Annotated in this window: 51 protein-coding genes and 2 tRNA genes (2 of these 53 only partly in view); 36 read left to right on the top strand and 17 right to left on the bottom strand. The window is 65.3% G+C overall.

Annotated features, from left to right (window positions below; all coding sequences use genetic code 11):
* Both HKW67_RS08025 and HKW67_RS08020 read left to right on the top strand, forming a co-directional pair.
* A protein-coding gene (locus HKW67_RS08025; protein ID WP_171224888.1) for a class I SAM-dependent methyltransferase crosses the window boundary here: on the top strand, positions 1 to 453 show its 3' portion. The gene continues 168 nt to the left of window position 1, outside the view; 453 of the gene's 621 nt are visible here — the last part of the coding sequence; its start codon lies off the left edge, out of view; it ends in the stop codon at positions 451 to 453.
* Positions 454 to 511: 58 nt separating this feature from the next.
* On the top strand, positions 512 to 1,525 hold the full coding sequence (locus HKW67_RS08020; protein WP_171224887.1) for an N-acetyltransferase DgcN family protein: 1,014 nt from the start codon (positions 512 to 514) through the stop codon (positions 1,523 to 1,525).
* A gap of 121 nt (positions 1,526 to 1,646) precedes the next feature.
* Here HKW67_RS08020 and HKW67_RS08015 read toward each other — a convergent pair whose 3' ends face one another.
* Together HKW67_RS08015 and HKW67_RS08010 are read right to left on the bottom strand one after the other, a co-directional pair.
* Complete coding sequence (locus HKW67_RS08015; RefSeq protein ID WP_171224886.1) at positions 1,647 to 2,912, bottom strand: amidohydrolase family protein; 1,266 nt, start codon at positions 2,910 to 2,912, stop codon at positions 1,647 to 1,649.
* 77 nt (positions 2,913 to 2,989) lie between these two features.
* A complete protein-coding gene (locus HKW67_RS08010) occupies positions 2,990 to 5,335 on the bottom strand; it encodes a glycosyltransferase family 117 protein (RefSeq protein WP_171224885.1) in 2,346 nt (781 codons plus the stop codon).
* 131 nt (positions 5,336 to 5,466) lie between these two features.
* Between HKW67_RS08010 and HKW67_RS08005 the strand changes: the two genes are divergently transcribed.
* Together HKW67_RS08005 and HKW67_RS08000 are read left to right on the top strand one after the other, a co-directional pair.
* Positions 5,467 to 6,729: an aminotransferase class V-fold PLP-dependent enzyme gene (locus HKW67_RS08005; protein ID WP_171224884.1), complete on the top strand. Its 1,263-nt coding sequence runs from the start codon at positions 5,467 to 5,469 to the stop codon at positions 6,727 to 6,729.
* 9 nt (positions 6,730 to 6,738) lie between these two features.
* Complete coding sequence (locus tag HKW67_RS08000) at positions 6,739 to 7,284, top strand: paraquat-inducible protein A (protein WP_171224883.1); 546 nt, start codon at positions 6,739 to 6,741, stop codon at positions 7,282 to 7,284.
* Here the strand turns inward: HKW67_RS08000 and HKW67_RS07995 are convergent.
* The 8 genes from HKW67_RS07995 to HKW67_RS07960 form a co-directional block, all read right to left on the bottom strand.
* Positions 7,238 to 7,696: a hypothetical protein gene (locus HKW67_RS07995; protein WP_171224882.1), complete on the bottom strand. Its 459-nt coding sequence runs from the start codon at positions 7,694 to 7,696 to the stop codon at positions 7,238 to 7,240. The genes HKW67_RS08000 and HKW67_RS07995 overlap by 47 nt on opposite strands.
* A gap of 32 nt (positions 7,697 to 7,728) precedes the next feature.
* Positions 7,729 to 9,258, bottom strand: a complete 1,530-nt coding sequence (gene purH, locus HKW67_RS07990; RefSeq protein WP_171224881.1) for a bifunctional phosphoribosylaminoimidazolecarboxamide formyltransferase/IMP cyclohydrolase — start codon at positions 9,256 to 9,258, stop codon at positions 7,729 to 7,731.
* Between the two features lie 41 nt (positions 9,259 to 9,299).
* Positions 9,300 to 10,025, bottom strand: coding sequence for a phosphoribosylglycinamide formyltransferase (gene purN, locus HKW67_RS07985; protein ID WP_171224880.1), 726 nt, complete (start codon positions 10,023 to 10,025; stop codon positions 9,300 to 9,302).
* Between the two features lie 10 nt (positions 10,026 to 10,035).
* A complete protein-coding gene (locus HKW67_RS07980) occupies positions 10,036 to 10,656 on the bottom strand; it encodes an HAD-IIIA family hydrolase (RefSeq protein ID WP_171224879.1) in 621 nt (206 codons plus the stop codon).
* The gene (locus HKW67_RS07975; RefSeq protein ID WP_171224878.1) at positions 10,653 to 11,978 is read right to left on the bottom strand and encodes an Ig-like domain-containing protein; all 1,326 of its coding nucleotides are present in this window, start codon (positions 11,976 to 11,978) and stop codon (positions 10,653 to 10,655) included. The genes HKW67_RS07980 and HKW67_RS07975 overlap by 4 nt, the downstream gene beginning before the upstream one ends.
* On the bottom strand, positions 11,975 to 14,737 hold the full coding sequence (locus tag HKW67_RS07970; protein WP_171224877.1) for a valine--tRNA ligase: 2,763 nt from the start codon (positions 14,735 to 14,737) through the stop codon (positions 11,975 to 11,977). Before HKW67_RS07970 ends, HKW67_RS07975 begins: the two co-directional genes overlap by 4 nt.
* A gap of 45 nt (positions 14,738 to 14,782) precedes the next feature.
* Positions 14,783 to 15,154, bottom strand: coding sequence for a BON domain-containing protein (locus HKW67_RS07965; protein WP_206044646.1), 372 nt, complete (start codon positions 15,152 to 15,154; stop codon positions 14,783 to 14,785).
* Positions 15,155 to 15,290: 136 nt separating this feature from the next.
* Positions 15,291 to 15,506, bottom strand: a complete 216-nt coding sequence (locus HKW67_RS07960) for a hypothetical protein (protein ID WP_171224875.1) — start codon at positions 15,504 to 15,506, stop codon at positions 15,291 to 15,293.
* A gap of 137 nt (positions 15,507 to 15,643) precedes the next feature.
* On the opposite strand from HKW67_RS07960, the gene thrS reads away from it, so the two are divergent.
* Both thrS and HKW67_RS07950 read left to right on the top strand, forming a co-directional pair.
* A complete protein-coding gene (gene thrS / locus HKW67_RS07955) occupies positions 15,644 to 17,677 on the top strand; it encodes a threonine--tRNA ligase (RefSeq protein ID WP_171224874.1) in 2,034 nt (677 codons plus the stop codon).
* A complete protein-coding gene (locus tag HKW67_RS07950; protein WP_171224873.1) occupies positions 17,674 to 18,921 on the top strand; it encodes a sensor domain-containing diguanylate cyclase in 1,248 nt (415 codons plus the stop codon). Before thrS ends, HKW67_RS07950 begins: the two co-directional genes overlap by 4 nt.
* Before the next feature lie 396 nt (positions 18,922 to 19,317).
* Here the strand turns inward: HKW67_RS07950 and HKW67_RS07945 are convergent, their stop codons facing one another.
* Positions 19,318 to 19,812: a PH domain-containing protein gene (locus tag HKW67_RS07945; RefSeq protein WP_171224872.1), complete on the bottom strand. Its 495-nt coding sequence runs from the start codon at positions 19,810 to 19,812 to the stop codon at positions 19,318 to 19,320.
* A 201-nt stretch (positions 19,813 to 20,013) separates the two neighbouring features.
* On the opposite strand from HKW67_RS07945, the gene HKW67_RS07940 reads away from it, so the two are divergent.
* The 22 genes from HKW67_RS07940 (at position 20,014) to HKW67_RS07835 (ending at position 40,952) form a co-directional block, all read left to right on the top strand.
* On the top strand, positions 20,014 to 20,859 hold the full coding sequence (locus HKW67_RS07940; RefSeq protein WP_171224871.1) for a creatininase family protein: 846 nt from the start codon (positions 20,014 to 20,016) through the stop codon (positions 20,857 to 20,859).
* A 123-nt stretch (positions 20,860 to 20,982) separates the two neighbouring features.
* Positions 20,983 to 22,191, top strand: a complete 1,209-nt coding sequence (locus HKW67_RS07935) for an acetyl-CoA C-acetyltransferase (RefSeq protein ID WP_171224870.1) — start codon at positions 20,983 to 20,985, stop codon at positions 22,189 to 22,191.
* A 10-nt stretch (positions 22,192 to 22,201) separates the two neighbouring features.
* Positions 22,202 to 23,068 carry a CPBP family intramembrane glutamic endopeptidase gene (locus tag HKW67_RS07930; RefSeq protein WP_171224869.1) on the top strand — a complete coding sequence of 289 codons (867 nt, stop codon included), beginning with the start codon at positions 22,202 to 22,204 and terminating at the stop codon, positions 23,066 to 23,068.
* A 20-nt stretch (positions 23,069 to 23,088) separates the two neighbouring features.
* The gene (locus tag HKW67_RS07925; RefSeq protein WP_171224868.1) at positions 23,089 to 23,967 is read left to right on the top strand and encodes a 3-hydroxybutyryl-CoA dehydrogenase; all 879 of its coding nucleotides are present in this window, start codon (positions 23,089 to 23,091) and stop codon (positions 23,965 to 23,967) included.
* Positions 23,968 to 23,973: 6 nt separating this feature from the next.
* Complete coding sequence (locus HKW67_RS07920; protein WP_171224867.1) at positions 23,974 to 25,158, top strand: acyl-CoA dehydrogenase family protein; 1,185 nt, start codon at positions 23,974 to 23,976, stop codon at positions 25,156 to 25,158.
* A 17-nt stretch (positions 25,159 to 25,175) separates the two neighbouring features.
* Complete coding sequence (locus tag HKW67_RS07915) at positions 25,176 to 26,252, top strand: Glu/Leu/Phe/Val dehydrogenase (RefSeq protein WP_171224866.1); 1,077 nt, start codon at positions 25,176 to 25,178, stop codon at positions 26,250 to 26,252.
* A 22-nt stretch (positions 26,253 to 26,274) separates the two neighbouring features.
* Positions 26,275 to 26,763 carry a ribose 5-phosphate isomerase B gene (rpiB, locus tag HKW67_RS07910; protein WP_171224865.1) on the top strand — a complete coding sequence of 163 codons (489 nt, stop codon included), beginning with the start codon at positions 26,275 to 26,277 and terminating at the stop codon, positions 26,761 to 26,763.
* A complete protein-coding gene (locus HKW67_RS07905; RefSeq protein ID WP_171224864.1) occupies positions 26,760 to 28,058 on the top strand; it encodes a serine hydroxymethyltransferase in 1,299 nt (432 codons plus the stop codon). The genes rpiB and HKW67_RS07905 overlap by 4 nt, the downstream gene beginning before the upstream one ends.
* A gap of 174 nt (positions 28,059 to 28,232) precedes the next feature.
* Positions 28,233 to 28,616, top strand: a complete 384-nt coding sequence (locus tag HKW67_RS07900) for a Minf_1886 family protein (protein WP_171224863.1) — start codon at positions 28,233 to 28,235, stop codon at positions 28,614 to 28,616.
* Between the two features lie 24 nt (positions 28,617 to 28,640).
* A complete protein-coding gene (locus tag HKW67_RS07895; protein WP_171224862.1) occupies positions 28,641 to 30,254 on the top strand; it encodes an NAD(P)H-hydrate dehydratase in 1,614 nt (537 codons plus the stop codon).
* A 2-nt stretch (positions 30,255 to 30,256) separates the two neighbouring features.
* Positions 30,257 to 31,945 carry a ligand-binding sensor domain-containing protein gene (locus HKW67_RS07890; protein ID WP_171224861.1) on the top strand — a complete coding sequence of 563 codons (1,689 nt, stop codon included), beginning with the start codon at positions 30,257 to 30,259 and terminating at the stop codon, positions 31,943 to 31,945.
* Between the two features lie 19 nt (positions 31,946 to 31,964).
* A complete protein-coding gene (gene thiL, locus HKW67_RS07885; protein WP_171224860.1) occupies positions 31,965 to 32,930 on the top strand; it encodes a thiamine-phosphate kinase in 966 nt (321 codons plus the stop codon).
* A 28-nt stretch (positions 32,931 to 32,958) separates the two neighbouring features.
* Complete coding sequence (locus tag HKW67_RS07880; RefSeq protein ID WP_171224859.1) at positions 32,959 to 33,750, top strand: lysophospholipid acyltransferase family protein; 792 nt, start codon at positions 32,959 to 32,961, stop codon at positions 33,748 to 33,750.
* Between the two features lie 50 nt (positions 33,751 to 33,800).
* A complete protein-coding gene (gene eno / locus HKW67_RS07875; protein WP_171224858.1) occupies positions 33,801 to 35,081 on the top strand; it encodes a phosphopyruvate hydratase in 1,281 nt (426 codons plus the stop codon).
* 7 nt (positions 35,082 to 35,088) lie between these two features.
* A complete protein-coding gene (locus tag HKW67_RS07870; RefSeq protein ID WP_171224857.1) occupies positions 35,089 to 35,388 on the top strand; it encodes an FtsB family cell division protein in 300 nt (99 codons plus the stop codon).
* A 90-nt stretch (positions 35,389 to 35,478) separates the two neighbouring features.
* Positions 35,479 to 35,552, top strand: a tRNA-Met gene (locus HKW67_RS07865).
* Positions 35,553 to 35,652: 100 nt separating this feature from the next.
* A tRNA-Met gene (locus tag HKW67_RS07860) sits at positions 35,653 to 35,726 on the top strand.
* 392 nt (positions 35,727 to 36,118) lie between these two features.
* Positions 36,119 to 38,626, top strand: coding sequence for a response regulator (locus tag HKW67_RS07855; protein WP_171224856.1), 2,508 nt, complete (start codon positions 36,119 to 36,121; stop codon positions 38,624 to 38,626).
* A 1-nt stretch (position 38,627) separates the two neighbouring features.
* Complete coding sequence (locus tag HKW67_RS07850; protein ID WP_171224855.1) at positions 38,628 to 39,008, top strand: response regulator; 381 nt, start codon at positions 38,628 to 38,630, stop codon at positions 39,006 to 39,008.
* Positions 39,005 to 40,327, top strand: a complete 1,323-nt coding sequence (locus HKW67_RS07845) for an ATP-binding response regulator (protein WP_171224854.1) — start codon at positions 39,005 to 39,007, stop codon at positions 40,325 to 40,327. Before HKW67_RS07850 ends, HKW67_RS07845 begins: the two co-directional genes overlap by 4 nt.
* Positions 40,328 to 40,352: 25 nt before the next feature.
* Positions 40,353 to 40,751: a response regulator gene (locus tag HKW67_RS07840; RefSeq protein WP_171224853.1), complete on the top strand. Its 399-nt coding sequence runs from the start codon at positions 40,353 to 40,355 to the stop codon at positions 40,749 to 40,751.
* 33 nt (positions 40,752 to 40,784) lie between these two features.
* Positions 40,785 to 40,952, top strand: coding sequence for a hypothetical protein (locus HKW67_RS07835; protein WP_171224852.1), 168 nt, complete (start codon positions 40,785 to 40,787; stop codon positions 40,950 to 40,952).
* A 235-nt stretch (positions 40,953 to 41,187) separates the two neighbouring features.
* Here the strand turns inward: HKW67_RS07835 and HKW67_RS07830 are convergent, their stop codons facing one another.
* The gene (locus tag HKW67_RS07830; RefSeq protein WP_206044645.1) at positions 41,188 to 42,129 is read right to left on the bottom strand and encodes an alpha/beta fold hydrolase; all 942 of its coding nucleotides are present in this window, start codon (positions 42,127 to 42,129) and stop codon (positions 41,188 to 41,190) included.
* Positions 42,130 to 42,353: 224 nt separating this feature from the next.
* Here HKW67_RS07830 and HKW67_RS07825 point away from each other — a divergent pair, with 224 nt between their 5' ends.
* From HKW67_RS07825 to HKW67_RS07805, 5 genes are all read left to right on the top strand, one after another.
* A complete protein-coding gene (locus HKW67_RS07825) occupies positions 42,354 to 44,456 on the top strand; it encodes a heavy metal translocating P-type ATPase (RefSeq protein ID WP_206044644.1) in 2,103 nt (700 codons plus the stop codon).
* Positions 44,457 to 44,680: 224 nt separating this feature from the next.
* Positions 44,681 to 45,433, top strand: coding sequence for a DUF4331 family protein (locus tag HKW67_RS07820; RefSeq protein WP_171224850.1), 753 nt, complete (start codon positions 44,681 to 44,683; stop codon positions 45,431 to 45,433).
* A gap of 53 nt (positions 45,434 to 45,486) precedes the next feature.
* Entirely contained in the window at positions 45,487 to 46,143 is a 657-nt protein-coding gene (locus HKW67_RS07815) for a DUF4331 family protein (protein WP_171224849.1), read from the top strand.
* A 96-nt stretch (positions 46,144 to 46,239) separates the two neighbouring features.
* A complete protein-coding gene (locus HKW67_RS07810; RefSeq protein WP_171224848.1) occupies positions 46,240 to 47,496 on the top strand; it encodes a tetratricopeptide repeat protein in 1,257 nt (418 codons plus the stop codon).
* 210 nt (positions 47,497 to 47,706) lie between these two features.
* Positions 47,707 to 47,862 (top strand): hypothetical protein, encoded by a 156-nt coding sequence (locus HKW67_RS07805; RefSeq protein ID WP_171224847.1) that lies wholly within the window; start codon positions 47,707 to 47,709, stop codon positions 47,860 to 47,862.
* Here HKW67_RS07805 and HKW67_RS07800 read toward each other — a convergent pair.
* The 4 genes from HKW67_RS07800 to HKW67_RS07785 all read right to left on the bottom strand — a co-directional run bounded on the left by HKW67_RS07800 (position 47,852) and on the right by HKW67_RS07785 (position 51,813).
* A complete protein-coding gene (locus HKW67_RS07800; RefSeq protein ID WP_171224846.1) occupies positions 47,852 to 48,946 on the bottom strand; it encodes an NHL repeat-containing protein in 1,095 nt (364 codons plus the stop codon). The two genes, HKW67_RS07805 and HKW67_RS07800, sit on opposite strands and share 11 nt — an antisense overlap.
* 70 nt (positions 48,947 to 49,016) lie before the next feature.
* Positions 49,017 to 50,561, bottom strand: a complete 1,545-nt coding sequence (locus HKW67_RS07795; protein ID WP_171224845.1) for a mercuric reductase — start codon at positions 50,559 to 50,561, stop codon at positions 49,017 to 49,019.
* 1 nt (position 50,562) lies between these two features.
* Positions 50,563 to 50,961 carry a VOC family protein gene (locus HKW67_RS07790; RefSeq protein WP_171224844.1) on the bottom strand — a complete coding sequence of 133 codons (399 nt, stop codon included), beginning with the start codon at positions 50,959 to 50,961 and terminating at the stop codon, positions 50,563 to 50,565.
* Between the two features lie 63 nt (positions 50,962 to 51,024).
* Positions 51,025 to 51,813, bottom strand: coding sequence for a cupredoxin domain-containing protein (locus tag HKW67_RS07785; protein ID WP_171224843.1), 789 nt, complete (start codon positions 51,811 to 51,813; stop codon positions 51,025 to 51,027).
* 102 nt (positions 51,814 to 51,915) lie between these two features.
* Here HKW67_RS07785 and HKW67_RS07780 point away from each other — a divergent pair, with 102 nt between their 5' ends.
* Positions 51,916 to 53,352, top strand: a complete 1,437-nt coding sequence (locus tag HKW67_RS07780; RefSeq protein WP_171224842.1) for a M20/M25/M40 family metallo-hydrolase — start codon at positions 51,916 to 51,918, stop codon at positions 53,350 to 53,352.
* A 10-nt stretch (positions 53,353 to 53,362) separates the two neighbouring features.
* Here HKW67_RS07780 and HKW67_RS07775 read toward each other — a convergent pair whose 3' ends face one another.
* Positions 53,363 to 54,718, bottom strand: a complete 1,356-nt coding sequence (locus HKW67_RS07775; protein ID WP_171224841.1) for an APC family permease — start codon at positions 54,716 to 54,718, stop codon at positions 53,363 to 53,365.
* A gap of 210 nt (positions 54,719 to 54,928) precedes the next feature.
* Between HKW67_RS07775 and HKW67_RS07770 the strand changes: the two genes are divergently transcribed.
* Positions 54,929 to 57,505 (top strand): DUF1592 domain-containing protein, encoded by a 2,577-nt coding sequence (locus HKW67_RS07770; protein WP_230981151.1) that lies wholly within the window; start codon positions 54,929 to 54,931, stop codon positions 57,503 to 57,505.
* Between the two features lie 31 nt (positions 57,506 to 57,536).
* Positions 57,537 to 57,671, top strand: partial view of a DUF1552 domain-containing protein gene (locus HKW67_RS07765; RefSeq protein WP_171224840.1) — the 5' portion only. The gene runs 1,254 nt beyond the window's last position; the window shows 135 of its 1,389 coding nt (coding positions 1-135); the start codon lies at positions 57,537 to 57,539; its stop codon lies off the right edge, out of view.

Here is a 57,671-nt window from a genome sequence, read left to right as displayed (position 1 = left end):
CAGCTCCACCGCCGCGCGCCGTCAGCCCGGCTGATCGGGGTGGACGCTACGGTCGGCATGCTGCTCCGCGCCCGCGCCCGACTTGCTCCCGCGGTGCTGCTGGTTGAGAGCACGGGCGAAGCGCTGCCGCTGGCCGATGCGAGCGTACAGTCGGTCGTGAGCACCAGCGCCTTGCACTACATGGAGGACGCACCGCGCGCCCTGCGCGAAATGCATCGCGTACTCGCCCCCGGCGGCCGCCTGGTCATCGTCGATTGGTGCGCAGACTTTCTCACCATGCGCGCGCTCGACGTCGCCCTGCGCGTCTTCGACCGCGCCCATACGCAGACGTTCACTTCGGCCGCTGTGCAACGCCTTGTGGCTGGTGCCAACTTTGAGCGCATCAACGTCGCGCGCGAAAAGATCGACCGCTTCTGGGGACTTTTCGTGCTGATCGCGCGTGTTCCTTCGTAGCGTCGATCATGCGCACGCACGACTAGCGATTCCACTCCACCGCCCGCGAGTGCACGCCATGCCCGAACTCCGCAAACCGTACCTCCTGTACCTCGGCGACTCTACGCACCCCACCGACGCCAAGACCGCCTGCGGGCTGCGCGACTGGTGCCCCGATGACGTGATCGGCGAGTGGAGCCTGCCGCAGGCGACGGTCAGCGTGGGGCTCCCCAGATTGTCGCCCGCCGATGCCGCCGCGCGCGGCGCCGGCAGTCTGGTGATCGGCATCGCCTCGGTGGGCGGACGCGTGCCCGACAGTTGGCTCCCCGACTTGGACGCAGCGATCGCCAGCGGCCTCGACATCGTGAGCGGGATGCACACGCGACTGACGTCGTTTCCGAGTCTCCTTGCCGCCGCACAGCGGCACGGCGTGCGCCTCATGGATGTGCGCCATAGCGATGCCACCTTTCCCGCCGGCACGGGGAACAAGCGCACGGGTATGCGCGTGGCCACCGTGGGCACCGACTGCGCGCTGGGCAAGAAGTACACGGCGCTGTCGCTCACCAACGCGCTGCGCGCACGCGGGGCCAAGGCCACGTTCCGCGCCACCGGACAAACGGGCATCATGATCGCCGGACAAGGCATCGCGATCGACGCGGTGGTGGCCGACTTCATTGCCGGCGCGGCCGAGCTGTTGTCGCCCGACAACGCGCCCGATCACTGGGATGTGATCGAAGGGCAGGGTTCGTTGTTTCATCCGGCATACGCGGGCGTTACGCTGGGGCTGCTGCACGGTTCGCAGCCCGACTGCATCGTACTCTGCCACGACCCCTCGCGGCTCACCATCGAGTACCGCCCAAATCATCCCATCCCGCCGCTGGCCGACGCAGTGGCGCAGTATCTCACCGCCGCTCGTGTCACCAACCGCAACGTGCGACTGGCGGGGGTGAGCATAAATTCCTCGACGCTGTCTGATGAGGAGTGGCGTACGTACGCCGAGTGTGTCTCGACGGAGTTAGGCGTACCGGTGTGCGATCCGATGCGCGGCGGACTCGATGCGATCGCGGCGTCGGTGTTGGGGCAGGGTCATTGAACCGAAAACGCAGAGTCGCAGAGAGCGCAGAGGCGCAGAGAAGACAATTTTGTTCTCTGCGCCTCTGCGCTCTCTGCGACTCTGCGTGATCTTTTTCCGGAACTAGGCCGAAACACACCTCTTACTTCGGCCAGCCCGGAATCTGAATGGCCGGCATAATGCGCAGGGCGTTCTGGTAGTACACCTTCTTCAGTACGACGTCCGGCAAGTCGATGCCGTACAGCTTCCAGAAGGCGTGATAGTCGCGGTAGTAGTCGAAGTAGTCGTCACGCGTTTCGAACACGCGCCAGTAGTACGGATACTCTTCGGGCTGAAACGAGTCTTTGCCGAAGAGCAGGCGGTCCTGATACTTGATGAAGAAGTCATGCGCGCTACGCGGCTGACGGCCGATGTCGTACAACACCGCGCCCACTTCGGCGAGCACGTTCGGCATCTTGTCGAACATGCGTCCCAATCGACCGAGATCGTTGGCGTGCCAGCCCAGGTGCGCGGCCACGAACGTCGTCTTCGGGTGGCGCAGGAACAGACTGTCGCGCTCGGCCATGAGCTGGTTGAAGCTCGGATACTTGTCCTGCGGATACAGCCGCTCCGGGAAGAGCGTGAGCTCGAGCCACCGTTCGTTGGTGTTGTCGACCTCGCGGAAGAACTCCTGTGGGTCGGCGGTGTGAATGAACACCGGCAACTTGAGACGCGCGGCCGCTTCCCAGATCGGATCGAGATCGGGGTCGTTGAGCCGCAAGCGCGTGCCGTCGGCCTTCTTCGTGCTCAAGCCGAAGCCCTTGCCGATTTCGCCGATACCGACTGCGCCGCCTTTCACGTCGGCTTCGAGCTGCGCCACGGCCTTGGCCGCCCAGCCCGGGCCGACGCCGTTCAGGTTGACGCCGGTCAGCAACCGCACGCGGTCCTTCATGGTCGGCGACCCGTTCACCAGCTCCATCGTGCGCGTGAGCCGGTCACCGCTCACGTTGTCGGCGGCGATCATGAGCCGCACGTTCACCGAGTCCATGGAGGCCCCGAGACGTGCGATGCCGTCGGCGTTGCCGAGCAGTCCCGACGGATGGCCATGGAAATCGACGACCGGATACTTGGCCTTCCACTTCATGCCGGCCGCCGGCACGATCAACGTGGACTTGGGGCGATAGTCCACAATGGTCGGCGGCGGTGACGCCGGCGCGAGGCAGTTGTTCGGACGGATTTCCGTCATGCCGGCGGGGCAGTCTTCGCCGGGCTTGATCTGCGTGCCGCCGCGAAAGCCGGCGGGCGGACGCGGCGGCTGCGTGGCCGGCGGCTGCTGCGCGGCGACCCACGTGGGCATCGCGGACAACGCAGCGGCCGCTGCCATCGAGAGGCCCACGGACAAGCCAGACACAAAACGGGAGCGACGCACGGGCAGACTCCTGAGGTGGGAAACGAGACGGGGATCAACATGTCGTTGATCCCCGGCCTTCGACAGAGCAATGTGGCTTACTTGGAGTCGGGCTTGGTCTGCGGCACCAGCAACTGCTGCTGCGGACCCACGTCGGCGCCCGGCATCACCGGCAACGCCGGCTGACGATCGAAGCCGAACACCTGCGCGCGGCGCATGGCCGTCGCGATGCCCTTCGACTGCTGATACACCGAGTCGGAGCGGGCCACCTGACCGGTCTGCGCCAGCGCTTCGGCCAGCGTGACGCCGCTGATCACGTACAGATCCGGAATGCCGACCGACGCATCGTCTACCCAGCCCTTGCGGGCGGCCAGCGACTTCGTGGCCGTGAACACTTTCGTCCACAGGTCGTACGAGCGCTTCACGTCGACCATGCCTTCACCCTGAATGAGCACGGTGTCGCGCCCCGGAATGATCTGCTGGCTCACGAGCTTCTTGGCCATGCCCTGCGTGAGCACGTAGCGCTCGAGGCCCAGTTCGTACGGGTATCCGCCGGCGGTGCGGCTGAAGTAGATCGGCCGGTCGGGATACGTGTCGCGGATCATGAAATACACCAGCTGATCCGCGCGCATGAGCTGCGGCGAGCGCGGCGCGGCAATGATGTCGCCCTTCTGGAACGCGGCGTTCGGCGGCGTTTGAATGGCGAGCGGCAAGGCGTCGGCTTCGTCGAACGTCATCTTCACCGGCGGACCAACCGGCTTCTTCCACTGCTGGCTGCGGTAGATCTCGGGACCCTTGGCGGCGTCGTACTCGTACACCGGGCGACGGATCAGCTGACGCGTATACCAGTCGGTGTTGAGCAGCGACGTATTGGCCACGATGACATCCTTGCGGATGCCTTCGACTTCCTGCGCGTACCACAGCGGGAAGGTGTCGTTGTCGCCGACGGTGATCAGGATGCCGTACGGCTCGACCGAGTTGAGCAAGTCGCGCGCGAAATCAGTGGTATCGGTCTGGTTGTTCCGCGACGCCTGCTGCCAGTTACCGACCAGCGGGATGAACGCGACGGCCAGCAACGGTGACGCCAGCAGGAAGCTGCGGGTGCGCGGCTCCACGACCGTCTCGCGACCGAGCTTCACTTCATCGGCGCCAAAGAGGCTCGCGACCGTTTCCCACAGGTAGATGAGTCCCAGCGCGGCCCACACGCTGAGCGCCGAGAAACTCCACAGGTAGAAGTAGTCTCGATCGCGTACCTCACGTGGCACGGATTCGCCGAGCTCCAGTGCCTGACTGTGGCCGTACTTGAAATTCAGGTAGAAGATCAGTCCGAACGTCATCGTGCCGATGAGTGGACCGAAGAACCAGAAGCTGCGTCGATCCTTCTTGAAGTGCATCCAGCCACCGAGGATACACAAAATGAAATAGAACACCGCAAGGCCATTCTGCAGCCCCGGGTTCTCCTGATAGGCGTCGCGCAACCACTGCCACTTGAAGTACAGCCAGTACATGCCAATCTGCGCGGTCAACGGCGCCTGGCGCTCACCGAGCTCCGGCTTGCCGTACTGACCACGATTGAAGTTGTACATGAAGCGATCGTACGTGAGCGCCGAGAAGGTACAATCCATCTTGAGCTCAGTCACGCAGCCCGTCGGTTCGCCTTCGTTGATCGCGGGAAAGTGCGCGGCGCGAATCGGCTGCGTAGCGAACGGTGTCATGCCGAACACCAGCGCGGCGCCGCAGGCCACCAGCAACTTCCAGCGCAGAATCGACGACGGCCGACGGATCAGGACGGCGAGTCCGACGGCAGGCGCGGCCAGCATGCCTGCCATGTGGTTGGCGTAGCCGAGTCCGAGCAGGTAGGCGACGAGCACCAGGAGACGGTCGGCCACGGGGCCTTCCGGATCATCACACCAGCGCACGGTCAGCCAGCAGATGATCGCCAGGCCCACCAGCGAGACGGTATACACCTTTTCGTTGACGACCGACTGATTCCACACCGTGAACGCGGTGGCGCCGATGAGTGCGGCGAGCGCACCACCCGCGATGCGCTGCCAGCGCCGCGGCATCCACTGCACGAGCACGCGTTCGGTAATGAGGAACCACAGTCCGGCCGACACCGCACTCGAGAGCGCCGCCAGCACGTTGATGCGCATCGCGACGGTGGGCGCGATCGGCAGGATCGCGAACACACGCCCGATGAGGACGAAGAACGGATTGCCCGGCGGGTGCGGAATACCAAGGACGTACGCGGCCGCGATATACTCGCTGGTGTCCCACATGGACGTCGTCGGGGCCAGCGTGACGAGGTACAGGAGGAACACGACAAGGCCGGCAATTCCGGCGGCCAAGTACGACGGGCGGTAATCAAGCTCGGCCGCGCCGGCACTCATGGCGGCGGCTGGCCGGGAAGCGGCAGTCGCGGAAGCGGTGGCTGCGACGGTCATGGACTGGACGGAAGGTGAGGCGGCTCCGGACCGGGGGCGGCCGGAGCTGACACAATCAGGTAAGTTCGCAGGCAGCGACGGGGGGCACAACTGCTTCCCGCCGCGTCCGGGCCCCTCATCTCCCCCGACGCATGGACAAGCGCGAATTTCTCCGTACCGTGGGCGGCGCGCTGGGAGGCGCCTCTCTGGGCCTTCTGTTCAGTCCGGCCCAACTGAAAGCCTTTTCGCGCCTGCCAGTAGATGAGCTGGCTAGCCGAGCCGATTTCTGGGACGTGCTCCGCGCCAAGTATCTGGTCCCCGCCGACTACATCCACCTCGAGCACGGCTACTACTCCATGCAGTCGCAGCCGGTCCTGGAGCGGTTCATCGGCCATGTGCGGGCCGTGAACGCCCAGAGCTCGCGCTACATGCGCACGGTGCAGGGCACCAACAAGGCGCGTGTGCAGGCCCGCCTCGCGACATTGGCCGGATGTTCGCCCGAAGAGCTGATCATCACCCGTAACACGACCGAGTCCCTCGACACGGTGATCTCGGGTTTCGACTGGAAGGCCGGCGACGAAGCGGTGATGGCGGTGCACGATTACGGTGCCATGCTCGATCAGTTCGCGCTCATGGGCCGCCGATGGGGCATCGTGAATCGCAAGGTCACCGTTCCGCTCGACCCGCGTAGCGATGACGAGATCGTGCAGGTGTACGCCAACGCCATCACGCCCCGCACCCGTCTGCTGATGGTCTGTCACATGATCAATATCACGGGCCACGTGCTGCCGGTGAAGAAGATCTGCGACATGGCGCACGCGCGCGGCGTGCCCGTCATGGTGGACGGCGCCCATGCCTTCGCACAACTCGACTTCCGCATGCCCGACCTCGGCTGCGACTTCTACGGCGCCAGTCTGCACAAATGGCTTGGCACGCCGCTCGGGGCCGGCCTGCTGTATGTGCGTCGCGATGCCATCGAGAAGCTGTGGCCGATCTACGGTGACGAGGGACAGCCCACCAACAGCATCGCCAAGCTCAATCACACCGGCACGCATCCGGTGCACACCGATCTCGCCATCGAAGACGCGATCACCTTTCACGAGGAGATCGGCATTCAGCGCAAGGAAGCCCGCTTGCGCTGGCTGCAGCAGTACTGGACGACGAAGGTACGTGGTGTGCCGCGCGTGCGGCTGTTCACTCCGAGTGATCCGGCGCGCACGGGCGCCATTGCGAACGTAGGGATCGACGGCATGAAGCCGGGCGATCTCGCCACCGCGCTGATGGACCGCTTTAAGATCTTCACCGTGGCGATCGACACCGCCGGTGTGACCGGCGTGCGTGTCACGCCGCAGCTCTTCACGACGACCGCTGAACTGGATGCGTTCGTTCGTGCGATCACCCAGCTCGCCGCCTAGCACATTCTCATGACTCCACGAAACAAACTTGCGATCGCGCTGGCGCTCGTGTCGCTGGTGCTGCTGTGGCCGGGACTCGTGCAGCCGGTGCTCACCATTCGCGCCACCATGGAGCTGTTCGGCAACACGCGCGAACTGTCCAACGAGACGCGCAGTGTGATCAGCGCCATTCAGAGCCTGCACAACACCGGCAACAATTTCGTAGCCGGCCTGATCGTGCTCTTCAGCGTGCTGGTGCCGCTGATCAAGGCGGCGCTGTTGGTCCCGATCTTCGCGCTGCGCGGCAGCGCGACGTCGTATCGGCTGTACGGCGTGGTACAGGCGATGAGCAAGTGGTCGATGGCCGACGTGTTCGCCGTCGGCATGCTCATCGCGCTGCTGGTCGGGAAGGGCACCGCCAATCTCTCGGCGGTGGCCGGCACCGGCTTCTACTGCTTCGCCGCGTACTGCCTGCTGTCGAACGCGGCGTTCCAGGCGCTCAAGATTGAGCCACCCGTGCCGGTGGCCGCTACTTCTTCGGGGTCGACTTCGAGTCCTTTCTCGGCGAGATCTTGAACTTGGCGATGGGCTGCTTGTCCATGTTCACCATGCCCTCGATGCTGCCGTCAGCGCCGAACGTGCCGTCGTGTTCGAGCAGCTTTCCTTCGGGCGCCGTCACGCGAAAGCGCACCTGCTTGCCGGTCACGACGACGTTGGAGATCGGCCCCGTACCTTGACCGGGCACCATCGCCTGACCGGAGATCGTGGTGCCGCTCTGTGTAAAGGTGTAGAGCACCGGCACCACAATCACGCTGTCCGGCAGTGGAACCGTGGCCGTGCCGCTCCATCCACCAACCAGCACGGGGGATGGCGCGGCGATTGTCTTCGCCGACTTGCTCTGCGCCGCGAGTGGGGCCACGCCAACAGTTGCAGCTACGATCGCGCCGAAAGCGGCGGCACACAGCACGGTCACACGTCGAGACATCACGGACTCTCCGACCAAGGGGAAAAGCAGTTCGCCTAGTGGCGGAACAGGCGCTCGCCAGTGAACACCATCGCGATGCCATGCTCATCGGCGGCCGCGATGACTTCCGCGTCGCGCACGGATCCACCGGGCTGCACGATAGCCTTTACACCAGCCGCCGCCGCTTGATCGATCCCGTCGCGAAACGGGAAGAAGGCGTCGGAGCCCAGGGCCGCCCCCTCGGTGACATGGCCCACACTCGTCGCCTTGTGCACCGCAAGAAAGCTGGCGTCCACGCGCGACATCTGGCCGGCACCAATACCGATCGTGGCGCCGTCGTGCACGAGCACGATCGCATTCGACTTCACACTCGCCACCGACTTCCAGGCGAAGTGGAGGTCCACCATCTCGTCCGTGGTCGGCTGACGCTTGGTCACCACGTTCCACGTAGCCGGCGCCATCGGCGCCGGCGCGCGATCCTGCACCAACAGGCCGCCGCGCACGCGCTTGTAGTCCATGCCGCCCTTCGGCCAGTTCGCGCGGCCTTCGAGCACCCGCAGGTTCTTCTTGCGCCCGAGAATCTCGACGGCCGCATCGGAGAAGGACGGCGCCACGATACACTCGACGAACAAGCTGGAGATCGCTTCCGCCGCCGCCACATCGACCGGCACGGTGAACGCGATTACACTGCCGAAGGCCGACACGGGATCACACGCCAGCGCCTTCTTGTACGCCGAGAGGGCGTCGATGCCGGTTGCCACGCCACAGGGCGTGGTGTGCTTGATGATGGCGCATGCCGGCTGATCGGCGAACGGCTCGATGGCGAGCAGTGCACCTTCAAGGTCGAGCAGGTTGTTGAACGAGAGTTCCTTGCCGCCCTTCTGCACTAACGCACCGAGTCCGGCACCCGGCTTCTCCACGTAGAAGGCCGCGCGCTGCTGCGGGTTCTCGCCGTAGCGCAACGCCTGCTGTTTCTCGAAGGCGATGGGAAAGCGATCGGGGAACGGCTCGTTACGCTGCTGCGCGAACCACTGCGCGATCGCCGAATCGTAGCTGCTCGTGTGCGCATACACCTTCTCCGCCAACAGCGTGCGGAACGCGAGGTCGTCACCATCAGACTGCACGATCGCCAGCACATGCGCATAGTCGGTCGGGTCGACGATCACCCACACCGACGCGAAGTTCTTCGCGGCCGAGCGCAGCATCGACGGTCCACCGATGTCGATGTTCTCGATCACCTCTTCCGGGTGCACCTTCGGCTTGGCCGCCGTTTCGCGAAACGGATACAGGTTCACGACGACCAGGTCGATGGTGCCGATGTCGTGTGCCTTGATCGCCTCCATGTGCTCCGCCACGTCGCGTCGCGCCAGCAAACCGCCGTGAATCACCGGGTGCAGCGTCTTCACACGCCCGTCCAGCATTTCCGGAAAGCCCGTGATCTCGCTGACGTCCTTCACGGCGAGGCCGGCGTCGCGCAAAACCTTGGCCGTGCCGCCGGTGGAGACCAGTTCGTAGCCCTTCTGGGCGAGACCGGTGGCGAAGGGCACGAGACCAGACTTGTCGGAAACGGAAAGCAGCGCGCGCATGGAGACGGGATCAGAAGAGGGAGAAGAACAGCGGAAGCAATTCAGCGCGGAAAAAGTCGCGCCACATCAGACGCAAATGCCAGCGACGGACCGGCGGCGTCCTCGGCCAGCCCAAAACGCCATTCAGGGGCATGCACCGACACGGGGATGTCGAGATGTCCGTGCACGCGGCCGTCTTCACCGAGCACGATCGCACCCGATGCTACGGCCGCGACGCACAGGGGGAGCAGGCGATGCTCGGTGCGCAGCACACGCGCCGCCAACACCGTCGCGTCGTCGCCGGGAAGCACCGGCACCGGCCACTGCGCGATGATCGGTCCTCGATCGAAGTGCTCATCGACGAAGTGCACGGTGACACCGGTAAGCGTGGCACCGTGATCGAGCACGGCCTGGTGAATGCGCATCCCGTACATGCCGGGCCCGCCGAACGAGGGCAGGAGCGCCGGGTGCACGTTCAGGATGCGTCCGCGGAAGGCGCGCACGACTTCCGCGGGCACCAACTTCAGATAGCCCGCCAGCACGAGCACATCGGTCTTGGCGGCATCGAGCAGCGAGAGGATGGCATCGCTATCGTTCGGCTCGTCGACCACGCCCGTGGCAATCCTGGCGGAGCGGGCGCGATCAAGCGCACCCGCCGACTCGCGTTCAGAGGCCACGAAGGTGAGCACGCCCGCGTTGGCGGCGGGACCCGCAAAGTGGTCGATGAGCGCCTGCAGGTTGGATCCGCCGCCAGACGCGAGCACGGAGATACGCGCTTGTGATGTCATGGCGCCCAAACTACTGCGCGTCCGATGGTGACTGCAGGGGCGGCCGGGCGCCGATCATCGCCAACGCAATCGACACCGCCTCCAGAATGTTGTCCGCCATGAAGATGCGGGCGGAGAGGGCCGACCGCGCTTCTTCTACATCGGCCGAGGGCGTCTCGATGCCGGGTACCAGGATGCCGATGCCGCCGGTGGCCAGCGCCGGCTGTACGTCGCGCCACCGGTCGCCGATATACGCACTGTGCGCCAGGTCGAGCGCATAGGCTGCGGCCGCTTCGCGATACATGCCGAGGCCCGGCTTGCGGCACTCGCACGGCTCCTTGGGATGTCCCCAGTGCGGACAGTGGTAGGTGGCCAGTACCGCCGCGCCATCGGCGCTCAGCAAGGCATTCGTTCGATCACGGACCGCCTCATACTGAAACGTCGTGATCAGTCCGCGAGCGATGCCCGACTGATTCGTGACGACGACCACCGGTACCTGTGCCGCATTCGCTTTGGCGACGGCCGCCGCCGCGCCGGGAATCAGCTGCACGCGATTGGCATCGGCGAGGTAGTGCGCATCGGCGATCAGCGTCCCGTCGCGGTCGATGAACAGCGCGGGAACCGGTGCGTGCTCACTGGGCGACGCGGTCACCGTTTGACCGCTGTGGTGTCGCGTTTCGTGCTGTCGCGCTTCGCGGCGTCGCTCGTGCTGTCGGGCTTCGGGGCGCGCGGCGTGGTGAACGTGCGCGCCGGTGAGCGGACCGTGCCGGAGAGGCTGCGCAGGTTGCTCACGGTGAGCCGGAACTGCTTCTGCGGCTCGAGCACCGTGTCGAGCGTCACGTAAATCTCCTTGTACAGCAGCGGGCGACGAAGCTTCGGCGGCGGCGTCGTGTCGATCGGGGCACCGGGGCGGCCTCGGCGCGCCGCCGCTCGGGCCCGTGCCTCGCGCTCGGTGCGTGCCACGGCGGCCAGGCTATCGGCGCGCTTGACGCGTGCCAAGGAATCGGTACGGGCGCGCAACGCCGGCGTGGAATCGCGCAACGCCGCCACGCGCGCCACCGAGTCGGCGCGCACTTTCGCGCGCAGTGAGTCGGCCAGATTGCGCTCGGGAATCGTCTGCACGGCTTTCACGCGCACGATCGTTGAATCGTTGCGCCTGATCAGTACATCCTCGGGGCCGAACAGCCGCCCGGGTGCATACGGTTTGTCGAACACCACCTTCAGCACGGCACTGTCGAGCGGCGTCACTTCCGACACGCGCAAGCCGACGGTGTCGTGGGCGAAGCCATAGAACTCGATGTCGGCCGACTGCGTGAGCGTCACGCTCACCGAGTCCCACACTTCGATGGGATCGAGACTGCGATTGGTGTTCCGATCACCATACGCGCGCAACAGGTACGGGCCGGGTGGCAGATACTGCAGTACGTACCGGCCCGTGGAATCGGCGACTACCTGATACGTGGTGCTGTCGGGCGCGATGGCTTCGACCAACGCACCCGAGAGTCCGTTGCCGGCCGCCCAATCGAAGGCCACGCCGGTAATGCGCGTGGTCGGAATCGGTCCGCCGGTACTGAACACCAATCGAATGGTGCTGTCGATGCCGTTGCTGCGCAGGTCCTGCAGGCCGCGTTTGATCACCACCGAGTAGACGGTGTTCGGCTTCCAGCCGTTCGATGGGCGAATCTCGATCTTCGAACGTCCCCAGTCCACCTTGGGCACGCCGCTCTTGGGACTGATGAACACCAGATCGGCGATGTCCTTCGCGCCTTTGGGCGTTTCGCTGATCACTTCATCGAACTGCAGCACGACGGCCTTCGGTTTGGCGCCGACCGCGTTGTCCTGCGGCGTCACTTTCAGTACCAGTGGCGGCGCCAAATCAGGAGGGCCCCCCGGTGGCGCCGTCTGATTGGCGCAACCGGTGAGCAGCAGCAGGGCGGCCGCCCGCAGCGCAACGGCCTTCATCGCGGTCTTCACGCGCCGAAGGTACCGAGCTTGGTGCGCATCAGCTCACAGCGGGCCCGCCACTCCTCGGCTTTGGCACGTTCCGCCTCCACCAACGCCGGCGGCGCCTTGGCCACGAATTTCTCGTTGGCCAGACGACCGTCCAGCGCGTTCAACTGCGTTTCGAGTTGCGTGAGTTCTCCCTGCAAGCGCTGCTTCTCCTTCTCGAGATCCACCATGCCGGCCAACGGCACGACCAGTTCCACGCCGTCACGCAGCAACAGCTGCGCCGACGCGCCCCCGGGGTTCTCCGATGCCATCGCCACGCGCGCGCGCGCCAGCGAGCCAATCGTGTCGCGCTGCGCATCGAGCAGCTCCGCGATCCCTGCCGGAGCTACCAGCATCGCCTCCACCCACGCGCCCGGATTCACGTTGTACTCCGAACGCACGCTGCGGATCGCCTGCACCGCATCGCGGGTGTACTCGAACGCTTGAGCGCCGACCGAGGCCGCGCCATCGGCCCGACGCGAAACCGGCCACGCCGCCTGGGCGAGGAACGCACCTTCGGGCGTGTTCGGCAGCTGCTGCCACAGCGCTTCGGTAATGAACGGCACCACCGGCTGAAGCAGCCGCAGGGCGCCGTCGAAGGCATGCGCCAGCACGGTGCGCGCCACTTCGCGATCCTCACCCTCCGTGGCGTACAGGCGCGGCTTGAGCGCCTCGAGATACCAGTCGGCCAGCTCGTTCCACACGAATCGGCGCGCCGCCTCGGCGTACTCCGACAAGCGCAGACCGCGACCGCGCTCAGCCTCCGTCCAGGTGTGTCCGTTGGCCGGACGTGGCGGACCCAGGGCGGCGTCGCAGTCGAGAATGGCCTGATCGAGACGATCGAGGATCCACTGGTCGGCCGCAGTGAGTCGCTCGGGCGCGATCGACGACAGCGACTGCAGCGGCTCGGTGCCCACGCGTGAGAGCAGGAAGCGTCCGATGTTCCAGAGCTTCGTGCAGAAGTTGCGCCCTGGCGCGAACGACTTCTCGAGATCGTTCGGATCGAGCATGACGTCGACGCCGAGCCCGAGGCCGGCCGTCATCGTCCACCGCAACGCATCGGCGCCGTACAGCTTCACCACGTCGAGCGGATCGATGCCGTTGCCCAGCGACTTCGACATCTTCTTGTGCTGCATGTCGCGCACCGTACCATGCAGATACACGGTGTGGAACGGCGTCTGATCGAGGAACCAGCACCCCGACATCACCATCCGCGACACCCAGAAGAACAGAATCTCCGGCGCCGTCACCAGCACGTCGCCCGGGTAGAACGCCTTGAGGTCCGGCGTTTCATCGGGCCAGCCGAGCGTCGAGAAGGGCCACAGCCACGACGAGAACCAAGTGTCGAGCACGTCCTCGTCCTGACGCACCGTGCCGTGGCACGACGGACACGCCGTGACATCGGTGCGTGACACGATCGGCTCCTGCGCGCAGGTGGGATTGTCGCAGTACCACACAGGCACGCGATGTCCCCACCAGATCTGACGCGAGATATTCCAATCGCGAATGCCTTCCAGCCAGTTCACGTACACCGCTTCCCAGCGATCCGGCAGAATGCGCAGCTGGCCACCGCGCAGCACGTCGAGCGCCTTGTCGGCGAGCGGACGCATGCGCACGAACCACTGATCGGACAGGCGCGGCTCCACCACCGTGTCGCAGCGGTAGCAATGACGCACGGCATGCGCGTGCGGCTCGACCTTCACCAACGCGCCTTCGGCCTCTAGCATCTTCACGATGGCCGTGCGCGCCTCTGCGCGATCAAGCCCCGCCAACGCGGCAGGCACACGTCCGGCCGCGTCGTCGACTTCACGCACGATGCCCTCGGCATCGATGATGACCGGCATCGCCAGTCCGTGGCGCTTGCCCACCTCGAAGTCGTTCGCATCGTGCGCGGGCGTGATCTTCACGGCACCGGTGCCGAACGCGGCGTCGGTGTAGCTGTCGGCGATGATCGGAACGCGCACGCCGTTGATCGGCAGCACGACGTCCTTGCCGATCATCGCGAGATAACGTTCGTCCTCGGGATTGACGGCCACGGCCACGTCGCCGAGCATCGTTTCCGGGCGCGTGGTCGCCACGGTAATCGATTGCGTCGGGTCGTCGGCGAGCGTGTACCTGAGGTGATACAGCTTGCCCGTCGTGTCGGTGAACTCCGCCTCTTCATCCGACAGCGAGGTGCCGCAGCGCGGGCACCAGTGGATCACGCGATGGCCCTTGTACACCAGGCCGTCTTCGTGCAGGCGCACGAACGCCTCACGCACCGACTTCGAGAGGGCGGGGGAGAACGTGTAGGCCGTGCGCGACCAGTCGGCGCTCGATCCGATCGCCTTCAGCTGATTCAGGATCTCGCCGCCGGTGTGTTCCACGAACTCGGCGACTTTGTCGACGAAGGGCCCGCGGCCCACGTCAAAGCGCGTCTGTCCCTGCGCCGCGAGCTGCTTCTCCACCACGTTCTGCGTGGCGATGCCCGCGTGGTCGGTGCCGGGGAGCCAGAGCGCTTCATCGCCGGCCATGCGGCGCCAGCGAATGAGCACGTCCTGCACGGTGTTGTTGAGGCCATGCCCCATGTGCAGCACCGCCGTCACATTGGGCGGCGGGATGACGATCACGAACGGCTCGCGCGTGGCGGCGCGTTCGGCATCGGCAGTGAACACACCGTGCTCGGTCCACCGGGCGTACCAGGTGGACTCAGTGGCGGCGGCGTCGTAGGTCGTCGGCAGCGGATTCGTATCGGGCGCAGTCATGGCCCAAGATAACACCGAAAGGCAGCCTGCCGGCCTACGCCGGACTCACCGTCCGCGCGGCGTTTCGTACTGCGCCGTCCGGTGGCTCTGGATCGATCCCGGCCCGTGTACGGCCAGATGATCGACCACCGCAGTGACGTCGGGAACTCCGCGGGCCAGCGTGAGCGCGTGCGCGATCTCTGCGGTGCTTTCGACCCACCCGGTCAGTTCGATGGTGCCCGCGCCCACGGCGCCGATATCGATGGCGCGCGCCTCGAGCACCGGATCGTGCCGGAATGCCTCGAGCACCCGGGCCTCCAGCTCCTCGTGGGTCGGCACCGATGGACCCATGGGGGTCACGACCACGTCGGCCATCGGAGCAACGGCGGCCTGAGGCTCGGTCTGAGGCTCGATGGAGCGTGTGCGGCGGTCGCGCATGCGGTCTCGCAGGCGCTCGCGAGTGGACAGGCGGTCGGGCATCGCCTCGGGGCGGGGCGCCGGTGAATCCCCGCGACGCCGGACGTGCATGTGGGCGATCGACTCGCCGGACAGCTCCGAGTCATCGTCGGCGAGCTCATCGAACGAGTCGGTGCGGCGTTCGTCGCCGCGCCAGCCCTCGGGCCCGGGCTGCCGGCGGCTGCCTCGACCGCCGCGGCAGCAGCAGTCCGTCCACGCCGCCGACGCGATCGGCGACCAGCATGCCCAGCGCGACGCCGGCAACCGCGCCGAGCGCCACCAACAGTACCGACGAGGTCCGCGTCGGACGCTTCCTGAATCGGGATTGTGCCATGGTGCCACCTCCGTGACCCGACGCCAGTTCACCGCGATCGAGAAGAGGATCGCGTTTGATCTTGGCGTGACTCCTTGTGCAAGGATAACTTGACCGTCCTCGCTCAGCGAGGGCGTTCACCTTTCTGCCCGCTCCTGATGACTGCCGGTTCGCAATCTCCTGCTGACGCTGCTGCCCACGCGCACATCGTCCTGACACTTCCCGATGGCTCCACACGCGAGGTCCCGCCCGGGACGCTGGCGCGCGATGTGGTGGGCTCGATCGGGGCACGCCTGCTGCAGGCGTCGCTGGCGGTCGCGGTGGATGGAGAGGTGTTGGACCTCATGACCCCGTTGCGCGCATCGGGTTCCTTCGTGGTCATCACGGAAAAGGACCCGCGGGCCGTCCAGGTGCTGCGGCACTCCGGCGCCCATATCCTGGCCACGGCGGTGCGCCGACTGCGTCCCGATGCCAAGATCGGGTTCGGTCCGGCGATCGATGATGGCTTCTACTACGACTTCGAAGTCGAGAAGCCGTTCACGCCCGAAGATCTGGCCGCGTTCGAAGCCGAGATGAAAAAGGTCGTGGCCGAGAAGTATCCGTTCGTGCGCGAAGAAGTGTCGTTGGCCGAGGCGCGCGTGCGCTTCGCCGACGATCCGCTCAAGCTCGAGCGCCTCGACGATTTCGAGGGCAGCGACGAAGTCATCTCCACGTACACCGACGGCCCGTTCATCGACCTGTGCCGCGGCCCGCATGTGCCGGATACGTCGTATCTGAAGCATTTCAAGCTGCTCACGACGGCCGGCGCCTACTGGCGCGGCGATGTGAAGCGCCAAATGCTGCAGCGCATTTATGCCACGGCCTTCTTCAAGAAGGACGAACTCGAGCAGCACCTGCACAATCTCGAGGAAGCCAAGAAGCGCGACCATCGGGTGCTGGGTAAGGCGCTCGATCTGTTCCAGCTGTTCCCCGTCGCGCCCGGCGCCGTGTTCTGGACGCCCAAGGGCACCACGTTGTACAACACGCTCGAAGCGTTCGTACGCGAGCGTCAGCAGGAAGCGTTCAAGGAAATCAAGACGCCGCTGCTGTACAACAAGGCGCTGTGGGAGCAGTCCGGCCACTGGGGCAAGTACAAGGAAAACATGTTCCTCGTGCTCGACAGTGAGACCGGCGAGCACGACATGTCGCTCAAGCCGATGAACTGCCCGTCGCACCATTTGTACTTCGCGTCGAGCAAGCATTCGTATCGTGATCTGCCCATGCGCTACGTCACGTTCGACGTATTGCACCGCAATGAGCTCTCGGGCGCGCTCTCCGGGCTCACGCGCGTGCGCCAGTTCGCGCAGGACGATTGTCACGTGTACCTGCGTGAAGATCAGATCGCCGACGAAGTGAAGTTCCTCATGGATTTCATCCTCGGCTATTACGACACGTTCGGTCTCACGGCGAAGCTCAAGTTCGCCACACGTCCGGAGCAGCGGATCGGCTCCGACGAACTGTGGGATCGGGCCGAGGCCGCACTGCGGGCCGCGCTCGACAGCACGGGCCGTCCGTACGAGATGAAGGAAGGCGATGGTGCGTTCTATGGTCCGAAGATCGACTTCGACGTCATGGACAGCATCGGTCGCGCGTGGCAGCTCGGTACCATCCAGCTCGACTACAACGCACCGGAGCGCTTCGACCTCACTTACACGGGTGACGACAACGCGCCGCATCGACCGGTGGTGATCCACCGCGCCGTGAGCGGATCGTTCGAGCGCTTCATCGCGATTCTGATCGAGCACTTCGCCGGCGTGTTCCCGGTGTGGCTGTCACCGGAGCAGGTGCGAGTGATTCCGATCGCGATCGATTACAACGAGCATGCCGAAGCGCTGGTAGCCCGCATGAAGGCCGCCGGTATTCGCGCCACACTCGACGCGCGCAACGAAACCCTGAACTACCGCGTGCGTGAAGGCGAAGTGCAGAAGGTGCCGTACATGTGCGTGATCGGTCGTCGCGAGGCCGACGAAAACACGGTCGCGCTGCGGTCGCGGGGGGCTGGCAAGAAGCAGGATATCATGTCGTCCGACGCGTTCATCGCGCGTGTGCTGCACGAAATTGCCGATCGAACGCTGGCCATGCCGGCCGACGTCGTGGCTGCCGCATCCGATGCCGCAGCGACCGCGACGGAACAGCCGGGGGCGACCACGTGACCCCGGAGGCGCTGCTCGACCTGTTCGTGCTGGCGCCTGTCGGCCTCGTGGAGGTGGACGAAGAGGGGCGGGTCGAAGTCGCCAACCTGGCGGCGCGCACGCTGCTCACGCCGTTCACCCGCGCGGGTTCGCTCGATGACCTGTTCGTGGCCTTGGGGGCGGTGGCTCCCGACCTGGCTGCGCGCGTGCGTGGGTTTGACTCGCCGCGTGGCGTGATTGTCGATGCGCTCGAACTGCTCGCCCCCGGCGAGCAGCGCGGTGTGCATTTATCGCTGGTGAAGGTGGCGCCGGGTCGTATCGTGGCGGTCGTGAACGATGCCGGCGCCTTGGCGGCGGCCCGCGGACATCTGTCGCGCGCCGACCAGCGGCTGCGTGCGGTGGAAGGCGCGGTACGTGACTACGCGATTTTTACCGTCGATGCCGAAGGCACCGTCGACTCGTGGAGTGAGGCGGCGGAGCGCGTGCATCAGTTTCCCGCCGCCGCCGTGGTGGGGCAATCCCTGACATTGCTGCTCCCGCCGGACAGCGGTGGCGATGCGTACGTGCAGGACACGCTGGCGTTGGCTGCCCGCAACGGCTGGTGTGAGGAAGAAGGGCACCGTCAGCGACAGGACGGCTCGCTGTTCTGGGCCAGTACGGTCGTCACGGCACTTCGCGCCACCGACGGCACCGCGAACGGATTTTCAGTCGTCACGCACGACGTGTCGGAGCGTCGCCGTCTCGAGGAGAGTCTGCGCGACGACGCCTCGAGCACCACCGACTATCTCACCGGCGTGTCGGCCCGTCGCGCGTTCTTCGACGTGGCCTCGTCGGAAGTGGCGCGCGCGCGCCGCTACGGGCAGCCGCTCACGATGCTGCTGGTCGATCCGGACAACTTCCGCGAGATCAACGAGCAGCACGGCGAGGGGTTCGGCAACGAGTGGTTGCGGGCGATCGCGTGGGTCTGCCGTCAGGAGTCGCGTACCACCGACGTCGTCGGCCGGGTGGGCGGCGAAGCGTTCGCGGTGCTGCTGCCGAGTACGGAACTCTCCGGTGGGTTGGTGCTGGCCGAACGTATCCGCGAGCGCATGCAGCGTCATGTGTTCAGCGGCGACGTACAGGGCGTGCGCTGCACGCTGTCGGTCGGTGTGGCCGAGGTGACGGATTCCGTAATCAGCGTGGACGGCTTGCTCACGGCGACGGGCACGGCGGTACAGCGCGCCCAGCAAGCCGGCATGAACCTCGTGGTCGGCTACGACGACTGATCGCTCGCTGTTGTTCCTGGCGCGTGGATTGGAAACAGCGTTGGGGTGGCGCTCGGTCGTGCCGGGTGGATCCCTTTCGCCGCTTTCTGCGGCGGGATGGCCGCGCGCCGTGCGCTGCGCTACCGGCGCCGGCCCCTCCTTCGCAGAGGCGGCTGCAGGGACCACCCGTCCCGACCGGCTGACACGGGAGCGGGTGCCGTCGCCGCGGTGGCGCGCGCGAGAGATCTGTGTCGTGCCTCGTACTCGCGGCGGGGAAACGGCGCGGGGGCTGTTGCTTCCGCGCGTCCGACGGTTCCCGCGAGGGCGCGACGTCACCGCACTGACAACGCCGATCTGCCTGCACATTTACTGGCGATCGGCTCCGTGCGCACACGCGATATGCTGCCGTGACTCCGGCTACGTCGATCGGGGAAGCGCCGCGACCGCGCGTCGATGCGTCGCGAGCAACTCGACAAACGATTCCCTTTGCATTGGGGAGATCAGCACGTGCTGGCCGTCACCGTACTCAACCCGCAAACGGTCGAGAGAAAATGCCGGAGCAGATGACATATCCCTCGACGGTTCGATACTCCGGATGGTCGCGTACGGAACGCGGGTCGTGAACGGTCCCACACGAACCAGCAGCGCTGTGTCGGTGAACTGGTACAAAGTGACCGCGTACAGCACTGCGGGGAGGAGCACGCCACCACCAAGCACGAGGGCCGCCGCCACCAGCGCGCGTCGCGACGTGAGGCCGGCCTCCAGCAGGACCATCAGGAGCGCAAAGCCCGTGGGAACGAGCACGAGCGCCACCACCCATCCATCAAGTACCGAGCGAAAGCTGCGGCCTGAGGCTGTTGCCCGTCCGAGCTGGCTGGACCGCTCGCCGATTCCGCGTTCGTGTAAAGACATTTTCAGTTCGCGTGATTGGTACGAATTCCCCGAGGTCCGCCGCTCGCACCGGATGGCATTCGTGCTCGGATCGTGCGCGCCTCAGCCCAAGTGAATCTAGTGCCGATTCGTCAGAACGCTGCAGCGCGGCCAGCAATCCCGACGTCGCCGGCGTAGGATACTGGTAGTCCCCCGCCACACTCCCCTCCGCAAATCGCCACCATGACCAGTCGCCTCACTCTGGCTGCGCTGTTCGCTGCCGCTTTGATCACGCCCGCCGCTGCCGCTCAGGCGCAGCCGAAGAAGCCACTCGTCGAATTCGAGATGATGACGTGGCCCGAGGTGAAGGACGCACTCGCCGCCGGCAAGACGACGGCGCTGTTCTACACCGGCGGCACCGAGCAGCGTGGGCCGCAGAATGTGAACGGCGGCCACAATCTCATGGGACGCGTCGTGGTGCGCACGATCGCCGAGAAGCTCGGTGATGCCATCGCCATGCCGGTGCTGCCGTACACGCCGAACAACGCCAGTGCGACGCTCCCGGGCACCATCGGCCTCACCCCCGAGCTACTGAAGGGCATTCTCGAGCGCATCAGCGAACAGTCGATCGCGACCGGCTTCAAGACCGTCGTGCTGATGGGCGATCACGGTGGTGGCCAGCCGAACGTCTATGCCGAGGTGGCCAAGTCGTTGAGCGAGAAGTACGCAGCACAGGGCATCAAGGTGCTCTACTGCGACGCCGTGTACTCCACGGCCAACGCTGACTTCGACGCGTATCTGAAGGCCAACGGCTTCCCGTCCAGCTCGCACGCCGGCATCCCCGACACGTCGACCATGTTGTACCTCGGCGACGGCACCTGGGTCCGACTCGACCAGCTCCCGAACGCGGTGGGCGATCCGGTGCCGACGGGCCCGCGTGGCGCCGCTCCCGACCCCAATGCGCCGCCCCGGAAGAACAACGGCATCACCGGCGACGCCCGGAAAGCCAGTAAGGAGCTGGGCAAGAAGCTGTTTGAAATGAAGGTCGACTATGCCGTGAAGCAGATCAGAGGGATGACCGGCCGCTAGAGTGGGACGAAACGGAATCGGCGAAATCCAGCGGCCACGCGGCTGCGGATTTCGCCGATTGTGCTGTGAGATCGGTTATTTTCAGAGGCTGTACCTGCAGGTTCCTGCCACTCCTTGTCATACATGAGCGACCTAACTCGCCAGCCTGTCATCGTGGGTGCCGCGCGCACACCGATCGGGCGGTATCTCGGGGGCCTCTCGCCCCTTTCTGCGCCGGAACTTGGCGCCATCGCGATCCGTGCTGCACTCCAGCGCAGTGGCGTCGCCCCCGACGCGGTCCAGGAAGTGATCATGGGCCACGTGCTGCAAGGCGGCACGGGTCAGGCGCCTGGACGTCAGGCCATGCTCAAGGCGGGCGTGCCCGCGACGGCATCCGCCCTCACCATCAACAAGGTGTGCGGCTCCGGTCTCAAGGCCGTCATGCTCGCCGCGCAGGCTATCAAGGCGGGTGACGCGCAGGTGATCGTGGCCGGCGGCCAGGAAAGCATGAGCAACGCGCCGCACTACGTGTTCGGCATGCGAGGCGGCGTGAAGCTGGGCGACCAGACCATGGTCGACGGCATGATCAAGGACGGCCTGTGGTGCCCGACCTGCAACGTGCACATGGGCGTGCATGCCGAGTACACGGCTACGAAGGCCGGTGTCACGCGGGCGCAGCAAGACGCCTTTGCCGCCGGTTCGCATGCGAAGGCGGTCGCCGCGCAGCAGGCGGGCAAGTTCACCGCCGAGATCGTGCCGGTGGAAATCCTGGGGCGGAAGGGACCGACGATCATCTCGGTGGACGAAGGCCCCCGCGCCGACACCACGGAAGCGTCACTGTCCGGCTTGCGTCCGGCGTTCCCGAGCAAGGGGGACAACAGCAATCTCACCGTCACGGCTGGCAATGCCTCGTCGCTGAACGATGGCGCGGCGGCGGTGGTCGTCACGTCGGAAGCGTACGCACGCGAACATGGCCTCACGATTCTGGCCCGCATCACGGCGTATGCCACGGGAGCCGGCGAGCCGCAGGATCTGTTCTTCGCGCCCATCACGGCGGTGAAGAATCTGATGGCGAAGTCGGGCACCACCATCGCCGACTACGACCTCATCGAAGCCAACGAAGCCTTCGCCTCGCAGGCGCTGGCCGACGGTCTCGGACTGTCCTGGGACGACGCCCGTGTGAACGTGAACGGCGGCGCGATCGCGCTCGGTCATCCGATCGGCGCCAGCGGCACGCGCGTACTCGTCACGCTGCTGCATGCGTTGGCCGATCGTGGCAAGAAGACGGGTATCGCCACGCTCTGCCTCGGTGGTGGAGACGCGGTGGCGTTGTCCGTGGAGCGCGTCGACTGATCGGCGCGTCGTGAACAAAGCCCTGCGGGTTCCCTGGCGGCTCCTGAGCTTCGGCGTCGCCTGGATTCTCGCCCAGGGGATCGCCGAGTCGGTACTCGGACCGCTGTTCGGTCTTCTCTCACGGCGTGTCGGCGAAACCGTGCCGATGTATCCGTTCACGATGCTGATCGGCGTCGCGGCGGCATGTTACGTGGCGTTGCGTTTCGTGGACGACGTGCCGTGGTCGGTAATGGCGCTTGGTGAAGGGGCGTGGCAAGGAAAGCGGATGGCGATCGGTGTGCTGTTGGGCACCGTGGCAATTCTTGGCACGGCGGGCGTCTTGTGGGCGGTCGGCGCACTACGGATGGAGTCGACGCCCACGGCGAGCATCGATGGCGCCATGGTCGTGCAGGACAGCTGGGGAGGAACGGCGCTGCGGCTGCTGTTGCTACTTGGGCCGGCGGCGCTGTGGGAAGAGCTGGTGTTTCGTGGCTACCTCTACGCCGTCGCCGAAGAGGCTGCGGGCCTGTGGGTGGCCCGGTTGAGTTCGAGTGTGGCGTTCGGGGCGGTGCACCTGATGAATCCCGGTGCGAACGTGCGCACCACCGTGGTGGTCATGCTGGCCGGACTGTGCCTCTGCCTCGTGCGGGAGCGCACCGAGAGTTTGCCGGCCGCGTGGACGGCGCATCTCGCCTGGAATTGGGTGATGGCCGCGGTGTTGCACGTGCCGGTCAGCGGATTGCCCTTCGCGACACCGGGCTACCGGGCGGTACCGAGCGGGTCGGAGTGGATTTCCGGTGGAGCGTGGGGCCCCGAGGGCGGGCTCGTGGCGATGTTGGTGTTGGGTGGCTCGCTGGCCGTCGGACTTCGACGCCGCGAGTCACGCGCAGAGACCTAACTTTTCGGAGTCGAATCGATATGCAGGACGGGACGCAAGGCGGGACGCAGGCAGCGTTGGATCGCGCCGCCGTGGTTGGCGCGGGTCAGATGGGCAACGGCATCGCGCATGTGTTCGCGACCAGCGGGCATGCCGTCACGTTGATCGACGTGAACGCCGACGCACTGGCGAAGGGTCGTGACACGATCGCCAAGAATCTCGATCGTCAGGTGAAGAAGGGCGCGATCGAGGCGACTACTGCTGAAGCCGCCCTCGCGCGGATCGCGACCTCCACCTCGCTCGATGCCGTCGCCGATGCCGCGATCATCGTGGAAGCGGCCACCGAACGCACCGATCTCAAGTTCCGCATCTTCGAAGATCTCGATCGGCTCGCGCCGGCCGGTGCGATCCTCGCCAGCAATACGAGCTCCATCTCCATCACCGAAATCGCCGCGCGCACCAAGCGTCCCGAGCAGGTGATCGGCATGCACTTCATGAACCCGGTGCCGGTAATGCAGCTGGTGGAGGTCATTCGTGGCCTCGCCACCAGTGATGCCACCACCGAAAAGGTCATGAGCCTCTCCAAGGGGCTCGGCAAGACGCCGGTGGAAGTGAACGACTTCCCGGGCTTTGTGGCGAATCGCATCCTGATGCCGATGATCAATGAGGCCATCTACTGCGTCATGGAGGGCGTCGGGACGCCCGAAGCCATCGACACGGTGATGAAGCTCGGCATGAATCATCCCATGGGACCGCTCACGCTCGCCGACTTCATCGGCCTCGATACCTGCCTCGCGATTCTGGAAGTGCTGCACAACGGCCTCGGTGATCCGAAGTACCGTCCGTGTCCGCTACTCCGGAAGTACGTCGCCGCTGGCTGGTACGGACGCAAGTCCGGCCGTGGCTTCTACCAGTACTGACCCGCCATGTCACTTCTCGATCTCAACGAAACGCAGCGCGAAATCCAGTCGCTCGCGCGTGCGTATGCGCAGCGCGAACTCGTCGCCCTCGCCGGTGAGCGCGACCAGGAGTCGCGTTTCGACCGCGTGATGGTCACGCAGATGGCCGAGCTGGGATTCTTCGGCATGCTCACGCCGGAACGCTTCGACGGACTCGATCTCGACGCGCAGAGCTATCTGCTCGCGCTCGAAGAAATCGCGGTCGCTGACGCCTCGGCGGCCGTGTTGCTGAGCGTGCACAACTCGCTGCCCACGCAGATGATCCTGAACTTCGGCACGGAGGCGCAGCAGCAGCGCTTCCTGCCGCCGATGGCGCGCGGAGAACTGCTCGGCGCCTTCGCGCTGTCGGAGCCGGAGGCCGGCTCCGATGCCGCCGCGTTGCGCTGTCAGGCCGTGCGTGATGGCGACGACTGGCTGTTGAGCGGCACGAAGGCGTGGGTGTCGCACGGCAGTGAAGCGGGCGTGATCCTCTGTATGGCGCGCACCGACTCGCCCGATGCCCGCAAGGGCAGCAAGGGCATCTCGACGTTCATTCTCACGCCCGATCTGCCCGGCTTTCATCTGGCCAAGAAAGAAAACAAGATGGGGCTGCGCGCGTCGCCGACGCTGCAGATCAATCTTGACGGCTGCCGCGTGCCGGGTGACCGGCTGCTGGGTGAGGAAGGGCAGGGTTTCGTGTACGCGCTCGGGTCGCTCGATCACGGGCGACTCGGGATTGCCGCACAGGCCATCGGCATTGCGCGCGCGGCCCTCGAAGCCGCCGTGCGCTACGCCGGTGAGCGCAGACAGTTCAACAAACCCATCGCCGACTTCCAGGCGATTCAGTTCAAGCTCGCCGACATGGCGACGCGTATCACCGCCGCCCGCACGCTGTTGCATGCGGCCGCGGCGGCCAAACAGCGCGGGGAGAAAATCACGCGCTTCAGCAGCATGGCCAAGCTCTTTGCAACCGAGACGGCCATGTGGGTCACGACGCAGGCCGTGCAGGTGTTCGGCGGCTACGGCTACGTGACCGACTATCCCGTCGAACGCTTCTTCCGCGACGCGAAAGTGACTGAAATCTACGAAGGCACGTCCGAGATTCAGCGCATCGTGATCGCTCGCGAAACCCTGGCCGCAGCGGCCGCGAACGACGGATCTCTTCCAGACTGATCTTCCGGTTCCCTCATATGCATTACTTCGAAACGATCGCCGAGATGGGTCATGAGCAGGTGGTCTTCTGCCATGACAAGGCATCCGGCTATCGCGGCATCATCGCGATTCATGACACCACGCTCGGGCCCGCGCTCGGTGGCTGCCGCTTCTGGAACTACGCGTCGGAAGAGGCGGCGATCGTCGATGCGCTGCGCTTGTCGCGCGGCATGACGTACAAGAACGCGGTGGCCGGCCTCAACCTTGGCGGCGGCAAGTCGGTCATTATCGGGGACAACAAGACGACCAATCGCGAAATGCTGTTCCGCGCGCATGGCCGCTTCGTGGACTCGCTCGGCGGCCGCTACGTCACGGCGGAAGACGTCGGCACGACGGTCGAAGATATGGACTTCGTGCACATGGAGACGAAGCACGTCACGGGTATCGGCTCCAAGTCGGGCGACCCGTCGAGCGTGACGGCGCATGGCGTGTTCCGCGCCATTCAGGCGTCGGCGTGCCAGAAGTGGGGCAGCGACAGCCTCGAAGGTCGTACGATCGCGATTCAGGGCCTTGGCCACGTGGGCTACTATCTCGCCAAGGAGCTGCACGCCGCGGGCGCGAAGCTCATCGTCACCGACATCGATGCCGGTCGCATCAAGCGTGTGGTCGACGAAATGAGCGCCACCGCCGTGGCACTCGACGAGATCTACCGCGCGAAGGCGGACATCTTCACGCCCTGCGCGCTCGGCGGCGTGATCAACGACGACACCATCCCGCAGCTCAACGTCGAGATCGTGGCCGGTGCGGCCAACAACCAGCTGCTCGAAGACCGTCATGGCGACGCGCTGGAAGCCCGCGGCATTCTGTACGCGCCCGACTACGTCGCGAACGCCGGCGGTGTGATCAACGTGTACAGCGAGCTCACCGGCTGGAGCCGGGAACGGTCGCTGCGCAAGGCGGACGAGATCTACCAGACCGTGCTGAGCGTGTTCCGTCTGGCCAAGGATACGGGCATTCCGACGTACAAAGCCGCCGATCGCGTGGCGGAGCAGCGCATCCAGGCCGTTCGCGGTATGATCAAGACGTGGCCGCAGTATCCCAACAAGGAATCCTGAGCAGTCAACGGAGCAACTGACCATGGTGGATGTGGCAAAGCCGGGGGAGCGTATCCCCATCGCGTCCGACCACGCGGGCTTCGAGTTGAAGGAGCGCCTGCGCTTGGCGCTCGCCGAGATGGGATACGAGGTGGAAGACATCGGCACGCATAGCACCGCGAGCACCGACTATCCCGACTATGCCCATCCCCTGGCGCAGGAGGTATCCGAGGGGCAAGCTGCCCGCGGCGTGCTACTGTGCGGGACCGGACTGGGGATGTCGTATGTGGCCAACCGCTATCCGGGCGTTCGTGCTGCCGTGGCGTGGAACCCTGACGTGGCGGCGCTCGCTCGTAAACACAACGATGCGAACGTGCTGGTGTTGCCGGCGCGCTTTGTCTCCGACGAAGATGCCCTCGCAATTCTGCAGGCCTGGCTGACGACCCCGTTCGAAGGCGGTCGCCATCAGGGGCGCGTGGCCAAGATCGAACGTGATGAGAGTGAGGCTGACGCCTCGGGGAGCACGACATGAGTGGTGGAGCCAGCGCAAACTGGTCACAGTGGGATCGCTTGCCGCCGGGGGATGCCCTGTTGCAAGCGGATCCCGAAATCGCACATCTGATCGACGAGGAAACGCAGCGACAGAGCGACGGCCTCGAGCTGATCGCCAGCGAGAACTTCGTGTCGCCGGCGGTGATGGAGGCGGTGGGCTCGACGCTCACCAACAAGTACGCTGAAGGACTCCCGGGCAAGCGTTACTACGGCGGTTGTGAAGTGGTGGACAAGATCGAGCAGTTGGCGATCGACCGCCTCAAGCAGCTGTTCGGTGCCGATCACGCCAACGTACAGCCGCACAGCGGTGCGTCGGCCAACGCCGCGGTGTTCCTCGCGTTTCTAAAGCCGGGCGACACGTTCCTCGGCATGGATCTGTCGCAGGGCGGACACCTCACGCACGGCTCGCCGGTGAACTTCTCGGGCTTGCTGTACAAGGCGGTGTCGTATGGCGTGACCGAAGACGGCATCATCGATTACGAGCAGATGCGGGCGCAGGCGCGCGAGCATAAGCCGAAGATGATCATCGCCGGCTACAGCGCGTACTCGCGTACGATCGACTGGCAGGCGTTCGCTGATGTCGCGAAGGAAGTCGGCGCCATCTTCATGGTGGACATGGCGCACTTCGCCGGGCTCGCCGCCACCGGCGTGTACCCGTCGCCGGTGCCGTTCGCCGATGTAGTCACCAGCACGACGCATAAGACGCTGCGCGGTCCGCGCGGCGGCATCATTCTGTGCAAGGCGGAGCACGCGAAGGCGATCGACAAGGCGATGTTCCCCGGTATGCAGGGCGGACCGCTCGAGCACGTGATCGCCGGCAAGGCGGTTGCGTTCCACGAGGCGCTGCAGCCGTCGTTCACGGCGTACTGTGGTCAGGTTGTGGAAAACGCGCAGGTGCTGGCGAAGGCGCTGATGGAGTACGGATATCACATTGTGTCCGGCGGCACCGACAATCACCTCATGCTGGTCGATCTGCGCAGCAAGGGACTGACCGGCAAGGTCGCGGAAAAGGTGCTCGATGAGGCAGGGATCACGGTAAACAAGAACACCGTGCCCAAGGAAACGCAGTCGCCGTTCGTCACGAGCGGTATCCGCATCGGCACGCCGGCGGTGACCACGCGCGGCATGGGACCGGACGCCATGCGCCAGATCGCGGCGCTCATCGACCGCGTGCTGTCGGCGCCCGAAGATGGCGCCACGATCGCGGCAGTGAAGGCCGACGTGAAGGCGCTGGCCGACAGCTATCCGCTGTACCGGTCGGTGGCGCGAGTTTAAGGACCAGTCTCCGCGCGCTTCGCAAGGAGTTGTCAGGTGGTGCCCGGGCCTCCAGTATTCTTTCACTGGAGGCCCGCTGCATTTCGGCCGATCGGCGCGCGCATCCGTTGCACCGCGCGCTGGCCAAGCGTCCAGAGCAGACAGACGACACAGACACGATCAGGAGCAGTCGCAGTGACCGAGTTGGCGTTCCGTGAAGGCATCATGGATCAGATCCGTCTGCGTGAGCAGCGGTTCGACGAACGCGCATACCTGTTCGTGCTCGCGTCACTCGAGCATTGCCAGACGCGTCTCACGGAACGTCGCCACATCACGGGTCCCGAGCTCGCGCACTCGTGTCGTGAACTGGCACTGCAGCGCTTCGGCGTCATGGCCGGACTCGTGCTCGAGCACTGGGGGCTCAAGGCCACGAGCGACATCGGCGATATCGTGTTCACGCTCGTCGACATGGGCTTGCTCATTAGCCAGCCGCAGGACTCGCGCGATGATTTCTTCGGGGTGTTCAGCTTCGAGGATGCGTTCGGCCGCGAGTATCCGTGGAGCACCGCGCACGTCTGACCGACGGCGCGCGCACCGCATGACATGCCGGTAAGCGCCCTACGCGTCACCACCGCCGCCGAGGCCGCGGCGCGCGATCATGCGGCGATCGCTGCGGGCACCGGGTCGTTCGACCTGATGCTGCAAGCGGGTACCACGGCCGCCGCTGCGCTTCTGCGCGATCACGCCGGGCGGCTCGCTCACGGCGTGGCACTCTTCGCGGGCAGCGGCAATAATGGTGGTGATGCCTACATTGTCGCCGCGCAGCTCGCGCGGGCCGGCGTGGCGGTGCGTGTGCACGCCGCCGCACCACCACGTACGCCCGATGCGATACGGGCGATGCACCTCGCGTCACCGGCGCTCGTGCACGGTGTGCCCACGGGCCATGAGCGCCTGGTGGTGGACGGCCTGCTCGGCACTGGACACAAAGGCGAGCTTCGCGATCCCGTGTTGGCGGCGTGCACGCGCGTCGCACTCGCGCGAGATGGCGGCGCCACGGTGATCGCGCTCGACGTGCCGAGCGGTCTTGATGCCACCACCGGCGATGTCGCCGAGGGCAGTCCCGCCGCGCATACGACGTTGTGCTTTGGTACGATCAAGCGCGGGCTCCTGGTCTCGCGTGGCCACGCCGGTCGCATCGTGTTGCTCGATATCGGCCTCGGGGCGGAGTTCGGTGGCGACCCCGATCGGGCCGATGGAGCGTGGCATTTGCCGAACGGCCAAGACTTGGCGCGGTGGCTTCCGCCAATCGCGTGGAATGCGCATAAAGGCCGTCGTGGACGCATCGCAATCGTGGGCGGGCACGAAGGCATGGCCGGAGCGGTCATCCTGGCGGCGCGCGCCGCGCTGGCCGCCGGCGCTGGTCTGGCGCACGCGATCGTTGATGGGCCGAGTGTGGCCGCCGTACAACTCACGGTGCCGCAGGCGCTGGCCGAGCGGTGGCCCGTACGCGAGTCGGCTGCCAACACGGGCGCGCGCGACGATCACACGACACTGCATCGTTGCGACGCACTCGCGATTGGACCCGGACTCGGTCGTGGTACGCGTTCATCGCAGCTGCTCGAGCGCGTCGTCAACGAACATCGCGATCGCCCGCTGGTGCTCGATGCCGATGCGCTCTGGCTCATCGCCGAAGTCGCGAATACACTCGGCACCGAGTCCGCCGCCCTGTTGCGTCACTGGACGCGCCATTCGCGCGCGGTGGTGTGTACGCCCCATGAGGGCGAGTTCGCGCGCCTGCTCGGCACGGCGGTGCCGGCGGCGTGGGATGCGCGCGTGGATGCCCTGCGGCAGTTCGCCACGCGTGGCGGCGTGACGATGCTGCTGAAAGGCACGCCCACGATCGTCGCCACGCCCGACGGTGGACCGATCACCGTGGTGCCGCATGGCACACCGCTGCTGGCCACCGGAGGCAGCGGCGACATGCTGAGCGGATTGATCGTCGCCCTTTTCGGGCAGGGGCTGGCGCCGCTCGAGGCCGCCGTGTGCGCCGCCACCGTGCACGGGCGCGCGGCGGAACTCGCGACGAAGCAGCTCGGCGGTGTTCGCGGCGGCACACTCGAGGCCGTCTTTGATGCGTTGCCGTCGGCGTGGCGCCTGCTCGAGCATCCCGTCAGTTTTCCTCCCGGTGTGCTCGCTGATCTTCCTTCGCCCGCGTGACTGTGCGCTCTCTTCGTCGGACCGCGACCCTCGCGGCGCTGTCGGTCGGTGTGATGACGTCGTCGTCGTGCGCGGTGAGCGGGGCCGGTAGCGGCACGGGCAATAGTTCATCCGGGCCCCTCGGTGGCTTCGGTCGGCGCGACGAACGGCAGCGCATCGGCAGCTTCAGCAACGTGCAGGCGGTGGCCGTATCGCGCCGCTATGTGTTCGCCGCGGGCAGCAGCGGTATTGCGATCTACGATCGTACGATGAACAGCTGGCTGCCGCCGCTGACACGCGACGACGGGCTCTCCGATCAACAGATCACCGTGCTCGCCGGCGACCCGGTGGAAGATGCGTTGTGGCTGGGCGTGCCCGGCGGCGTGATCATGTATCGCCCGCTCACCGAACAGCTGCAGCGCACGATCGTGACCGGCGTGCCTGATCTCATCGCGTTCGATCGGGCGGCGACCGGTGACGCGATCGTGCGAGCGGGTGGCGAGTGGACACGCATCTCGCGCGTGGGCATTGCCACGCCGATGGGGCGGCCGCCCCTGGCGAGCGCACTGATTCTGCCGCGTTCGCTGAACGATCTGTACACGCAGTTTCCGACCTTGCGCACGCAGCCCTCGTTGTTGTTGCGCACGCAGCAGAGCGATCGCCCACTGCGCAACGTGCAGATCATCAGCGGTGCGGCGTCGCCCGAACGTGCGAGTGAAGTGTGGCTCGGCACGGCCGGTGATGGACTGTTCCGTCTCGATCCGACGTTCATGCAATCGACGCCGCTTCCGTATGGTCTCATCGAGCCCGGAGTCGGCGCGCTCGCGCTGGCGGCCGATGGCGTGTGGGCGGCTGGACTCGGACAGTCGATCGATCGCGGCGGCCTGTCGTTCGTGGGCAGCGATCTGCAGCGCTTCCGCTGGATCGACGGCACCATCTCGGTGCCACTGGTCGGCGTACGCGGTCTTTCGCTGATCACGCGCGCCTCTCGCGCCTGGCTCGGTACCGATCGTGGCCTCGTGCGCGTGCGCCTCGACGGCGCGCAGGCGATGCAGGTATGGGGGGTGCTCGATGGTCTCCCCGACGAACGGGTGCTTTCGGTGGCCACGCGCGACGACGGCGTCTGGGCCGGAACGGCGCGCGGTCTGGTGTATGTGAGCGACAGCAGTGACACGCGCAATGTGCGCACGCGTGGGGTCGGCGTGCGGCTCCTCGACAACATGCCGGTGCACGCGCTGCAATTCACCGGCGATACCCTGTGGATCGGCACCGAAGCGGGCGTGATGGCAATCGCCTCGCCAAATGGGAGTGTCGGCGGCGTGGTCTCACGTCCACTGGGCAGCGACCCGGCGTTACGTCGCCCCGTTCGCGCATTGGCGTGGAGCGATACGGTGCTGCTGGCGGCCACCGACGATGCCGTGTTGCGTCTCGCGCCCCGCGGTGGCGTCGAGCCGGTGCGCGTGGACCTGCTCGATGTGCGACAGGTGGGGCGCGTGACCAAGGTCGCGATCGACGAGCGCACCATGTGGCTGGCCGGGACCGACGGCGTGGTGATCGTGTCGCGCCGTGATGGCGCCACGCGCGTACTGCGTGTGCCGGGCGATCTGCCGGGGCCCGTGCTCGACCTCGCGGCGAATCGCGACTACATGTGGTTCGGCACGCCGCAGGGATTGATTCGACTGCGTCGTCGCGGAGACGGCGGCTTGCCATGAGCGCGTTCACGAGGACGGCGTGAGTCTTGAACCGCGTCCGCATCAAGCCATGCGGGAAGGGGCCGAGTTCGACACGATCCGCGCGCTGATGGCGCGTTGGGGCGATCTGGCGGTGGATATCGGGGATGACGCCGCCGTGTTGGCGCCGAGCCCACACGGCACGCGCGTGGTCAGCGTCGATGCCTGCGTGGAGGACGTCCATTTCCGTCGCGCCTGGATTTCCGCGCGCGAGGTTGGTGTCCGCGCGGCGGTGGCGGCGTTGAGCGACCTGGCCGCGATGGGTGCTCGCGCCGAGTACGTGCTGATTGCGTTCGTGATTCCCGACGCGTGGCGGGAGGAACTCAGCGAGGTGGCCGACGGGATGGGCGCGGTGATTCGCGAGGCCGGCGCGCGCATCGTCGGGGGCAATCTGAGTCAGGGCGCGGTGTTCTCGATTACGACGACGGTGGTCGGGTGTGCGCAGCGGGCCGTGTCGCGCAGCGGTGCCCGGGCCGGTGATCTGGTGGTCGTGACTGGCCTGCTGGGAGGCCCAGGGGCGGCGATACAGGCGTGGGACGCCGGCGAGAGCCCCACGGCATGGTCGCGGGGGCGTTTCGCGGCTCCAGCGCCGCGCTGGGCCGAAGGCGAGGCGTTGGCGCTGGCCGGCGCGTCCGCCATGATCGATATCAGCGACGGACTGGCCGGCGACGCGCGCCATGTCGCGGCGGCCAGCGGCGTGCGGCTCGATCTCGATGCGTCGCGGGTGCCAGCAGGGCCCGGTATCGCAGCTGCGGTGGCGATGCAGAGCGGGGAAGAATACGAGTTGCTCGCCTGTATTCCTGAAGAGGCATATAAAAAGCTGGCGATGGACTGGGCGGCGATAAGCATCGGCCCGCTCACCGTGGTCGGGGTGGTCCGCGACGGCGCCGACGCGTCGCCGACCTCGACCGCGTCTCCGGTGGCCGGGGGTTTCGACCACTTCGCATCGGTCGAAATTCCGCGTTGAATTCGGGTCCGGAATGGGTGACCTTGCCATGATGCGCACCGCATTCACGGCATTGGCCCTGTTGGTTGGAACGGTCCTGTTCGGCAGCATCACGCTGTTGGCCGAGTTGCTGGGGCGTCCGCATGGGCCAAACAGCATCTACGAGAAGACCCCCCGCTGGTGGGCCTCGTGGTTGCTGGGTGCTGCCGGTGTGAAGGTGGTGGTGCATGACGAATACCAATTGCCCGAGGGCGCGCCGCGCGTGTTCATGGCGAACCACGTCAGCTGGTTCGACATCCCCTCGATGATCGCGGCCCTCCCGCACTACGGATTCGTGGCCAAGCGTGAGCTGGAGAAGATCCCGCTGTTCGGTCCGGCCGCTCGCGCGGTGGGCGTGATCTACATCGACCGCGAAAACCGAAAGGCCGCCTTCAGCGCGTACGACGACGCGGCGTCGAAAATCCGTGCCGGTCAGCCCGTGCTCGTGTATCCCGAAGGCACGCGCGGCTATAGCTACGCGCTGCGGCCATTCAAGAAGGGCCCGTTCGTGCTCGCCATCGGCTCCGGCGCACCGATCGTGCCCGTCGTCATCTACGGCACGATCGAGGTCAACCCGCGCACCGAATTCCGGGCGTCGCCCGGCACCGTGCACGTCCATCTGCTCGAGCCCATTCCCACCGAAGGGCTCACCTACGCCGACCGCGATGACCTGGCCGAGCGCGTCCGTCAGCGCATGGCCGACTGTTTACATGCACATTACGGCGTCGACCCGGCGATTGAACCGTCGCGCGCTATCAGCGGGCAGCCGATGCGCGAGCCCGAACCCGACTTTTCGACCTAGGTCCTCGCTGTACTCACGACTCGACACTCACAACTCACTACTGGTTTTATATGGCCTCCATCGTTTCCGTCAGCGCGCGCGAGATTCTCGACAGCCGCGGCAATCCCACTGTTGAAGTGGACGTGATTCTCGAAACGGGCAGCGCCGGTCGCGCCGCCGTGCCGAGCGGCGCCAGCACCGGTGAACGCGAGGCGGTGGAGCTCCGTGACGGTGATCCTGAGCGCTACGGCGGCAAGGGTGTGCTCACGGCCGTGAACAACGTGAACACCGAGATCAACGAAGCGCTCGAGGACATGGACGCGACGGATCAGATCGCGATCGACCGCGCGCTGATGGATCTCGACGGTACGGAGAACAAAGGACGCCTGGGTGCCAACGCGCTGCTCGGCGTGTCGATGGCCGTCGCGCGTGCCGCCGCGCTCGAAGTCGGCCTGCCGTTGTATCGCTATCTCGGTGGCCCGATGGCGCGCACGTTGCCGGTGCCGATGATGAACATCCTGAACGGTGGCGCGCATGCGACCAACACCGTCGACTTCCAGGAGTTCATGATCGTGCCGGTCGGCGCCGAGTCGTTCAGCGACGGACTGCGCATGGGCACGCAGGTGTTCCACGCGCTCAAGAAGGTGCTCGTGGCGCGCAAGCTGGCCACGGGTGTGGGCGATGAAGGCGGCTTCGCGCCGAACCTCGAGAGCGACGAAGATGCACTGAAGATCATCATCGAAGCCATTCAGGCGGCGGGCTTCCGTCCCGGTCATGACATCGCGCTCGCGCTCGACGTGGCGGCCAGCGAGATGTTCCAGGGCGGCCAGTATCACTTCAAGAAGAGCGGCGCCAAGTCGCTGAGCCCGCAAGCGCTCGCCGACAAGTACGCCGGTTGGCTGGAGAATTATCCGATCGTGTCGATCGAAGACGGCATGGCCGAGAATGATTGGGACGGCTGGAAGTATCTCACGGAGCTCGTGGGCGATCGCTGTCAGCTGGTGGGCGACGACCTGTTCTGCACGAACAGCGAAATTCTCGCGAAGGGCATCGAAGCCCAGGTGGCGAACGCGATTCTGGTGAAGGTGAATCAGATCGGCACGCTCACCGAAACGTTCGAAGCGATCGAGCTGGCGCGCGCCGCGGGATACAATGCGATCATCTCGCACCGCAGCGGCGAAACCGAAGACACGTTCATCGCCGATCTCGCCGTCGCCACGCAGGCGGGTCAGATCAAGACCGGCGCACCGTCGCGCAGCGATCGTGTGGCGAAGTACAACCAGCTGCTGCGCATCGAAGAGCCGCTGGAAGGCTACGCGGAGTATCCGGGTGGCGCGCTCTTCGGCCTCTGATTCACCCATGACGCCCCTGATGAAGCGGGTGGCCTGGGGCGTTGGTGCACTTGCCGTCCTCGTGTATGCGATCGAGGGCGGTGAGTACGGCACCTCTGACGTGCTCACGCAGCGTGACCGGAAGGCCGCGTTGGCGCAGAACGTCCAGGAGCTCGAGCAGGATGTGGACTCGATGCGCGCCGAGTTGAAAGCGGTGACGAGCGATCCCGTGCGACTCGAGCGCATGGCGCGCGAAGAGTGGGGCATGGTGCGCGGCGAGAAAGAGTTGCTGTACCGCATGCGCACCGACACGTCGCGCGCGCCGTAATTGCGCCGTAATTTCGCCGCAGTTGGCGCCGCACAATTCGTGCGGTTGGGGTTGACTCTCGCTGCACTGCCGCTAGGTTACTCCTTCTGACGCGGGGTGGAGCAGCCTGGTAGCTCGTCGGGCTCATAACCCGAAGGTCGCGGGTTCAAATCCCGCCCCCGCCATCTGCACTCGGCCGGTCCGCAAGGGCCGGCCGTTTGCGTCCCGGCACTCGAGTTTTGGGTTTGCGATCGAGTGGGGATTGTGAGAAATTTGGAGAAGTGGGGCAGGGTAGCTCAGCCGGTTAGAGCGCACGACTCATAATCGTGAGGTCGAGAGTTCGAGTCTCTCTCCTGCTACTGTGATGGGCCAAGTAGAGAACACGTAAGCCGCCAACTCGTCGAGAGTTGGCGGCTTTTGTGTTTCGTGCCGCTCTGCTTCTTTCGAGGGGTCACCGTCGTTGCACATGCTGACAGAGCACTTGACTCCCGAGGCGCACCATAAGTCCGTCACCCTCCCGCCGACACCGGTACCCTGTGACCCTTTTACCTCTCATGTGACGCATTCGACGCTCGGTCGTGGTGATGGTGACACGTGTCACGAACCGCTCGTGTCCGTACGGGAGCACATTCCGCTGTCGGTCAGCGTCGATGCTGACATTGCGTTCCGGCCGTCCGTCCCTAGCTGACCATCGTGTCTTCCGCTGTGCGCCACGGCGCCAGCGCGCCAGGCACGACTGGACCGGGGTCGTATGCACCACGCTCGCTCGCCAATCGTCGCGCCCCCCGACACCGCGACTGATCACGACACCCGAACGACCGAAGCGCTGATCCGCACTGCCGCGCTCCAGAGCGCGATCTTCAATAGTGCGAACTTCGCGAGCATCGCTACCGATGTCGCGGGGGTCATCCAGATCTTCAGCGTGGGTGCCGAACGCATGTTGGGCTATGACGCCACCGCCGTACTGAAGCAGCGGTCACCGGTGGATTTCATGGATGCCGCCGCACTGCAGTGGCTCGCCACAGAGCGTAGCATGGAACTCGGTGTGTCAGTGCTCCCGGGTTTCGGCGTGTTGGTGTGTCACGCGTCGCGCGGGCACGAGGACGTGGTCGAGGTCATCTGCATTCGATGTGATGGAAGTCGCTTCCCGGTGGTGTTTTCCGTGACGGCGCTGCACGATGTGCAGAACTGCATCATTGGCTACCTACTCGTGGGCACCGACGACACCGCTCGGACGCAAATCAAGGAAGAACAGCTCCGGCTCGACCAACGACTACGCGATCAGCATTTCTACACGCGCTCGTTGATCGAATCCAGCCTGGACGCGCTGATGATGACCGATACGCACGGCTTCATCACCGACGTGAACAAGCAGACGGAGACGCTCACGGGGTATACGCGAGACGAACTCGTAGGCACACCCTTCCGGCGGTACTTTACGGAGTCGAGTCGCGCGGATCTTGCCATTCATCGCGTGCTCCGGGAAGGGCACGTGTCGAACTACGAGCTGACCGCGCGCGCCCGTGACGGGAAGCTGACCGTGCTGGCATGCAACGCCACCACGTTTCATGATCGCGATCGTCGTCTGCAGGGCGTCATCGCCTGTGCTCGCGACATGACCGAGGTCAAAACGTTCGAGCGAACCCTTCAGCTGAAAAACGCGCAGCTGGAAGACGCGAGCCGACTCAAGTCAGAGTTTCTCGCCAACATGTCGCACGAGCTGCGAACACCGCTCAATGCCATCATCGGCTTCTCCGAAGTCCTGAAAGATGGACTGATGGGAGAGCTCACCGACCAGCAGCGGGGATTCATCGGTGACATCTTCAGCAGCGGAAATCACTTGCTTGAGCTGATCAACGACATCCTCGATCTCTCGAAGGTCGAAGCGGGCAAGATGACACTGGAACTCGAGTCTGTACCGGTCGGTGTTCTCCTCGTGAACAGCCTGTCGATCATCCGCGAAAAGGCGGCGTCCCGGCGCATTCGCTTGGCCATGGTGGATACGGGCGAGTCGCTTGGCGCGCTCCAGCTCGACACCCGCAAGCTCAAGCAGGTCATCTATAACCTCCTTTCCAACGCGGTCAAATTCACGCCGGAGGGCGGTCAAGTGGTGCTTCGCGCCGAGCGCGTGCCGCGAGCACACGTGGGAACGCTCTCGGGCGCATGGCAGGGACGTCACCTGCCCCTCGCGGGGGACCCCTCGGACTCGTACCTGCGCATCAGTGTCACGGACAGTGGGATCGGCATTTCCGCCGCGGCGTTGGATTTACTGTTTGAACCGTTCACGCAGGTTGATACCGGACTCGGTCGACAATTCGAAGGAACGGGACTCGGCCTTGCCTTGGTGAAGTCGTTAGTGGAGTTGCAGGGCGGAGCGGTTGCCGTGGAGAGCGCGATTGGTGAGGGCTCGTGTTTCACCGTCTGGATTCCCTGTCGCGAGTCCGACGCGGTACCGGCACCAACGGCACAGGTGATCGGTCGCAATGACGAGCCCTCGTACGTCACGCCCGTCGCGCTCGTGGTTGAGGACGACCCGAAGTCGGCGGGCATTTTGCGGCTGCATCTCGAATCCGATGGATTCCAGGTGCTCCATGCCTCCTCGGCCGAGGCCGCGTTGGTACTCGCTGCGCGCCAGCCATTGGCGTTGATCACGCTCGATATCATGCTGCCGAACATGGATGGTTGGGAGTTTCTGGCGCAGATCAAAGAGACGCCGATGCTTGCTCGCGTGCCGGTGGTCATCATCTCCATGGTCGTCGATCACAACAAGGGCTTCGCACTCGGCGCGGCGGCGATGATGCAAAAGCCGGTCTCGAGGCGCGAGCTCTGTGAGTCGCTGGTGGGACTCGGGCTTTTTCCTCGTACCAGTGAACAGTCATTGAAAGTGCTGATCGTCGACGACGATCCGAAGGCAATCGACCTGATGGCGCTGCGACTCCAGGGTATGGCCACCGAGGTACTGACCGCGCAAACTGCCGCAGAGGCGATTCGTCTGGCGCGCGACGAGGTACCAGAACTGATCCTGCTCGACCTGATGATGCCCGATGTGACCGGCTTTGATGTCGTTGATGCGCTACAGGCGCGCGAGGACACAGCCTGCATTCCGATTGTTGTCGTGACGGCGAAGGATCTGACGGCCGAGGACTACGGTCAGCTTCAGGACCATGTATCGACCATTATGGGTAAGGGGAGCTTCGACGCGGAGTGCTTCTCACGGGAAGTCCGGCGTGCGCTGTCAGGCCGGCGTGTGGTGGTTTGACATGGCGCGCATCCTCCTGATCGAAGACAACGCGGCCAACACATCGCTGACCTGCTTCGTGCTCGAGTCGGCGGGGCACACCGTGAACAGCGCCACGACCGCCGAAATCGGCATTTCGTTAGTGCACGACCATCGTCCGGATCTGATTCTGATGGACATTCATTTACCCGGAATGGATGGCCTTCACGCGACTTCACTACTGAAAGCCGATGCGTCGACGCGCGAGATTCCCGTGGTGGCACTGACGGCGCTCACGATGTCCGGCGACGAAGCACGCATTCTCGCGGCGGGCTGCGATGGCTATATCGCGAAGCCCATGCGCTATCTGTCGTTGCTCGCTGCGGTCCTGACGTACATCGGTCGCAGGGTTACCGCGACATGACGACCACAAAAGTGTATGTCAATAAGAGCGGAGAGCACGCCGCGTATGCTGCGCGCATTCTGATCGTCGATGACAACTATCGGAATCGTCGACTGTTGGAGGCGATGTTGATCCCAACAGGATTCTGCGTCACGAGTGCTGCGACCGGCGAAGCTGCGTTGACCTCGGTGGCGCGGGAGCGGCCCGATCTGGTGTTGTTGGACGTCATGATGCCCGGCATGGATGGCTACGAGGTCGCTCGGCGGCTCAAGGCTGACCCGACCACTCAGCACATCCCGATCATCATGGTCACGGCGCTCGACGATCGCGAGGCGCGACTTCGCGGCTTGCAGTCGGGCGTCGAAGACTTCGTCACCAAGCCAGTCGACCGGGCCGAGCTGTGTATGCGAGTGCGGAATCTGGCACGACTGCGAACCGGCGACGACGTTCGTTACGGCGACGTGCTTTCGGGTACGGTGCGCTCCCGAACCGCCCATCTCACCGAACGCACCGAGTCGCTTGAACGGGAAGCCACGGCGCTCAGCGAGCGATCGATCGCACTGGAGCAGATGCGCATCGAGCAGCTCAAGTTCAAGGATGACTTCCTCTCTCACGTGTCGCACGAACTGCGTTCACCGCTCACGGCCATCAAGCAGTTTACCTCGATCCTGCTGTCCGGAGTGGCTGGTCCACTCACCGACGAACAGCGGGAGTATCAGCTGGTGGTCTGGCGAAATATCGGACAACTTCAGTCGATGATCGACGATTTGCTTGAAGTCACGCGTCTCGAGTCCGGGAAGCTGCAGATCGTGCGGGAGTGTATTGCGCTACGAGCCGTCGTTGCCGATACCCTCGACACCGTTCGGGAAAGCGCTCGCGCACGAGCGATCACGCTCAGCGTTGTCATTGAGGATGATCTGCCTCCCGCCTTCGCCGATCCGACGCGTCTGCGGCAGATCCTGATCATCTTGCTGGATAATGCGGTAAAGTTCACACCGCTCAGTGGGTCGATCACGGTGCGCGTTCGCGCCAGCGTACGTGAGGCTCAGATGCTGGAGTGCGATGTATCCGATACCGGCGGCGGTATCTCGGCAGAGCGACGCACGAAGGTGTTCGAGCGACTCTATCAAGGCGCTGCTGTCGATACAGGTGGCCGCCAGGGACTCGGCATCGGCCTGTATATCTGCCGGGAACTCGTCGAAGCCCAGGGTGGAACCATCGCAGTGTCAGATGAGACCGCGCTCACAGGCACCACCTTCACGTTCACCGTACCCACGTTCACGCTGGCCCATGTTGACGCGCCGGTGGCGGCTCATACAGCGCTTGCGTCTTCACTCTAGCGAGTCGATCACGATGAGGAGCACCATGCACCACAGCAAAGTATTGATCATCGAAGATGATGCCGACGTCCGGCTAGGCTATCGCGTGCTGCTGAAGGCGCATGGCTATGAGACGTGCTTCGCGGGTGACGGCATGTCGGCCATCAGCAGTGCGCGACACGAAAAGCCCGATCTCATCATTCTCGATCTTGGTCTGCCGGCCGGCGACGGCTACTTGGTGCTCGAACGGTTCCGAAGCAACACCCACCTCATGGATATCCCAGTCATCGTCGTGTCGGCGCGCGATCAGGTCGCCCACAAGGATCGGGCGCTGGCGGCGGGCGCGAAGGCCTACCTTCAGAAGCCTTGGATTGACGAAGTCCTGCTTGGGCTTCTCGCGCGTTTTCTTGGACACGTCGCGCCCCTGAGGACTTCGAGCTCCTGATGGTGCGCGTGGCCAAGGACGCGAGCACACACGATGTCCAGCGAAACACATCTCGGCATGCTCGAGTCTGAAGTGGCTGCAACCGCTTCGATCTCCACGAAAGTCACGGCGCACACCGCTGAGATTCTGAAGGCGCGCGCGTCGGCGATGTACTTGCCGACCAACTCAAGCGACACCAAGGGGCGTCGCGGCGGTCGCTGATGTCGCGCTCAACGGGCGTTCACGCCGTGAACGGGTCCACCGCGGAGGGACGCCACTTTCGCAGCATGGCGGGCGAGAAGCTCGGTAAATGGGGCTCCGCGCGATTCGTAGATTGGCACGGACTTGTGGACATGGGGAGGGGCTGGCAGACGAGACTGAGCGCGGTGTTCGCATCGTGAGCCCGCACGCCTCTCAATCGTGAGGTTCCGTGTGCCTCGCGTGCATGGGGTGAACACTACCGAGCCATTGCCGCGACGATCTGCTCGCGTACCCACGCGCGGTGTTTCAGCGGGAGACGATGGTCGGCCCCCTCGCGTACGTGCACCGCGACCGATGGACGCAGGCGGGCGACGTCCCGAATGCCCTCCAGTGGTGCACTCTCGTCTTGGTCGCCGTGAAGAAACGTCACGGCTAGGCTGGGAGGCAATCGCAGCACATCTGCCGTGAGATCGTAGCGATAGATGACCTCCCACATCGTCGACGTGGACGAGCGCCAGGTCATCTGATTCATGTCCTCTGCGACCTCTCGCGGCAGGTCGCCGGCCAGCATCGGTGCGGCCCACCCAAGCAGTCGGCGCCCAAGCAGGCACGCCAAGGCGAACGGCACCATGTGCGTCCAGATCCAACCGTGGTCGCGGCGTCCTACGACGCGCTTGGCGTTGTCACCGTTGTCACCATCCGCAAAGTACGGCATGCTCACCAGCACGAGTGCGCGCACTTGGGCCGGGTGGCGCGCGGCGTACGCGAGGCCTAAACGCGCGCCGAGTGAGTGACCGACGAGCACGACGGGTTCATTCGTCGCCAACGGGGCGATGACTCGCTCGAGTTCGGCGAGATGTCGCGATACCGAGTACGTGGTCCACGGCTTCGGAGAGCGCCCAAAGCCGAGCAGGTCGACCAGCGCCAAACGGAACCGATCTTGAAGTGGGGCCACCACCAGCTCCCAGTACCGGGTGGTCCCGCCTATGCCCGGCAGGAACACCAGCAGTGGGCCGCCTTCACCGAGACGTCGCACGAACAGCGGCGTGCCGCTGTCCGCGCGATCCGCATCCGCCACCGCGAGCGCGGCGATTCCAAGCGATACGATGCCCACGCCGAGTACGGTGCGTTTGATCCATCGGCGACGCGAGCGGTCTGGCATGTTCATTTCAGTCGCGTCGGCGTGATCGAGTGCCACGGCGTGTGGTTGCCCGCGGAACATTTCTGCACGTTGCTGCAGCACGGCACGAGCTCGCTCCCTCTGAGTACGTGTGGTCTTTCGTTCGTCTGGCAGGCTTGATGCAATGCTTGCAGCTACTGTGCCGCGACGCTTCATGACGCCAAGCGCCGGGCGTGAAGCACCACGGGCCTCAGAATGCTCTCGCCGCGCATCGCTTCCCCGACTTCTGATACGCCATCATTATGACTGATCCGCACGCGAGCCATCATGGTCAAACTCCGACAGCCGCGGTGGCCGGCAGTGCGAGTGAAACGGCCAAGGGAATGCAGGCCGGTGCGGGTGTGCCCGTCGCCGATCATGCCGCGCACGACAAGCATGCCGGGCACTCGGTCGAGATGTTCAGGAGCAAGTTCTGGCTCACGTTGGTCCTCACGCTGCCCACCTTGGTGTGGGGCCACATGCTGCAGCGGGCGCTGCACTACACCGCGCCGGCATTCCCCGGCGCCCAGTGGATTCCCGCACTCTTCGGCACGGCGGTCTTTGCGTACGGCGGCTTACCGTTTCTCCGCGGGGCACGGCGCGAAATCGTGAGCCGACTGCCGGGCATGATGACGCTGATCGCATTGGCGATCACGGTGGCGTTTGTGTTCAGTGCGGCGGTCGCGCTCGGCTTCCCGGGAATGCCACTCTGGGAGGAGCTGGCCACACTCGTCACGATCATGCTGCTGGGGCATTGGCTCGAGATGCGCTCGATTTCGCAGGCGCAAGGTGCACTGGGCGAACTCGCGAAACTGTTGCCCTCGACCGCGGTACGCGTGCTCGGCGCCGGCGCCGATGAACGTTTGGAAGACGTGCCGGTGGAGGCGCTGCGCAACGGCGATGTCGTGCTCGTGCGACCGGGTGCCAATGTACCGGCGGACGGCGTGGTACGAGTGGGTCGCAGCACCGTCAATGAGGCGCTCCTCACCGGCGAGTCGGCGCCGGTTGAGAAGGCCGACGGTGCGAAGGTGATCGCGGGCGCCATCAATGGCGCGGGATCACTTCGCGTGGAAGTGACGGGTACCGGAGAGCGTACGGCACTCGCGGGGATCATGCGACTGGTGGCACAGGCGCAATCGTCCCGTTCAGGCGCGCAGGCGCTCGCCGACCGTGCGGCGTTCTGGCTCACGTGGGTGGCGTTGGGATCGGGAGCGATCACGTTCGCTGCGTGGTTGATCGCCGGCGCGAGCGCGGCCACCGCGGTTGAGCGACTGGTCACGGTGCTGGTCATCGCGTGCCCACACGCCCTAGGACTCGCCGTCCCACTCGTGCTGGCGATCTCGACCACGCTCGGCGCCCAGAGTGGTCTACTGGTGCGTGACCGACGCGGGCTCGAGGAAGCGCGTCGACTTACCACGGTAGTCTTCGACAAGACCGGCACGTTGACGCTCGGTGAGCATCGGGTGGTGTCGATGCAGACCGACGGCGACCTCGCTGAGAACGACGCCTTGCGCCTCGCGGCGGCCGTCGAACGTGACGCGGAGCATCCGGTGGCACGCGCGATCGTCAAGAGTGCCGAGGAGCGAACACTCGCGATCCCTGCGGCGACCGCGTTCGAGTCGATGCCCGGGCAGGGCGTGCGGGCAACCGTCGACGGCCGGCAGCTAGCGGAAGGTGGTCCGAATTTGCTCGCCAGTTTGGGTGTTACGCCGAGCGCGCAAATCCAGGCGTTCGCCGAGAAGGCCGCGGCGGCAGGGCAAGGGGTGATCTACTTGATCGAAGGCGTGAACGCGCTCGCCGCGTTCGCCGTGGCCGATGCGGTGCGTCCAGAATCGGCGGAAGCGGTACGGCTGTTGCACGAAGCCGGTATCGAGGTGGTGATGATGACCGGCGATGCCCAAGCGGTTGCCGACGCCGTCGCTCGCGAGCTGCAGATCGACACCGTGCTTGCGCAAGTGTTGCCTGAGCAGAAGGCGTCGCACATCGAGCGTCTGCAGCGCGAGGGCAAGCGCGTGGCGATGGTGGGTGACGGCGTGAACGACGCGCCAGCACTCGTCACGGCTGATGTGGGCATAGCTATCGGCGCGGGCACCGACGTGGCGGTGGAGGCCGGTGACGTTGTGCTGGTGCGGAGCGACCCACGCGATGTGCCGCGCATCGTGCATTTGTCGCGGGCCAGTTACCGCAAGATGGTGCAGAACCTGTGGTGGGCGGCCGGCTACAACATCGTGGCAATCCCGCTTGCTGCGGGCGTGCTCGCGCCGTGGGGGATCTTACTGACGCCGGCCGTCGGTGCCGTGCTCATGTCGTTCAGCACGATCATTGTCGCGCTGAATGCGCAGCTGCTGCGCAGAGTGCGATTGTAGTGAAGCACTCACCGCGCATTGCCGCACACCGCGTCTCGTTCGACGAAGTCGACAGTCTGGTGTCGGCCGGACTCAATGACAGCCGGTAATCACGAATGGACGAGATCGCTATCGGCGCATTTCGGAACCTTCACGCAACTCCTGCAATCCGGTTCGGATTCAACGGCGTACGTGTCACGTCGCCGTGTGCGACTCCGTTCGCCCCTCTCGTCCGTGGAGCAACAATGCCGAAGTGGATTTCCCTGCGAGCACCGCTTGTGGCGCTCGCCGCGTTGACCGTCGTTGGCGGTTCAGCGCTGACCGTCCGCAAGTTGATGGCCTCCGATCACCAGGACACGCCGCTGGTGGAGATGTCCCCGCGCTTTGACGTGAATGACGTCTACGCGTTCCCGTCGCCGACCGACCCCTCGCGCACAGTGCTCGTGCTGGGGACGAGTTCGCCGATCACGCCTGCGCAAACGCCGAGCTTCACGTTCGGCACGAAAGATCAGGAACTCTATCAGTTGAAGATTGACAACACCGGCGATGCGCGCGAAGACCTCGTCTTCCAGTTCACCTTTACGGGCAAGGCGGGCAAGCAGAAGGTCTCAATGCGTGGTCCAATGGCGCCGAACAGTGTCGGCACGCTGAATACGCTGGTGGGTGGGAAGCCACTGAAGGGATATACCAATACGGTCATTGAACAGAACGGAGTGAAGCTGTTCGCCGGTCCGCGGGATGATCCGTTCTTCATCGATCTCGAGCAGTTCTTCCGGATTCTTCCGGATCGTCGCCCCGAAAATGGTCCGCTTTCGATGATCACGCAGGGGCCGCTGACGTTCCGGTCAGCCACTGGCGCCAATCCCGCCGTCGATTTCCTGCGCGGTATCAACGACATGGCCATCGTGGTGGAGTTGCCCACAGCGATGCTCGCCAACACCGCAACCAATGGTCGCTTCGGAGTCTGGGGCACGACCAGCCGCGCCCGCGGCAACTAGTCGTGCTGTCACCCGTTCTCACTCGATTCCTCAACGATTCAGGAGCAAGACCCATGTTGCGAACCACTGCCGCGCGCGCGGCTCGATTCACGCAGCGCACCGCGCTACTGCTTGCCGTTGCTTCCACGGCAGCGCTCGGTGCCTGCCAGGATACCCCGCAGGACCAAGGCCTCACCGGTCCGTCGGCCAGCCAGAGCAAGGAAGCCGCCCGCGCCGACGTTGGCGACGACGAGGACGATTCGGCGGACGAGAATACGGTATACGAGCAGGTGGAATTTCTCGGCAATCCCCTGGTCAGCGAAGTCACGATTGTGAAGGCGAATCACGACAAATACAATCGCACGCAGCCGTATAACACCGCCGAGTTCGGCGCGCAGAGTCTGGCCTTCATCAATGCGTTCCGCGGCAACCAGCCCGTCGTGGCCAACACGCTCGGCGCCGTTCTCTATCCGGACATGCTGATCGTCGAGTCGTCGCGCAATCCGTCGACCTCGGGTTGGTTATCGTGGGCGCTGGCGAACGGATGGGGTGGACGCAACCTCAAGGACGATGTAGTCGACGCCGGCTTGTCGGCGATCTTCGGCAAGATCATCACCGCCGATGGAGCCTACTGCAACAACGGCGAGTTGCCGTTGTGCACCGATAACGTGCCGGCCAACGATAAGGCATTCCTTCGCACGTTCCCGTATCTCGCTGGCCCGACGCTGTAGGCGTTCGGTCGTCCCGCCGTTCACGCGGCACATTGGCCCGCATCTGTCCGGATCGGCTTCGGACAGATGCGGCTCGGCCACTTCACGGAGCGCTCCATGTCCTACCGCACGCAATCGAACAGGCCATGGATGACGGTGATCGCCGGATCCCTGGTGGTGGCCGTCGCCGTCCTCGTGGTCACGGTCGCGAATGGTCGTCTCGCGACGCGTTCGTCGGTTATACGGAGTGAGCCACTGGTCGCGTTCTCCACTGTGGCAGTCAGCGACGCCGACATCCGCGATCGCAATATTGAATTTTATGCCGCGCGCGCTGCGACCGATCCCGCGAGCTCCAACGACCGACTCGCTCTGGCGGGACTGCTCTTTTCGCGGTCGCGCACGAATGGCTCGGTAACGGATTTGGCGCGCGCTGAGCTGTTGGCCCGTGAATCGGTTGCTTTGCGTAGGCAGCGTAACGGGCAGGCCTTCGAACTGCTGGCCAGCGTGCTCATGGCGCGCCACGCGTTTGCCGAGGCGCGAGCGGTGGCATCGCGTGCGGATTCGCTGGAGCCGGCCACTCCATCGCATCTTGCGCTGCTCGGCGAGATCGAACTGGAACTCGGCGAATACGACGCCGCCGCTACGCACTTCGGCGCCATCTACTACGATCGCCAGCAATTCACGATCGGTTCGCGACTTGCCCGATGGTATGAAGTCACCGGGCGCGCCGATATGGCTCGGCTCTTCCTCAAGAACGCGATCAAACACGTGGACGAGCGCGACGACTTGCCGCGCGAGCAGGTCGCGTGGTTTCACTATCGGTTGGGTGAACTGGAGCTGCGCCTCGGAAACTTCGCGGCGGCCGATTCAGCGCTGCAAGACGGCCTACGTCGAAACCCGGACGATGTGCGCGTGTTGGGAGCGCTCTCACGAGTGGCCCTCGCTCAGAGCGACTGGTCACGGGCAATCGAGTACGGTGATCGGGCCACGGGTGTACAGCTCGATCCGACCACGCTCGGTGCCGTCAGCCGCGCCTACGCGGCCCAAGGCGACACGACGCAGGCCGCGTACTATGCGCGCGCCATGTCGGTGAGCGCGCTCAAGCAGCCCGGTGTCATCCACCGCGCCTGGGGGCTCTTCCTGCTGGATCATGGTACGTCGAGCGAACGCGAGCAGGTGCTGGCGCGTGCAACGCGGGAGCTTCGCGACCGTCAGGATGTGTACGGGCACGATCTGGTGGCGTGGGCGCTGTATCGCACAGGCCACGATGATGAGGCACGACGCGAGATGAGACTGGCCCTCGCGCAGCACACGCAGGACGAGATGCTGATTACGCACGCTGCTGCGTTAGGTGTGGCCGTCCTTCCGCGCTGAGTTGGACGCCGCCACGTGCTGGTGATGATTCGGTGTCGGCTTTTTGTTGCTCCACCTCGTCGCCGTGCATTCGCGTGACGGACATCACGTCGTTGTCACGGACGCGGCGCCGTTCAACACCAAATGCTAGCGCGCGCGTGTAGCGAGTGCACCAAAAAGACTGATGGACCACAGCATACGGTTGTCTCTTCCAGCGAGGAAACCGTGTCCATGTCGCCACCGCTCCTGCGCCGCGCACTGCGTGCCGCGAACTATCGTCGTCCGTCGATGGCCGTCATTGTCGCCAAGTCCATCGCGATCACGCTCGGCGCGTGTGTGGTGCTGTTGAGCATGATGTCGATGCTCGCCCGCGCCGCTACCGCCTGATCAACGCGTACAGCCGCACCTCAGGAACCTGTTCCTCTGGATCGATGTAGCGACCGAGCACGTAGTCGGTTCCGATCTCGTACACCTCGAGCGCCACTGGCATTGCGATCGTGGCCCGTACTTTCCCGTCGGGCGCAAACACGGTCCACGGCACGGTCGTCGACGAGGCTCTCGGATAGTGCTGCACCCACACGTGCCCGGTCGCGTCGACCAAGAGATCGCGTGTGGCGGGGAGAAAGTCCGGCATGGTCGTGGTCGCGAAGCTCCGCTCGACCATTTTCCTTGCACGCTCTCCCAGTTTGGCGATCTCCCGTTCGCGCTCGGCGTCTACATCGGCCTTGGTCACGCGCACGCGCGTGACCGGCGCGGACAAGGGCGGCATGGCCTTGCCCGAGAGGTCGAACACGAGCACTTCAAGTCGATCGCCCAGCGCGACGTAGGCCCGCGAAGCCGAGATGGCGACGCGCGGCTCGCGACCCAACGGCAGTGGCCCATCGCCGCCGCCTTCGCGCCATCGGTCGCCCGCGGGCATCGTGCCGAGTGGCACCTCGGCGCTCGTATCCGCCCGCGCGATCCAGTACCGCACGTTCGGGCGATATGCGCCGGCCTTCATATCACGATCCGAAGCCCAGCCCATGGCCACGAACTGCATGGCGGCGTTGCATGCGATTCGATACGTGGGCGTGGGAAAGCGGAATCCGCGCTGGAAGCGGCCGTCGAGCGTGAACACCGACAGCGGGCCCGTGATGTCGTTCGCCACGAGCGCACTTCCGCAACGCAGCAGCGGCGCCAGATAGCCGACTTCACCGGGTCCTTCACCCTTGCGGGCGTATCGCTTCACCAGCGCGCCCGCTGGCGTGAATTCACGGAGGGCGTACTCGGCCAAGTCTCCTACCACGATGTTGCCGTTGGGCAGTCGTGTGGCGCCGGCCGGTGCGGCCAACGAGAGCTCGGCCTTGTCAGCAGTCCCGATGCGGACCGAGGGGCTCGGCGCGAGGCGCCACGCGGGCGGCTGGGCGGAAAGCGCGACGGGGCAGACCAGCGCAAGGCCGAGCAGGAGAGACAGCGGCGAGATCATTCGCATCGGATTCGGTGAAGTTGACAGAAATCCCCGCTCCCCAATGACTGAAAGTTCGAAAAGCTTACAACACGGCTTACGTGAACATGCGGAACCACAGCGCGAAGAACTGCCGTGCCCGCGACGTGAATGCCCGCTTACGCCACGCATCGGCCGCCCGCCGAAACACTTCGGCCTGCGTGGGATACGCGTGGATCGTTTTGCCAACGGCGCCGAGTCCGATGCGGTTGGTGATGGCCACGGCCATCTCGCCGATCATCTCGCCGGCATGCGTGGCTACGAGCGTCGCGCCCACGATGCGATCGGTGCCGGCGGCCAGATGCACCTTCAGGAAACCGTGGGGTTCGTCGTCGAGACGCGCCCGGTCATTATCCTCGAGGTTCACCTGAATCGTGTCGATGCGCATCCCCTGCGCGGCGGCCTCGTCGACCGTCATGCCCACCTGGGCGACCTCGGGGTCGGTATACGTGACCCGCGGAACGACCAACGCACTGGCGCGCCCGCCGCCGAGGCCGAAGAAGAGCGCATTCGCCACCACCAGCCGTGCCTGGGCATCAGCCACGTGCGTAAACTGGAGCGCGGAGGACACGTCGCCGATCGCATACACCCGCGGATTCGAGGTGCGCAGGCGATCGTCGACGGTGACCCCTTTGGGGGTGAAGCGAATGCCCGCCACGTCGAGCCCGAGGCCGTCGATGTTCGGCGTTCGCCCCGTGGCGACGAGCAGTCGTTCGGCCTCCAACGCGGATGGCGCTCCGACGCCCGAGAGATGCACCGTGAACCGATGCCCATCGTGCGACACGCGCTCGACGCTGGACTTGTGTACCAGGCGCACACCATCCGCCTCGAGTGAAGCGGCGACCACGGTCGCGGCATCGGCGTCATCACGCGGCAGCACGCGCGAATCCGCGTGTACGATCGTCACGGCGCTGCCAAAGCGGGCGAACGACTGAGCGAGCTCGGTGCCGATCGGCCCACCGCCAATCACGATCAATCGTGCGGGGCGCTCGGTGAGCGAGAAGATCGATTCGTTCGTGTCGTACGGTGTGTCGGCGAGACCGGGAATCGGCGGCCGCGCCGCCCGCGCGCCGGTCGCGATGATCGCCCGACGGAATCGGAGCACCGTGTCGTTCACGGTAATCGCATCGGGTGCGGTAAAGGCGGCATTGCCGAGGAAGACATCGATGCCGAGCGAGCGGAAACGTTCCACGCCGTCGACGGGGCTGATGTCGGCGCGTAAGCCGCGCATACGGGCCATGACCGCACCGAAATCACCGTCGTCGGTAACTCCAGGACCGCCGAACCGCGCCGCGGCCGTGCGGGCTTCGCGCCACGCACGGGCCGCTCGAATGACGGCCTTGGACGGCACACACCCGAAGTTGAGGCAGTCACCACCGAACATGTGCCGCTCGATGAGCGCGACGCGGGCACCGAGTCCGGCCGCGATCGCGGCGCTGACGAGCCCCGCTGTCCCGGCGCCGATCACGACGAGGTGGTAGCGATCCTTCGTTACCGGCGCGATCCAGCCTTTCGGCGCGACGGTGCGCAGCAGCTTCGCATTCGCTTCGTCGAACGGGAGCAGCGGAATGTCGGAGGGCCAGTCGGTTGGCGGCACCAGCATCTTACGTCGTCTCGGCCGTGACGGTCTCGAACAGCGCGCATACGGCGCCGGCCGGATCCTGAATCATGGCATACCGCCCAGTCTTTCCCATGCTACGCACCGGCATCACGATCTTGCCGCCCAGTCCGACGACGTCACGCAACTTCTCGTCAAGTCCCGACACGGTGATGTACACGACCCACTGCGGCGGAATGCCGCTGTTCGCACCACGTGCATGGCACAGGCCAGCCTGTGGAGCACCGTCGGCACCGAGCATGAGGTAGTCGTCGTACTCACCCATGCTGAGCGGCATCGCCGTCCAGCCGGTCACCTTGGTGTAGAACTCGTGCAGCCCCGTGGCGTCGGGCACGGTGAGGTCGGTCCAGCTGATGCGGCCGAGTGGGGCAGGGGTGTCGCTCATGCGCAGTTCCGGTTGAGATCGCGTTGTCGCTACGCGAAGCTACGCCGGTTGCGCGCGATCTGGCTACGGATCGACCAGCAGAAGGCCGATGGCGCCCTTTTGTCCGTGCCCGAAGCCGTGATTCACAAACGGGAATTCGCCCGCGACGTCGCACACGAGCTCGAACACCGCGCCGCCGCCCCCCGGCGCGGTGACACTCGGCACGCCGCGCTGGACGTGCGACGGATAGGCAGGCGTGGCCGGCACTACCCACAAGCGCACGCAATCACCCACCGTCACGCGTATTTGCGCGTCCATGTACTGATGATGACGGTCACTGAACGCCACGAAGTCGGGGCGCAGAGGCTTCATCGTCGCATCGTCGAAGGCGCGCGTACCATTCCCGGCGTCCGCGAGATAGAACTCGGTCTGTACGATCACGAATTCTTTCGTGAGCCTGACGGTCACCGGCGCAGTGCGCTCCGGCGTCGCACTCGCGTACCAGCGACGCGCGAGTTGGTCGCTGGCGGTCTCGGGTGGGAGGAGAGGGGCGTATCGGCTGGTGGAGTTGTCGGTCGATGCCACCCTCCAGCCGACGGTGTCGCGACTGGCCGTGGCGTAATCGGCATCGCCGGCCGGAGCGCACGCGGCCAGCGCCGGCCCGACGCCAGGAATCGCCAGTGACAACAGGGACGCGCGGGCCAGAAACGCCCGGCGGTCCGTCGATCCTGCTGGTGCCGGCTGCACGATCTCGGTCGAATCGAGTACCAGCACCGCCTGATCGTCGGCGTACAACCGATGAAACGGTGGCGAGTCCTCCTCGAGGAGGCGATCGACCAGCGACGAAAGGCGCGGAACCGTCGTATCGGACATGGCGATGCTCGGGAGAAGTGGGCGACTGTGCGGCGTGACGACCTCGGCTGCGGTAGCTTTTCGAAGCCCACCATCTCCGTCCCGTCGGTCCGAGGTTATTGCATGATTCGCTCCGTACTCCGTACGCTTGCGCTCCCTTCGCTGGCGGCGATGCTGCTGACCTCGTCCACGCCGTCGCCCGCGCAGGCGCAGGCACAGGCGCAGGCACAGGCCGCCGATTCGACGGCGCTCCTGCTGGCGCAACTCATTCGCGCCAACAGCAGTAATCCGCCCGGGCACACGCAGCAGATTGCCGACATTCTCGGGCCGCTCTTTCGCGCGCGAGGATTTCAGGTCGACATCATCCCTACACCGGACTCCGCCAAGGTGCACTTCTTCGCGCGCCTGAAAGGGAATGGATCGAAGAAGCCATTGCTGCTCGCGGCGCACGCCGATGTCGTGGGGGTGGAGCGTGAGAAATGGAGCGTCGATCCGTTCGCGGGCGTGATCAAGGATGGAGCCGTGTACGGGCGAGGCGCCATCGACTTCAAGGGAGGCATCGCCGTTTTTGCGCGCGCCGCCATGTTGCTGGCCGATCGCAAGGTGCCGCTCGATCGCGACATCATCTTTCTGGCCGAGGCCGACGAAGAAGGTGCGCCAATGAATACGACGTGGCTGTCACGCCAACATTGGGACAAGATGGACGCCGAGTTCGCGCTCAACGAGGGCGGTTGGATCATCAAGCGTGACGACGGGCGCGTGCAGTACGTGAGCATCTCCACCTCGGACAAGCGTGTGATGGGCGTGACGCTGTCGGCCAAGGGCACGAGCACGCATGCGTCGATGCCGCTGCCCGATAACGCACTCGTCACCGTCGGCCGTGCGCTGGCCAAGCTGGGGAGCTACGAAACGCCGCTCGAGTTCACGCCGGACTCGCGAAAGTATTTTGCGACGCTGGCCAAGACGAGCACCGGCGAGCTGGCGCGCCTCTACACGCAGCTATTGAATGGCACGCCGCCGCAGGTGAATGCCGCCGACCGGATGCTCTCGCGGGATCCGCTCATTCACTCGTTGATGCGCAACACAATTGCGCCGGTGATCGTGGCCGGTGGCTTCCGCAGCAACGTCATTCCGGGTTCGGCCGACGTCACGCTCAACGTGCGTCTCATTCCGGGCAGCGATCCGGCGGTGCTCATCAGCACGCTCGAGAAGCTGTTCAACGATCCACTGCTGACGGTGAAGATGACGACCGCGTTGGCGCCGGCCTCGCCGGCATCGCCAGATACGTCGCTCCTGTACCGTGCGCTCGCAGCTGAGGCGAAGGCCGAATGGCCTGAGGCCGAGGTGACGCCGTACCTTTTTCAGGCCGGCACCGACGCTGCGGCGTGGCGCAATCGCGGGATCCCGGTGTTCGGCATTTACCCGTATCCCATCAGTACCGACGAGCTACGCCGCATGCATGGCAACGATGAGCGGGTCAGTGTCGAGTCGTTGCGACAGGGCACGGAAATGTTGTTCCGCACACTGAAGCGCGTGGCTGGCTCAGGCACCGCGCGCTGAGCCAGCCCGGTCATGCCGTCGCGGCCGCCTTCGCCTTGGCGGCTCGATGGCGATACGACAGCACGTACAGTCCGCTCGCCACGGCGGCGGTGACCAGAATGCTGGTCCATTCGGCCAGCGTGATCGATGTCAGCAGACCGATGATCACCACGCACGCGAGGATGGGCACCACGCCGGCACCCGGGACGCGGAAGGGGATGCCGCCCGACTGCACGTTGCGTCGGCGCAGTTCCAGCGCGGCCACCGCGCAGGCGAAGTACACCAGCAACGCGGCCACGTTGGCAATGATCGCCAGTGGCCCGAATCCGCTGGTGATGGCCAGTGTGCACGTCACCGCCAACTGCAGGGCGATCGCGATGTGCGGCGTCTTCCACGTGGGATGCACGGTCGCAATCGGCGCCGGCAGGAACCCGTCGCGGGCGAACGCGTAGAGCGCGCGCGGCACGGCCAAGGCCATTCCGCTAAGATACCCAAACGTCGAAACGACCACGCCGATCAGCAGCAAGGTGCGTCCCCACGGTCCGAGCACGACGCCGGCGGCATCGGCCAGCGGTGTGGCCGACGTGGCCAAGGAGGCGCCGAGTACGCCCTGCGCCACATACTGCAGAGCGACATACAACAGCGTGATGCCGATCATCGCCACGAAGATGGCGCGCGGCACGGTGCGCGACGGGTTCTGCACTTCACCGCTCGGGACGAGCGCCGTCTCGATCCCACTGAACGCGAAGATCAGGACAATGCTGGCGCGGAGCACGTCCCCGGAGGCGGGCACGGTCGTGATCGCGAGGTTCTCGCCCTTGATGGAGAACACCCCTACCGCGATGAGCAGAAGCAGTGGGGCCAGCTTGGCGACGGTGGTGACCTGATTCAGTCGGCTGCCCTGGCTCACGCCGATCGTGTTCACGCCGCCAACGATGGCGAAGGTGGCGATCAAGAGCGACGCACGCGGGATCGGTCCGGCCAACGCGGGGATGAGGGTGGCCGCGTTGTCCGCGTACACGGTGGCCACGGCGGCGACCGCGTACGTGCCGAGAAGCCACAGCATCACGCCGGCCTGGAAGCCGAAGTACGGGCCGAACGCCAGTTCGACGTAGGCGTAGGGACCACCCGTGAGCGAAACGCGGCTGCCCGCCTCGGCGATGCACATCACGATCAGCCCCATGGCCACCGCACACACGAGATACGCCAGCGGTGCCGCCGCCCCCAGCGCGCCGGCCACCGAGGCAGGGAGACGGAAAATGCCACCGCCGATCGTGACGTTGGCGATGGCGGCCGCCAGCCCCCAGACGCCGACTGCCCGTACGAGAGATTGCTCGGACCCACGCGTGGGTCCGGTGGAAGGGGCGGCGGTGCTGCTCTGGGGCATGCGAGTTGCTCTGAGATGAAGACGTTCGGCACGGGGATGAGTCGTACCCCGACTCGCAACGTAAGCGGCGTTCCGGCAACGCCCTAGCACCGGTCCGCGTAAGTAAGTGGACCCTTGCTCGACGTCTGGGCGGGGAACACTCTTCATAGACGTGTCCGTCTGTTATTCCCGCCCGGCACTGCTGTTCCCGCCCCGCCCCGAGGCTTTGGGATGAAATCTGTCGTTGCACTTGGCGCTGGCTCGATCATCCTCGCGATCGCGGCGAGCAGTTATGATCGCGCTGATTCGCGTGTCGAGTCCGTTGCTCCGCAGCCGACCGCGGCGTCGGCCGTGATGTCGTCGGCCAGCTACTTCGCATCGCCGTTCGCGCCACTCGCGCGCTATCGCGCGACGCTCGACGAAATGCGACCAAGCATTGGAGCGCACGCGCGCACCACGCGCACCATGGCCCCGGTCGTGCTCAACGACGTCGTCAAGAAGACGTGCGCCGGGTGCCATAGCGATCAGCGCAAGATGGGCAATTTCTCGCTGCAGTCCTTCGACCTCGCCACGGTCGGCGCCACCTCGCCGATCATTGCCGAGAAGATGATCGGCAAGCTGCGCACTGGCATGATGCCGCCGCCGGGGCGTCCGCGTCCGGCTGGCGACACGCTCGATGTGCTCACCGAAACGCTCGAACGTCAGATGGACGCGATCGCCGTGCGCAAGCCCGATGTCGGTCGTCGCTCCTTCCAGCGGTTGAACCGTGCCGAGTACGAGCGCGCGGTGAAGGACCTGCTCACGGTGAGCGTGAACGCCGAGTCGTGGCTGCCGCTCGATACCAAGAGTGCGAACTTCGATAACATCGCCGACGTGCAGATCCCGTCGGCCACGGTGCTCGAGTCGTATCTCGATGCGGCCAACGCCATCAGCCGGCTGGCGATCGGCGATGCGAAGGCGAGTGTGTCGACCACCACGTTCAAGGTGTCGAGACTCGCGAACCAAAACGGGCATGAAGGCGACGCGCCGATCGGCACGCGCGGCGGCGGCGCGGCCACGCATTATTTCCCGGCCGATGGCGCGTACGTGTTCTCGGTGTCGCTGCACTCCACCCCGATCGGTCAGCTGGTGGGCGGCAACGCGCCGTTCGATGAGAAGATCGAGATCTCGGTGGACGGCGAGCGCGTGGCACTGCTCGATATCGATCGTGGCATGCACGAGAGTGAGCCGAATGGGCTCGACCTCAAGACGGTGCCGATCACCGTGAAGGCCGGCCCGCGTGTGGTCGCCGCCGCGTACGTGCGCACGTTCGAAGGGCCGGTCGAGGATCTCATGACGCCGATCGGGAACAGCCTGCCCGACACGCAGATCGGCATTCAGGACGCGATCACGATTCAGGGCCACATGAAGCTGTTCACGGTCACCGGCCCGTTCAACCCGACGGGGGTGTCCGACACGCCGAGTCGCCGGCGCATCTTCAGCTGCCGTCCGCTCAGCGCTGCCGAGCAGCGTCCCTGCGCCGAACGCATCGTGAATCGCATCGGCTCGCAGGCCTATCGCCGGCCGCTGACGGTCAGCGATCGCAAGGCGATCATGAGCTTCTACGACGAAGAGGCGAAGTCGGGCGGTTTCGAAAGCGGCGTGCGCGGTGCGGTCGAGGCGATTCTGGCCAGCCCGTACTTCGTGTTCCGCGCCGATGAAGTGGCCGTGACCGCCAAGCCAGGCTCGAAGGTGGCGGTCAGCTCCACCGATCTCGCGTCGCGCTTGTCGTTCTTCCTGTGGGGGACGCTGCCCGACTCGACGCTCACGAGCGTGGCGCAGCGCGGCCTGCTCACGGATACCACGGTGCTGATCGCGCAGACCAAGCGGATGCTGGCCGATCCGCGCGCTGATGCGCTGTCCACGCGCTTTGCCGCGCAGTGGCTGCGCCTGCAGGACATCGAAAAGGTCCATCCGGACCCGCTGCTGTACCCCGCGTTCAATCTGCAGCTCGCGAAGAACATGCAGAAGGAAACGGAGCTGTTCGTGGCCAGCCTGGTGCGCGAGAACCGTAGCCTGCTCGATCTGTACACGGCGGACTACACCTACGTGAACGAAGACCTGGCCCGACATTACGGTATGACCGATGTGGTGGGCACGGATTTCCGTCGCGTAACCTACACCGACAAGAACCGCGTCGGCATTCTGGGACACGGCGGCGTGCTGCTGTTGACCTCGCAGGGCAATCGCACCTCACCGGTGCTGCGTGGCAAGTGGGTCATGGAAGTGCTCATGGGCTCACCGCCGCCACCGCCGCCGCCCAACGTGCCCGATCTCGAAGTGACCGGCGCCAGCAAGGAGGGACGCATGCTGACCACGCGCGAGCGCATGGAAGAGCACCGCGCCAATGCGTCGTGCCGCTCCTGCCACCAGTTCATCGATCCGATCGGACTGGCGCTCGACAATTTCGATGTGATCGGGCAGTGGCGCATCAAGGAAAACAACATGCCGCTCGATACGCGCGGCGATTACTACGACGGCACCAAGATCACCGGCCCGCGTGAGCTGCAGCAGGTACTGCTGAAGCGTCCGGTGCCGCTGGTCCGCACGTTCGTGACGAACCTGATGGCCTACGCCGTCGGCCGGCGCGTGGAGTACTCCGACGGTCCGGCCATCCGTAAGATCGAAGCGTCGGTGCGGACCAAGAACTATCGAATTCAAGATGTCGTGCTGGGTGTGGTGAAGAGCGACGCGTTCCGGATGCGCATGGTTCCGGTCGCTCAGGCAGCACTCCCCGCGAGCGGGGCATCAGTCGGCCAAAGCCGCTGAATTTCCTGACCAACTCCTAGGAGCAAACGCTATGCAGTTCCTGACGGGAAAGGCGATGCCTCGCCGACAGTTCGTGCAGTCCCTCAGCGCCACCATCGCGCTGCCGTACCTGAACGCGATGGTCCCCCGTGGCCAGAGCATCATGGGCTCGGCCAACGCGGCGCCC

The organism is Gemmatimonas groenlandica (assembly GCF_013004105.1).
Lineage (GTDB): Bacteria > Gemmatimonadota > Gemmatimonadetes > Gemmatimonadales > Gemmatimonadaceae > Gemmatimonas > Gemmatimonas groenlandica.
The sequence above is the reverse complement of the archived record's forward strand: the minus strand, read 5'-3'. Positions and strand labels throughout refer to the sequence as shown.

Bases quoted from the DNA above. Each gene is read 5' to 3' on its own strand.
- HKW67_RS08020 (WP_171224887.1), top strand. From the start codon at position 512: ATGCCCGAACTCCGCAAACCGTACCTCCTGTACCTCGGCGACTCTACG.
- HKW67_RS08010 (WP_171224885.1), bottom strand. From the start codon at position 5,335: ATGACCGTCGCAGCCACCGCTTCCGCGACTGCCGCTTCCCGGCCAGCC.
- HKW67_RS08005 (WP_171224884.1), top strand. From the start codon at position 5,467: ATGGACAAGCGCGAATTTCTCCGTACCGTGGGCGGCGCGCTGGGAGGC.
- HKW67_RS08000 (WP_171224883.1), top strand. From the start codon at position 6,739: ATGACTCCACGAAACAAACTTGCGATCGCGCTGGCGCTCGTGTCGCTG.
- purH (WP_171224881.1), bottom strand. From the start codon at position 9,258: ATGCGCGCGCTGCTTTCCGTTTCCGACAAGTCTGGTCTCGTGCCCTTC.
- purN (WP_171224880.1), bottom strand. From the start codon at position 10,025: ATGACATCACAAGCGCGTATCTCCGTGCTCGCGTCTGGCGGCGGATCC.
- HKW67_RS07970 (WP_171224877.1), bottom strand. From the start codon at position 14,737: ATGACTGCGCCCGATACGAATCCGCTGCCGACGACCTACGACGCCGCC.
- HKW67_RS07965 (WP_206044646.1), bottom strand. From the start codon at position 15,154: ATGCGCGACCGCCGCACACGCTCCATCGAGCCTCAGACCGAGCCTCAG.
- HKW67_RS07960 (WP_171224875.1), bottom strand. From the start codon at position 15,506: ATGGCACAATCCCGATTCAGGAAGCGTCCGACGCGGACCTCGTCGGTA.
- thrS (WP_171224874.1), top strand. From the start codon at position 15,644: ATGACTGCCGGTTCGCAATCTCCTGCTGACGCTGCTGCCCACGCGCAC.
- HKW67_RS07945 (WP_171224872.1), bottom strand. From the start codon at position 19,812: ATGTCTTTACACGAACGCGGAATCGGCGAGCGGTCCAGCCAGCTCGGA.
- HKW67_RS07940 (WP_171224871.1), top strand. From the start codon at position 20,014: ATGACCAGTCGCCTCACTCTGGCTGCGCTGTTCGCTGCCGCTTTGATC.
- HKW67_RS07935 (WP_171224870.1), top strand. From the start codon at position 20,983: ATGAGCGACCTAACTCGCCAGCCTGTCATCGTGGGTGCCGCGCGCACA.
- HKW67_RS07925 (WP_171224868.1), top strand. From the start codon at position 23,089: ATGCAGGACGGGACGCAAGGCGGGACGCAGGCAGCGTTGGATCGCGCC.
- HKW67_RS07920 (WP_171224867.1), top strand. From the start codon at position 23,974: ATGTCACTTCTCGATCTCAACGAAACGCAGCGCGAAATCCAGTCGCTC.
- HKW67_RS07915 (WP_171224866.1), top strand. From the start codon at position 25,176: ATGCATTACTTCGAAACGATCGCCGAGATGGGTCATGAGCAGGTGGTC.
- rpiB (WP_171224865.1), top strand. From the start codon at position 26,275: ATGGTGGATGTGGCAAAGCCGGGGGAGCGTATCCCCATCGCGTCCGAC.
- HKW67_RS07905 (WP_171224864.1), top strand. From the start codon at position 26,760: ATGAGTGGTGGAGCCAGCGCAAACTGGTCACAGTGGGATCGCTTGCCG.
- HKW67_RS07895 (WP_171224862.1), top strand. From the start codon at position 28,641: ATGCCGGTAAGCGCCCTACGCGTCACCACCGCCGCCGAGGCCGCGGCG.
- HKW67_RS07880 (WP_171224859.1), top strand. From the start codon at position 32,959: ATGATGCGCACCGCATTCACGGCATTGGCCCTGTTGGTTGGAACGGTC.
- eno (WP_171224858.1), top strand. From the start codon at position 33,801: ATGGCCTCCATCGTTTCCGTCAGCGCGCGCGAGATTCTCGACAGCCGC.
- HKW67_RS07870 (WP_171224857.1), top strand. From the start codon at position 35,089: ATGACGCCCCTGATGAAGCGGGTGGCCTGGGGCGTTGGTGCACTTGCC.
- HKW67_RS07855 (WP_171224856.1), top strand. From the start codon at position 36,119: ATGCACCACGCTCGCTCGCCAATCGTCGCGCCCCCCGACACCGCGACT.
- HKW67_RS07850 (WP_171224855.1), top strand. From the start codon at position 38,628: ATGGCGCGCATCCTCCTGATCGAAGACAACGCGGCCAACACATCGCTG.
- HKW67_RS07845 (WP_171224854.1), top strand. From the start codon at position 39,005: ATGACGACCACAAAAGTGTATGTCAATAAGAGCGGAGAGCACGCCGCG.
- HKW67_RS07840 (WP_171224853.1), top strand. From the start codon at position 40,353: ATGCACCACAGCAAAGTATTGATCATCGAAGATGATGCCGACGTCCGG.
- HKW67_RS07835 (WP_171224852.1), top strand. From the start codon at position 40,785: ATGTCCAGCGAAACACATCTCGGCATGCTCGAGTCTGAAGTGGCTGCA.
- HKW67_RS07825 (WP_206044644.1), top strand. From the start codon at position 42,354: ATGACTGATCCGCACGCGAGCCATCATGGTCAAACTCCGACAGCCGCG.
- HKW67_RS07820 (WP_171224850.1), top strand. From the start codon at position 44,681: ATGCCGAAGTGGATTTCCCTGCGAGCACCGCTTGTGGCGCTCGCCGCG.
- HKW67_RS07815 (WP_171224849.1), top strand. From the start codon at position 45,487: ATGTTGCGAACCACTGCCGCGCGCGCGGCTCGATTCACGCAGCGCACC.
- HKW67_RS07810 (WP_171224848.1), top strand. From the start codon at position 46,240: ATGTCCTACCGCACGCAATCGAACAGGCCATGGATGACGGTGATCGCC.
- HKW67_RS07805 (WP_171224847.1), top strand. From the start codon at position 47,707: ATGTCGCCACCGCTCCTGCGCCGCGCACTGCGTGCCGCGAACTATCGT.
- HKW67_RS07800 (WP_171224846.1), bottom strand. From the start codon at position 48,946: ATGCGAATGATCTCGCCGCTGTCTCTCCTGCTCGGCCTTGCGCTGGTC.
- HKW67_RS07795 (WP_171224845.1), bottom strand. From the start codon at position 50,561: ATGCTGGTGCCGCCAACCGACTGGCCCTCCGACATTCCGCTGCTCCCG.
- HKW67_RS07790 (WP_171224844.1), bottom strand. From the start codon at position 50,961: ATGAGCGACACCCCTGCCCCACTCGGCCGCATCAGCTGGACCGACCTC.
- HKW67_RS07785 (WP_171224843.1), bottom strand. From the start codon at position 51,813: ATGTCCGATACGACGGTTCCGCGCCTTTCGTCGCTGGTCGATCGCCTC.
- HKW67_RS07780 (WP_171224842.1), top strand. From the start codon at position 51,916: ATGATTCGCTCCGTACTCCGTACGCTTGCGCTCCCTTCGCTGGCGGCG.
- HKW67_RS07775 (WP_171224841.1), bottom strand. From the start codon at position 54,718: ATGCCCCAGAGCAGCACCGCCGCCCCTTCCACCGGACCCACGCGTGGG.
- HKW67_RS07770 (WP_230981151.1), top strand. From the start codon at position 54,929: ATGAAATCTGTCGTTGCACTTGGCGCTGGCTCGATCATCCTCGCGATC.